This window comes from Streptacidiphilus alkalitolerans (genome assembly GCF_042511045.1).
GTDB lineage: Bacteria > Actinomycetota > Actinomycetes > Streptomycetales > Streptomycetaceae > Streptacidiphilus > Streptacidiphilus alkalitolerans.
In genome coordinates, this window is record NZ_JBHEZX010000003.1 from 226194 (window position 1) to 282218 (window position 56025).

At 69.7% G+C, this 56025-nt stretch carries 56 protein-coding genes and 2 tRNA genes (1 of these 58 cut by a window edge); 30 read left to right on the top strand and 28 right to left on the bottom strand.

All coding sequences use genetic code 11. The features are described 5' to 3' along the window. Positions 1–167: 167 nt before the first annotated feature. The 3 genes from thyA to ACEZDG_RS07815 are packed head-to-tail and all read left to right on the top strand — an operon-like array spanning position 168 to position 2058. Entirely contained in the window at positions 168–1061 is an 894-nt protein-coding gene (gene thyA / locus ACEZDG_RS07805; protein WP_380504435.1) for a thymidylate synthase, read from the top strand. Beyond that, positions 1058–1609 carry a dihydrofolate reductase gene (locus ACEZDG_RS07810; protein WP_380504438.1) on the top strand — a complete coding sequence of 184 codons (552 nt, stop codon included), beginning with the start codon at positions 1058–1060 and terminating at the stop codon, positions 1607–1609. The genes thyA and ACEZDG_RS07810 overlap by 4 nt, the downstream gene beginning before the upstream one ends. Beyond that, complete coding sequence (locus ACEZDG_RS07815; protein WP_380504441.1) at positions 1606–2058, top strand: HIT family protein; 453 nt, start codon at positions 1606–1608, stop codon at positions 2056–2058. Before ACEZDG_RS07810 ends, ACEZDG_RS07815 begins: the two co-directional genes overlap by 4 nt. On the opposite strand, the gene ACEZDG_RS07820 is transcribed toward ACEZDG_RS07815, so the two are convergent. From ACEZDG_RS07820 to ACEZDG_RS07830, 3 genes are all read right to left on the bottom strand, one after another. Beyond that, the gene (locus tag ACEZDG_RS07820) at positions 2033–2968 is read right to left on the bottom strand and encodes a deoxycytidylate deaminase (protein ID WP_380504444.1); all 936 of its coding nucleotides are present in this window, start codon (positions 2966–2968) and stop codon (positions 2033–2035) included. The genes ACEZDG_RS07815 and ACEZDG_RS07820 overlap by 26 nt on opposite strands. Beyond that, positions 2965–3654 carry an adenylyltransferase/cytidyltransferase family protein gene (locus ACEZDG_RS07825; RefSeq protein WP_380504446.1) on the bottom strand — a complete coding sequence of 230 codons (690 nt, stop codon included), beginning with the start codon at positions 3652–3654 and terminating at the stop codon, positions 2965–2967. Before ACEZDG_RS07825 ends, ACEZDG_RS07820 begins: the two co-directional genes overlap by 4 nt. Before the next feature lie 302 nt (positions 3655–3956). Further along, positions 3957–4038, bottom strand: a tRNA-Tyr gene (locus ACEZDG_RS07830). A 457-nt stretch (positions 4039–4495) separates the two neighbouring features. Between ACEZDG_RS07830 and ACEZDG_RS07835 the strand changes: the two genes are divergently transcribed. From ACEZDG_RS07835 to ACEZDG_RS07845, 3 genes are all read left to right on the top strand, one after another. Next, positions 4496–4843, top strand: coding sequence for a hypothetical protein (locus tag ACEZDG_RS07835; RefSeq protein ID WP_380504449.1), 348 nt, complete (start codon positions 4496–4498; stop codon positions 4841–4843). Positions 4844–5077: 234 nt separating this feature from the next. Continuing rightward, complete coding sequence (locus ACEZDG_RS07840) at positions 5078–5653, top strand: GNAT family N-acetyltransferase (RefSeq protein WP_380504452.1); 576 nt, start codon at positions 5078–5080, stop codon at positions 5651–5653. Positions 5654–6014: 361 nt separating this feature from the next. Next, positions 6015–7046 carry a GntR family transcriptional regulator gene (locus tag ACEZDG_RS07845; RefSeq protein WP_380504455.1) on the top strand — a complete coding sequence of 344 codons (1032 nt, stop codon included), beginning with the start codon at positions 6015–6017 and terminating at the stop codon, positions 7044–7046. Here ACEZDG_RS07845 and ACEZDG_RS07850 read toward each other — a convergent pair. After that, on the bottom strand, positions 7032–8129 hold the full coding sequence (locus ACEZDG_RS07850) for a hypothetical protein (protein ID WP_380504457.1): 1098 nt from the start codon (positions 8127–8129) through the stop codon (positions 7032–7034). The two genes, ACEZDG_RS07845 and ACEZDG_RS07850, sit on opposite strands and share 15 nt — an antisense overlap. Positions 8130–8785: 656 nt before the next feature. On the opposite strand from ACEZDG_RS07850, the gene ACEZDG_RS07855 reads away from it, so the two are divergent. The 17 genes from ACEZDG_RS07855 to ACEZDG_RS07935 all read left to right on the top strand — a co-directional run bounded on the left by ACEZDG_RS07855 (position 8786) and on the right by ACEZDG_RS07935 (position 21117). Next, entirely contained in the window at positions 8786–8968 is a 183-nt protein-coding gene (locus tag ACEZDG_RS07855; protein ID WP_380504460.1) for a hypothetical protein, read from the top strand. Positions 8969–9192: 224 nt separating this feature from the next. Continuing rightward, complete coding sequence (locus tag ACEZDG_RS07860; protein WP_380504462.1) at positions 9193–9465, top strand: hypothetical protein; 273 nt, start codon at positions 9193–9195, stop codon at positions 9463–9465. Next, positions 9462–9716, top strand: coding sequence for a hypothetical protein (locus ACEZDG_RS07865; RefSeq protein WP_380504465.1), 255 nt, complete (start codon positions 9462–9464; stop codon positions 9714–9716). The genes ACEZDG_RS07860 and ACEZDG_RS07865 overlap by 4 nt, the downstream gene beginning before the upstream one ends. After that, entirely contained in the window at positions 9713–10543 is an 831-nt protein-coding gene (locus ACEZDG_RS07870) for a DUF2637 domain-containing protein (protein WP_380504468.1), read from the top strand. Before ACEZDG_RS07865 ends, ACEZDG_RS07870 begins: the two co-directional genes overlap by 4 nt. Further along, on the top strand, positions 10540–10905 hold the full coding sequence (locus tag ACEZDG_RS07875; protein WP_380504471.1) for an RRQRL motif-containing zinc-binding protein: 366 nt from the start codon (positions 10540–10542) through the stop codon (positions 10903–10905). The genes ACEZDG_RS07870 and ACEZDG_RS07875 overlap by 4 nt, the downstream gene beginning before the upstream one ends. Positions 10906–10924: 19 nt before the next feature. Continuing rightward, positions 10925–11233 (top strand): hypothetical protein, encoded by a 309-nt coding sequence (locus ACEZDG_RS07880; protein ID WP_380504474.1) that lies wholly within the window; start codon positions 10925–10927, stop codon positions 11231–11233. Between the two features lie 97 nt (positions 11234–11330). Beyond that, on the top strand, positions 11331–13529 hold the full coding sequence (locus ACEZDG_RS07885) for a cell division protein FtsK (protein WP_380504477.1): 2199 nt from the start codon (positions 11331–11333) through the stop codon (positions 13527–13529). 149 nt (positions 13530–13678) lie between these two features. Beyond that, positions 13679–13921, top strand: coding sequence for a hypothetical protein (locus ACEZDG_RS07890; protein ID WP_380504480.1), 243 nt, complete (start codon positions 13679–13681; stop codon positions 13919–13921). A 39-nt stretch (positions 13922–13960) separates the two neighbouring features. Next, positions 13961–14152 carry a hypothetical protein gene (locus ACEZDG_RS07895; protein ID WP_380504483.1) on the top strand — a complete coding sequence of 64 codons (192 nt, stop codon included), beginning with the start codon at positions 13961–13963 and terminating at the stop codon, positions 14150–14152. 31 nt (positions 14153–14183) lie between these two features. Beyond that, the gene (locus tag ACEZDG_RS07900; RefSeq protein ID WP_380504486.1) at positions 14184–14801 is read left to right on the top strand and encodes a hypothetical protein; all 618 of its coding nucleotides are present in this window, start codon (positions 14184–14186) and stop codon (positions 14799–14801) included. A 33-nt stretch (positions 14802–14834) separates the two neighbouring features. After that, the gene (locus tag ACEZDG_RS07905) at positions 14835–15488 is read left to right on the top strand and encodes an XF1762 family protein (RefSeq protein WP_380505447.1); all 654 of its coding nucleotides are present in this window, start codon (positions 14835–14837) and stop codon (positions 15486–15488) included. A 328-nt stretch (positions 15489–15816) separates the two neighbouring features. Continuing rightward, positions 15817–16305 (top strand): hypothetical protein, encoded by a 489-nt coding sequence (locus ACEZDG_RS07910; RefSeq protein ID WP_380504489.1) that lies wholly within the window; start codon positions 15817–15819, stop codon positions 16303–16305. Positions 16306–16330: 25 nt separating this feature from the next. Then, positions 16331–16546, top strand: coding sequence for a hypothetical protein (locus ACEZDG_RS07915; protein ID WP_380504492.1), 216 nt, complete (start codon positions 16331–16333; stop codon positions 16544–16546). Between the two features lie 116 nt (positions 16547–16662). Next, entirely contained in the window at positions 16663–17541 is an 879-nt protein-coding gene (locus tag ACEZDG_RS07920) for a DNA primase (protein ID WP_380505450.1), read from the top strand. Between the two features lie 2 nt (positions 17542–17543). Continuing rightward, positions 17544–19019, top strand: coding sequence for an ATP-binding protein (locus ACEZDG_RS07925; protein WP_380504495.1), 1476 nt, complete (start codon positions 17544–17546; stop codon positions 19017–19019). 439 nt (positions 19020–19458) lie between these two features. Then, positions 19459–19662, top strand: coding sequence for a helix-turn-helix transcriptional regulator (locus ACEZDG_RS07930; RefSeq protein WP_380504498.1), 204 nt, complete (start codon positions 19459–19461; stop codon positions 19660–19662). 69 nt (positions 19663–19731) lie between these two features. After that, complete coding sequence (locus tag ACEZDG_RS07935) at positions 19732–21117, top strand: tyrosine-type recombinase/integrase (protein ID WP_380504501.1); 1386 nt, start codon at positions 19732–19734, stop codon at positions 21115–21117. A gap of 161 nt (positions 21118–21278) precedes the next feature. On the opposite strand, the gene ACEZDG_RS07940 is transcribed toward ACEZDG_RS07935, so the two are convergent. Then, a tRNA-Tyr gene (locus tag ACEZDG_RS07940) sits at positions 21279–21363 on the bottom strand. A 215-nt stretch (positions 21364–21578) separates the two neighbouring features. Here ACEZDG_RS07940 and ACEZDG_RS07945 point away from each other — a divergent pair. Next, positions 21579–22067, top strand: a complete 489-nt coding sequence (locus tag ACEZDG_RS07945) for a YajQ family cyclic di-GMP-binding protein (protein ID WP_380504504.1) — start codon at positions 21579–21581, stop codon at positions 22065–22067. A gap of 144 nt (positions 22068–22211) precedes the next feature. On the opposite strand, the gene ACEZDG_RS07950 is transcribed toward ACEZDG_RS07945, so the two are convergent. Both ACEZDG_RS07950 and ACEZDG_RS07955 read right to left on the bottom strand, forming a co-directional pair. Continuing rightward, a complete protein-coding gene (locus tag ACEZDG_RS07950; protein ID WP_380504507.1) occupies positions 22212–22667 on the bottom strand; it encodes a hypothetical protein in 456 nt (151 codons plus the stop codon). Beyond that, positions 22664–23170, bottom strand: a complete 507-nt coding sequence (locus ACEZDG_RS07955; RefSeq protein ID WP_380504509.1) for an RNA polymerase sigma factor — start codon at positions 23168–23170, stop codon at positions 22664–22666. Before ACEZDG_RS07955 ends, ACEZDG_RS07950 begins: the two co-directional genes overlap by 4 nt. A 226-nt stretch (positions 23171–23396) precedes the next feature. On the opposite strand from ACEZDG_RS07955, the gene ACEZDG_RS07960 reads away from it, so the two are divergent. Then, entirely contained in the window at positions 23397–23870 is a 474-nt protein-coding gene (locus ACEZDG_RS07960; RefSeq protein ID WP_380504512.1) for a DUF3995 domain-containing protein, read from the top strand. Here the strand turns inward: ACEZDG_RS07960 and ACEZDG_RS07965 are convergent. The 12 genes from ACEZDG_RS07965 to ACEZDG_RS08020 form a co-directional block, all read right to left on the bottom strand. Next, on the bottom strand, positions 23857–24258 hold the full coding sequence (locus ACEZDG_RS07965; protein ID WP_380504515.1) for a YccF domain-containing protein: 402 nt from the start codon (positions 24256–24258) through the stop codon (positions 23857–23859). The two genes, ACEZDG_RS07960 and ACEZDG_RS07965, sit on opposite strands and share 14 nt — an antisense overlap. Before the next feature lie 38 nt (positions 24259–24296). Continuing rightward, positions 24297–25157 carry a zinc metalloprotease HtpX gene (gene htpX, locus ACEZDG_RS07970; protein ID WP_380504518.1) on the bottom strand — a complete coding sequence of 287 codons (861 nt, stop codon included), beginning with the start codon at positions 25155–25157 and terminating at the stop codon, positions 24297–24299. Positions 25158–25303: 146 nt separating this feature from the next. Next, the gene (locus ACEZDG_RS07975) at positions 25304–26839 is read right to left on the bottom strand and encodes an NADH-quinone oxidoreductase subunit N (RefSeq protein ID WP_380504521.1); all 1536 of its coding nucleotides are present in this window, start codon (positions 26837–26839) and stop codon (positions 25304–25306) included. 3 nt (positions 26840–26842) lie between these two features. Beyond that, positions 26843–28408, bottom strand: a complete 1566-nt coding sequence (locus tag ACEZDG_RS07980; RefSeq protein ID WP_380504524.1) for a complex I subunit 4 family protein — start codon at positions 28406–28408, stop codon at positions 26843–26845. Positions 28409–28445: 37 nt separating this feature from the next. Next, positions 28446–30569, bottom strand: coding sequence for an NADH-quinone oxidoreductase subunit 5 family protein (locus ACEZDG_RS07985; RefSeq protein WP_380504527.1), 2124 nt, complete (start codon positions 30567–30569; stop codon positions 28446–28448). Then, entirely contained in the window at positions 30566–31024 is a 459-nt protein-coding gene (gene nuoK / locus ACEZDG_RS07990) for an NADH-quinone oxidoreductase subunit NuoK (RefSeq protein WP_380504530.1), read from the bottom strand. Before nuoK ends, ACEZDG_RS07985 begins: the two co-directional genes overlap by 4 nt. Positions 31025–31029: 5 nt before the next feature. After that, on the bottom strand, positions 31030–31587 hold the full coding sequence (locus tag ACEZDG_RS07995; protein ID WP_380504533.1) for an NADH-quinone oxidoreductase subunit J family protein: 558 nt from the start codon (positions 31585–31587) through the stop codon (positions 31030–31032). Further along, positions 31584–32288, bottom strand: coding sequence for a NuoI/complex I 23 kDa subunit family protein (locus tag ACEZDG_RS08000; RefSeq protein ID WP_380504535.1), 705 nt, complete (start codon positions 32286–32288; stop codon positions 31584–31586). The genes ACEZDG_RS07995 and ACEZDG_RS08000 overlap by 4 nt, the downstream gene beginning before the upstream one ends. Beyond that, positions 32285–33247, bottom strand: coding sequence for a complex I subunit 1/NuoH family protein (locus tag ACEZDG_RS08005; RefSeq protein WP_380504538.1), 963 nt, complete (start codon positions 33245–33247; stop codon positions 32285–32287). The genes ACEZDG_RS08000 and ACEZDG_RS08005 overlap by 4 nt, the downstream gene beginning before the upstream one ends. Next, a complete protein-coding gene (locus ACEZDG_RS08010) occupies positions 33244–34281 on the bottom strand; it encodes an NADH-quinone oxidoreductase subunit C (protein WP_380504541.1) in 1038 nt (345 codons plus the stop codon). Before ACEZDG_RS08010 ends, ACEZDG_RS08005 begins: the two co-directional genes overlap by 4 nt. Positions 34282–34709: 428 nt before the next feature. Then, entirely contained in the window at positions 34710–35399 is a 690-nt protein-coding gene (locus ACEZDG_RS08015) for an NADH-quinone oxidoreductase subunit B (protein ID WP_380504544.1), read from the bottom strand. Next, positions 35390–35827: an NADH-quinone oxidoreductase subunit A gene (locus tag ACEZDG_RS08020; RefSeq protein WP_380504547.1), complete on the bottom strand. Its 438-nt coding sequence runs from the start codon at positions 35825–35827 to the stop codon at positions 35390–35392. The genes ACEZDG_RS08015 and ACEZDG_RS08020 overlap by 10 nt, the downstream gene beginning before the upstream one ends. Before the next feature lie 250 nt (positions 35828–36077). Here ACEZDG_RS08020 and ACEZDG_RS08025 point away from each other — a divergent pair, with 250 nt between their 5' ends. The 3 genes from ACEZDG_RS08025 to ACEZDG_RS08035 all read left to right on the top strand — a co-directional run bounded on the left by ACEZDG_RS08025 (position 36078) and on the right by ACEZDG_RS08035 (position 39703). Continuing rightward, positions 36078–37295 carry a sensor histidine kinase gene (locus tag ACEZDG_RS08025; protein ID WP_380504549.1) on the top strand — a complete coding sequence of 406 codons (1218 nt, stop codon included), beginning with the start codon at positions 36078–36080 and terminating at the stop codon, positions 37293–37295. An 890-nt stretch (positions 37296–38185) separates the two neighbouring features. Beyond that, entirely contained in the window at positions 38186–38830 is a 645-nt protein-coding gene (locus ACEZDG_RS08030; RefSeq protein ID WP_380504552.1) for an LppU/SCO3897 family protein, read from the top strand. 168 nt (positions 38831–38998) lie between these two features. Then, a complete protein-coding gene (locus tag ACEZDG_RS08035) occupies positions 38999–39703 on the top strand; it encodes a sensor domain-containing protein (RefSeq protein WP_380504555.1) in 705 nt (234 codons plus the stop codon). A gap of 187 nt (positions 39704–39890) precedes the next feature. Here the strand turns inward: ACEZDG_RS08035 and ACEZDG_RS08040 are convergent, their stop codons facing one another. From ACEZDG_RS08040 to ACEZDG_RS08080, 9 genes are all read right to left on the bottom strand, one after another. Next, positions 39891–40736, bottom strand: coding sequence for a hypothetical protein (locus tag ACEZDG_RS08040; RefSeq protein WP_380504558.1), 846 nt, complete (start codon positions 40734–40736; stop codon positions 39891–39893). Positions 40737–40835: 99 nt separating this feature from the next. Next, a complete protein-coding gene (locus ACEZDG_RS08045; protein WP_380504560.1) occupies positions 40836–42575 on the bottom strand; it encodes an N-acyl-D-amino-acid deacylase family protein in 1740 nt (579 codons plus the stop codon). 181 nt (positions 42576–42756) lie between these two features. Next, on the bottom strand, positions 42757–43881 hold the full coding sequence (locus ACEZDG_RS08050) for an LLM class flavin-dependent oxidoreductase (RefSeq protein WP_380504563.1): 1125 nt from the start codon (positions 43879–43881) through the stop codon (positions 42757–42759). Positions 43882–44000: 119 nt separating this feature from the next. Further along, the gene (locus tag ACEZDG_RS08055) at positions 44001–44861 is read right to left on the bottom strand and encodes an SDR family NAD(P)-dependent oxidoreductase (protein ID WP_380505453.1); all 861 of its coding nucleotides are present in this window, start codon (positions 44859–44861) and stop codon (positions 44001–44003) included. 1221 nt (positions 44862–46082) lie between these two features. After that, positions 46083–48386, bottom strand: coding sequence for a DUF7507 domain-containing protein (locus tag ACEZDG_RS08060; RefSeq protein WP_380504566.1), 2304 nt, complete (start codon positions 48384–48386; stop codon positions 46083–46085). A gap of 124 nt (positions 48387–48510) precedes the next feature. Beyond that, entirely contained in the window at positions 48511–49470 is a 960-nt protein-coding gene (locus ACEZDG_RS08065; protein WP_380504569.1) for a TIGR03619 family F420-dependent LLM class oxidoreductase, read from the bottom strand. Next, positions 49463–50728, bottom strand: a complete 1266-nt coding sequence (locus tag ACEZDG_RS08070) for an amidohydrolase family protein (RefSeq protein ID WP_380504572.1) — start codon at positions 50726–50728, stop codon at positions 49463–49465. Before ACEZDG_RS08070 ends, ACEZDG_RS08065 begins: the two co-directional genes overlap by 8 nt. Before the next feature lie 152 nt (positions 50729–50880). Further along, a complete protein-coding gene (locus tag ACEZDG_RS08075; protein ID WP_380504575.1) occupies positions 50881–51993 on the bottom strand; it encodes a S1C family serine protease in 1113 nt (370 codons plus the stop codon). A 222-nt stretch (positions 51994–52215) separates the two neighbouring features. Further along, a complete protein-coding gene (locus ACEZDG_RS08080) occupies positions 52216–53373 on the bottom strand; it encodes an acyl-CoA dehydrogenase family protein (protein ID WP_380504578.1) in 1158 nt (385 codons plus the stop codon). 267 nt (positions 53374–53640) lie between these two features. Between ACEZDG_RS08080 and ACEZDG_RS08085 the strand changes: the two genes are divergently transcribed. Continuing rightward, positions 53641–54942 (top strand): DUF1254 domain-containing protein, encoded by a 1302-nt coding sequence (locus ACEZDG_RS08085; RefSeq protein WP_380504581.1) that lies wholly within the window; start codon positions 53641–53643, stop codon positions 54940–54942. Continuing rightward, a protein-coding gene (locus ACEZDG_RS08090) for a SulP family inorganic anion transporter (RefSeq protein WP_380504584.1) crosses the window boundary here: on the top strand, positions 54939–56025 show its 5' portion. 626 nt of this gene lie beyond the right edge of the window; 1087 of the gene's 1713 nt are visible here — the first part of the coding sequence; the start codon lies at positions 54939–54941; its stop codon lies beyond the right edge, outside the window. Before ACEZDG_RS08085 ends, ACEZDG_RS08090 begins: the two co-directional genes overlap by 4 nt.

A 56025-nucleotide genomic window follows, 5' to 3' on the forward strand; every position in this document is an offset into this window, starting at 1 on the left:
CGGATCCGCGCCGACTTTCCACTTTTGCGCTGCCTGCTTTCCTCGCGACGCTTTTGTCAGCGGAAAGAACTGCGGGCCGGACAGGGGCCCAGGTCGGAGCCCCAGGCAGGACGGCGCAGGCAGGACGGCCGCTACCATGGTCGTCAGAAGCCTGGAGGTGTCAGTAGGTGCAGTACAAGCCTTTCGAATCCCGCACGCCGGACACGCAATACCACGACCTGCTCGAGCGAATTCTGAGCTCCGGCGAGAAGGTGCCCACCCGACAGGGACCCCAGGCATTGACGCTGATGCAGCAGACGATGCGCTTTGATCTGTCGAACGGGTTCCCGGTCATCACCGACCGGAACGCCAGCGCATTCTGGAACAAGCCGATCGGTGAACTGTGCGCCTTCATCAACGGCGCCACCACACTTGACGAGTTCGAGAGCTTCGGCTGCGACTGGTGGGGCGACTGGGCGACTCCTGCGAAGACGGCCTCCCGCGGCCTGCCGCCAGGCGATATCGGACCCGGTTCCTACGGCGCCGCGTTCCACGATTTCCCGACCTCGGAAGGCCCTGGCTTCGACCAGTTCAGCCACCTGGTCGAGCAGATCAACGAACTACCGGAACTCAGAACGCACTTCGTGTCGCCCTGGATTCCGCAGTACCAGGTGCGCGGCAAGGGCAAGCAGCCCCGTACGACAATCGCACCGTGCCACGGCTGGGTACACGTCAGGGTGCTCAATGGGCGACTGCACCTGCATATGTTCCAGCGCTCCGGCGATGTTCCCGTCGGCGTGCCGTCGAACATGATCCAATATGCCGCGCTGACACTCATGCTGGAACACCTCACCGGAATCCCCGCAGCCGCTTATTACCACACCATTTCGGACGCGCATATCTACGAGGACCAGATCAGTCAGGCCGAGACCATGGTCGGCAGGGAGCCGCGACGGCTGCCCACGGTGCGGCTGAACGACGCCGGGCGCGCGGTCGCCGATATCCACGACTTCCGGGCCGAGCATTTCGAACTCGCGGACTACGATCCGCACCCCGGGCTGCGCATTCCGGTGTCGCCATGAGGACTTCGATGATCGTGGCCGCCGACGAGGGCGACTCCATCGGCTTGGCCGGCACCCTGCCCTGGCATTTCCCGGCGGATCTCCGCCGGTTCAAGCAGCTCACGCTCGGGCACGCCGTGGTGGCGGGTCGACGTACCCACGACGAGATCGTGGCCCGGCTCGGACGTCCGCTCCCCGGACGTTTCAGCGTGGTGGTGACCAGCCGTCCGGGTCTCCCGAGCGGGTCGTCGGGCGGGTCCGGCAAGTCGGACGAGTCAGGCGCGGAGAACGCGGTCTTTCAGCCGGACGCAGTCGCCGCGCTCAACCTCGCCCGCGGTATCGAGTCCTTCGCCGGGCGGGACGAGGTCTTTGTCATCGGCGGAGCGCAGATCTACACCCAACTGCTCGGGGAGGTGGACCGGGTCTACCTGACCCGAGTGCACCGGCGGACCGAGGGCGACACCGTCCTGCCTGCGGGCTGGCTGGAACCCTTCTCGCTGATCGGGGAGGAAGACAGCGGTCAGGACCAGCAACTGTCCTTTCTGACCTACGAGCGTGCGCAGTCATGACCCTCTACTACCTCGGCAATTTCCGCACCGAGGAGCAGCGCTCGGAAATGCAGCGCCTGGAGGCGGCAGGCATCTGCATCTTCTGTCCGGGCCAGCTCCCCGAGAGTCCGGAGCAGCCCGTGGTCCTACGCACCGCGCACTGGACCGTGCGGCCCAACCGGTATCCGTACAAGGGAACCCAGGAGCACCTGCTGCTGATCCCGAACGAGCACGTCACGGACCTGGTTGAGCTGTCGCCCGAGGCCCAGCAGGACTTCTGGCAGGCGCTGGGCCAGGTGCGCGAGCAATATGCGCTGGCCTACTACGGCCTCGGGGCCCGCAACGGCGACTTCCGGTTCACCGGCGGCACGATAGAGCACCTGCACATCCATATCGTGGTGGGGGACGTCGACAATCCGGACCACGAACCGGTGCGGATCAAGCTCAGTTCGCGCCCGCAGCCGGAGTAGCACCCGAAGCCGGAGTCACGTCCACAGCCGGTGTCGCGTCCGCAGCGTCCACCGACTCATCGTTGCCGGCGGCCGAGGTGTCGACCCAGATCAGCTCCACCCCGGCCGCCCGGAGAATCGCGTCCCCGTCCAGCACCGCGTACGGTCCCGCGAAGAAGCAGCGCCGGAAGCCGGCCTCCGCGACCAGGCGGGCGCAAGCCGGACAGGGGAATGTCGACACATACAGGTCTGCGCCGGCCAGGGGCACTCCGGAGCCGGCGGCCCGGGCCACCAGCATCGCCTCCGCGTGGATCGCCGTGGACAGGTCCATGCGCAGGCCGCGGCTGAAGTCATTGCGGGGATCGCCGTCGAGGTACGGCGTGTACTCGGTCGGCCGGTGCTGATTGTGCGCGACGTCGATGACCTCGCCGTCGCGCACGGCGACAGCGCCCACCTGGCGCCACCAGTCGGAGCTCAGCCCCGCCTCCTCCGCGGCGCGCCCGAGCAGGCTGCGGGACAGCTCGTCCGTCGCCACGATGCCGTCGTACTCCGCCGGCCGCTGGACCTGGCTCCAACTCCGGTCCCAGCGGAGGAATGTGCGCTCGTAGACCACAGTCCGGCCCTGGTCGAGCCGGTAGCGGACGACGATGTCGCGCATCAGCTCCTCGTCCGGTACGACCAGGGTGTCGGCCACTACGGCAGCGGGGAGGTCAACACGTTCGACCACTGTCACCCGGGAGAGGCCGGTCGCCGCCTTGAGGGCACGGGCGGCGGTATCCGACGAGAGGGCCCGGATCTCCTTCTTCAGCACCGGGTGGTCGTCCGCGAAGCTCTCCCCCAGCAGCAGGGCCCCGGCCGCGTCGGCATGCCGGGTGAAGAGCGCCTCGTATCCGGCGTGGAAGACCGGCAGGTAGAGCAGCACCTGCTTCATGGGGTCTTCCCGATCTCGTCGATCACATCCTGCAGCAGGTCGGGCAGCCTTTCACTGAGCCGCTGCGACATCCGCTCGCCGAGGCCGAGTTGCAGCAGGCGGAGCCGCGCCGAGGTGCTCACGGTCGCCATCCGGTCCAGCACCTCGACCCGACCGCAGTGGTTCGCTTCGAGTTCGGCGATTTCCTCGGGCTTGTAGGTATCGGCGGTCGCGACCAGCACATCCGGCTTGACCGCGTCGATGAGCGACCATCGGGGCTCATTGACCTGCTTGAGGGTGACCAGGCCGACGCCGCGCTGATGGGTGACCATGCGGAGGCGCTCCGACTCGGGCACCGCGGGCCGCCACATGCCCTTGCGCTGACGGACCTTTTCGTCACTGTCGACGCCGACGATGAGGAAATCGCCGAACCGCCTCGCCGCCTCGAGGTACATCGAGTGCCCCTCGTGCAGGATGTCGAAAGTGCCGTTGGTCAGCACGACCTTCAGGCCGAGGACTCGCAGGGCGTCCACGATCTGGCTGATACGTGCGTAATCCGGGACATGGCGGAGCTCAAAGTTCGACGCGTCTGCGAAAAGGCCACTGGTGGGCACTACGGCAGCATTCCTGTGTTCGGAGGATCCGGGCTCAGCGCCGCCCGGCTCATCAGCCTGATCCCCATCGAGGTTCCCGGAGTACTTCTTCATTGAATGAGCGCCCAAACACGTCTTGGTTCCGACCGACCCGGCGCTACGGCATCACACACCACGCATCACACCGGCCACGTCCGGCCATGGTACCGGCGTTGGGCCCTCCCGCCACCGGAGCACAACACCCCGGCGCGATGCCCCGCCGGTGCGGTCGGCGGGCGCTCCTCGGTGCAGTGTCTCCTGACGCCCGTGCGCCCTCTCTGCGAGGTCAGCCCGCAGTCAGGGGCCCCATGCAGGCACATGCCGGCGAGACGACAGCGGCTCCTGACCGTTAGTCCTGGTCAGGAGCCGCTTTTCCCTGGTGGCGGGTAGAGGGTTCGAACCTCTGTAGGCAGAGCCGGCAGATTTACAGTCTGCGTGATGAATCGCCCGAGCACGGCCGCTGAACTGGGGCGTCTTCGCCTTGCAGGTCGTGGCAATCGCTCTTGGTCCGCTACTGGTCCGGATCTTGAGCGGAGGCGCTGCTGTCACCGTTCCAACGTAGGAGATCATCTCCCCTCAGTGAAGCTCCGCACTCGCCAGCTGAGCAGCCGTGTCACGACCATTGAGGCCCCCGTCGGCTTCTGTTTTGAGCTTCCTCAGCCCGCCACGCGCCTAGGGCACGGCTCCGGGAGGAGCGAAGGGCAGCGTCGGCCCTACACCTATCGAGCTGGCAGATGTCTCAGCTTCCGAACGATACAGCCGAACGAGGACACGCCTCTTCTACTAGATCAACTGTCCGAGTCCACTCATTTATGCAGGTCATGACGCTCCTGGGCAGGGAACCGACCTGTCGACCCAAGGCAAACTCATGTGTGCGCTGTTCCTGTAGCGGACTACCGCATGCAAGACTGGCAGAGTGAGTACTACTGGGGATCAGGGCTTCTACAGTCTCAAGCTGCAGTGGCCGACCGAGCAGCCGAAGGCTCGCCCGGCGAACCAGTTTGCACTTGGCTTGGGTATCCCGACCAAAATCGGGAATCCTGATGCCATCTACCTGGTTATCGGTCACGCGGAGCCTCCCTTCATCTCCCCTGCGGAGTTGCCAACTGAGGGCGAGGAGATCGAGCCAGTAGGGATCGAGGTACTGGGTAGGTACGTGATGACACGCAGTCGCCTGGGCGAGTTGATCGACATGCTCCAGCAGGCTGCAGACATCTTCGACCAGGCACTTGGGGGTGAGTTTGATGCAGAGCAGTCAGTTTAAGGCAGTAGGAACCTCTATGCCGTCCACCGTCACTGCAAGGCATCCGCTGGTCAGCTGGGTCACGAACGAGAGAACTGCGACCAGGACAGCTGCCGCGTCTGGCGGTAGCCAGGAAGCGGCAGCCCGGGAGTACGGCAACACCGTAAATGCGCCACTGAACAGGTCGACCGTCGTTGCACTCCGCGAGATGTTGAAGTCCGATGCAGTTCCCCGACGAACGGTGCGTCGCCGAGAGTGAGTAGCCTTTCGTGGCGACAGGCCGCGAAGGACGACCGAGTCCTGCTTCAAGATTTCGCCTGTACAGAGCCGCAGCAAAAGCTTCAAAACGGTCGCAAAGCCCCCCACGCCCGCCCCTGGGAGTGGGGGGTTCAGGCATGGTTTCGCGACAGGCAAAGCGCCCTTGCGGATGCGGCCAGGTACGCCAAGCATGGTGGCCGCCTGCTAGTAGCCACAAAGGATGGGCACACTGGATTTGCGGCATGCGTATCACTGGCGCATCTCACGGAACCCAGCATTGAGACTCCCCTTCGGACACAGATGGGGTGGGACGGCCCAATTTGGGCGCTTAAAGCCCTAGCCGTACATTCAAATTTACAACGGCAGGGAATTTCTTGCGAAGTATACGAATACGTATTCCAGGAAATTTTGAAAGAAGAAAACTATTCTGACACGCTGGTGATTGCGCGAATTCATCCAAGTAATTTGGCCAGCGAAAAGGCCGCTGAGCGCGCGGGGTTTGGATTGATTAACGATCTTCCTCAGCCTGATGAAAATCGCAACTGGGTGAGCATGCTCATTGATGAAGCCTGACCGCCCAATCGCATCAAGGCACACAACCGCAGTAAGTGCCGAGGATCTGCGGAGATCTTTCCCCCGAGATCACTCCTGAGAGCCACCAACCGAATCTATGGCCGTAACCCACGGGGTAAGGCAAGATCTACATGCTCTCGCCCATCGCGCGGTCAGCGCTGGACTAGCGCATGGAACCAAGGTCACTGACGGCCGATCACGCCACGGAGCGACCAGTCGATTGAAGACAGGTGCCCAGAACCCGGCTGGATCACGCCCCTCCAAAGCGACGAACATCCCCGCCTCCTAGCCATGGCGTCAGGCAGGATAGACGGGGAAGAGAGTCCCCAACTTGTCGGGGGCCGGGAGCGAAGGGAGTCAGGTGCGCGACACCGCAAGCAAGCGCATCGGTTACCGACAGATCGCCGATCAGCTGCGGACCAGGATTGAGTCTGGGGCCTACCCGTCAGACGAAGCACTTCCGTCCGAAGCCCTGCTCACGACGGAATTCTCTGTCGCACGCGACACCGTGCGCCGCGCACTCGATCAGCTTGAGGCCGAGGGCCTGATCAACACTGTCCACGGCCGTGGACGCTTCGTGACCGAGACTGCGGGGGGACGGCCAGTGGGGACCAAGCATGATCAGGTGGCGGAGTCGCTGCGTCAGCGAATCCAAAGTGGGAAGCTCAAGCCTGGCGCGGCCCTGCCCACAGAAGCCGAGATCTGCACTCAGTTCGACGTCTCGCGCACTACGGCGCGCAAAGCGTTCGCGGAACTGGAGCGGGACGGCCTTGCCCGCAGTGAGAAGGGTCGGCCCCGGGTGGTCACCACCCCCCCTGACTTCCACGACACCGGAGACCGGTCAACCGCCTGGATCGTGCACGGGGAAACCCCCATCTATGAGAACTACTGGGTGACCGTGACCCAAGCGGACATCCAGACGCCGGACGGGGAGCGCTTCGACCACCACAAGGTCTACCTTCCGCCGGCCGCGATGACCGCGATGCTCGATGACGACGATCGAGTGTTCATGATGTGGCGGCATCGGTTCGTCTCCGACACCTGGAATTGGGAACTCCCTGGTGGAGTCGTGGACGATGGCGAAGAACCGGCAGTGACAGCAGCCCGGGAGATCCTGGAGGAGACCGGCTACCGTCCCACTGGCGCACTTGAGCACGTCGTCAGCTTCGAGCCGATGATTGGCACGGTCAGTAGCCCTCACCACGTCTACGTGGCGCGCGGTGTGGAGAAGGTAGCCGAGCCGACCGAGGTCAATGAAGCACAGCGGACGGCCTGGATTCCCTTGAGGAAGATCCCGGAGCTGATCGCCCGTGGCGAGGTCGCCAACTCCGGCGCCCTGGTGGCCGTCTTCTACCTGCTCGCGACCGAGCGGCAGAAGTCACCCCGTCAGTAGAAGGTTCGCGATCCGGCGGCGTTGACGGGCTGATCCCGTCAGCGCCGCCAATTGCTGTGCCCGCTCCGCTTCCGTTCGCGCCTGGTCCGTCTCGCCCCGCATGGCCAGCGCCATGGCGAGGTCGCAGCGAAGCCCAGCTTCGGCGCGGTTGAAGCCTTCATCCATGGTTTCCAGTGCCCGGGTGAGGTCAGCAATTGCCTCTTCCAGGCCAAGGCGTGCCAGGCAGTTCCCGCGCCAGCGGGCCAGGTGGCCGCCTGCAAGGAACAGGAAGGGAAGCTCTGGGTCGGATGGATCGCTGGGCAGGACTGCTTCCGCCGCTTCAAAAGCTCGCAGCGTGGCCGTGGTGTTCTGGCTTCCGCCGGCCGCGAGGGCCTCGGCTTCGGCAGCATGGAGCCAGGCCCGCACCAATGGATGGAGCCGGAGGCCAGCGCTTGCATGCGCGTGGTGCATCAGCTCTGCGGCCTCTGCTGGCTGGTCAAGGTCAAGCAGAACGTACGCCTGCTGAGCAGTGACGTGAGCAAGCAGAGTGCTGTTCTCAGACTCCCGGGCCGCTGATTTCGCGACCTCATGAAGTTGCCAGGCTTCCCGGTAGTGACCAAGGTCGAGGGCCTGCCATCCCGCGAGCGCCGCAGCCTCCGTAAGGGCGGCAGCAATCGGCCTGCGCGTTCCGGGTGAGACTCCGTGCCGGAGAAGGTTCTCCATCTGTTCCACATGAGCCCGGGACTGCGGTAAGAGCTTCTGAGCGCCGAGCCGCCGATCCATCTGCCGAATGTTCTCCGTCACGGACTCGAAGATCGTGACGAGTCCAAGGTCAGCGCTGGTCGCGGCGAACAGCTCCCGCTTGAGTGCCAGAGCTTCGTCAAGCTCTACCTCCGGAGGCTCATCGTCCGGTAGGCAGCCAAGCTCAGCCGGGGTCGCCTGGTAGACGTCACAGAACAGTTGAAGGTAATCGCCCGCGAGCGGCCTGCGGTCGTACTCCCACTCGCGGATCATGCGATCCAAGCTCTCATCCGACGAACCGAGAGCTATCCCACGCCTCTTGGCCGCCTGGCGCAAGTGATAGATGAGCTGGGACTTCTTCATGTCCCGCGCTGTCCTGGCGTCCTGTAGTGCGGTCATCCGCCACCCCCAAAGCCGTTGGACCCATTGTGACCTGTCGGTCCGACAGGGGGGGATGTCCGCCTCTGCTCCCCCCTTGCTCCGTTATTTCCGCAGGTCGGAGCGGGCATCCTCGTATTAGCGGGACAGCGCCCCGCAAGGAATCACCGCAATGCCCTTGACGGGTAGTCCGTTACCCGTATGCTGTATCTAGACGTCTAGATACAGCAGTCGTCAGCTCGGAGCGAACGGGGATGACCCGTTGGAAGCGCTCGTTTCTTGAGAACTGAATAGTGATCGTGCGGGACTGACGCGAGAGGCACGCCTGCTCTCCCCCTACGCCGTGGCCGGCCGCCCCTTGGGGGGTGTGGGGAAAGACAGCTAGGTCCCAATGCATGTGGCGGGATGAGACAGACCGCCCCCCGGGCGAACGGGGTGATGTTCGTCGGCGACAGCCAGCCAAGCAACCCATCCCGGTTCGGGGGTGGGTGTGTCGCCCTGCTCGTGCTGAGCAGCGAGGAAGCACCGGTTCAGGCCCGTTAGTCCTGAGCGCGTCCCCGGAGCAGTCCGGCACCCGCATCGCGGCGGAGGCGCGCACGACGGTTCCGGCACCCCGCCGGGCCTATCCAGAGGAGCAGGACATGGGATTCAAGTCAGGCGACCGTGCCACCGTGGTCCGCGACAACTACCCCGACCCCAACAGCCGGTCCTTCGTCGGTACCACCGGCCAGGTCACCTCCGCCGACAGTCGGATCGTGGCCATTCGCCTCGACGGCGAGACCAAGAGCTACGGCTTCGCACCCGAAGAGGTCGAACACGCCTGAACCGCCAGCGCGCCCCCGGAGCAGTCCGGCACCCGCGTCACGGCGGAGGCGCGCACGCACGACCACACAGTGCGGCCCCGGTGTCCTACCACCGGGGCCGCTTTCGCAGGAACCTAGTTGGAGGTCCCCGCAATGTTCAGCTTGACAGAGGAAGAGCGGCAGGCGCTGTCGGACAAGGTCCGGGACGCCAACCGCCGCAGCGAGACCGGGCGCGGTGGCAAGTGATGAAGACCTTCATCGGCCATAACGAGGCCCGTAGCACTGACGAGTTCATCGAGCTGGCCCTTGGCACGCCGCTGGAGCTGTGGCTCGGTGTCGAGGGTGAGAGCGACTTGGAGCGGGCGGCGCGGCAGGCTGCGGCGCGTGACATCCTGGCCGAGGACCCCGACCTGATCGACCGCGTTTCCCACCTGGCCGCCGACCTGCTCGACATGATCCCCCTGCACCGCCAGCGCCCGGCCCGTCGGCCCGCGAACAGGACGGCGGTGGCGGCATGACCATCACCCCGCAGCGCCTGGCCGCGATCCGCGTCCTGGGCGACGACGAGTTCCGCGATGTCCTGGTCATGGACGACGCGGTGGAGGACCTGTTGGCCGAGGTGGACGATCTGCGGGACACGGTGCGCAGGCTGGCCCTGGTCCTTCGCGGCCTGCACAACCGCCGGAGCGGCCGATCGGTGCCGATCATGGCCGATTTGGGCTACGCCGCAGACGAGGCTGAGGGAATCGTCCGGGGGTGGCAGGCGTGAGCCGCAATCCCAAGATCCTGCTCGTCCTGGCGCTGGTGGCCGTGGTCCTGATGGCGTTCCGGGTGTCCTGGAACGCGCTGCGGGACGTGGCCCGTGCCATCGGTGCGGATCACACCGCCGCTGTGCTGTACCCGTTGGTGGTCGATGGGCTGATGGGTCTGGCCCTGGTGGCGTCCCTGGTCCTGTCTGCGTCGGATCGGAAGTTCGCGCTGCGGGTGCTGGCCGGCTACACCGCCGCCTCGCTGGTCCTGAACTACGACCACGGGATGGTGGCCGCGATCCAGTCCGGCAGCCGGGTGCACCTGGCCGACTGGTCGCCTGCCAACTGGGCGCTGATGCTGCTGGCGACCTCGCTCCCGGTCGGGTCGATCGCGTTCGGGGCGGACCTGGTGGCCAAGGTGCTGCACCACCAGCCGGACCCCGACCAGTCGGCACAGACCACCATAAAAGGGTCGGGGTCTGACCTCGACCAGTCGGCCGACCCCGCCCCGGTGGAGTCGGTTTACCTGGCACCCGTTCTACCGCCCGCCGCCGTGCCGGCTGCGGCTCCGGCCGTGATTGCAGCGGCTGCCCCGGCTCCCGTGCTGGCGTCGGTTCCGGTGGCGGTGAGTCGGCCGCGCCGGGCGACCGGCACCGTGCCGACCGCTGCCAAGAACAGGCAGCCGACCCGCACGCCCGCCGAGCTGCTGGACGAAGCCCGGTCGGCAACGGCCGGTTGGCCCGACGCCCACCTGACGGCCGACCGGATCAGGGCCGAAGTCCACACCAGCTCCGTCAACGCCCGGACCCTGCGGGACGCGTTGAAGGCTGAGCGGGGGATCGTGTGAGGTTCTATGACCCCACCGGTACCCGCTTCGGCCTGCCGACCTTCCCGCTCCGCCTGGCACCCGATGGCCTGGCCACGCGCCGGCAACTGCGCGCGAAGGGCCTGCGCCCCGGTGGTCAGGATGTGGCGGCTCAGCTCATGTGGTTCTCCCGCTACGGCCACGGTGTGGCGGTGGCGTTCCTGTACCGCCTGGACCTGGCGCTGCCGGTGCGCCCGATGACCGCGCCGAGGTGGGCTGCGCTGGCTGCGGCGATGCTCGCGCGCCGGACCTGCCCCGCCTGTCGGCGCGATGCAGGCTACGTCATCCCCGCCTCGTTGGGGACCTGCGTCCCGTGCTCGGAAACTGCGGCCCTGGCCGCCTGACCTCACCTGGAGACATGCCATGCAGTCCACGATCACCACCGTTGCCCTGCCGCAGGCGGCCGGGCCGATCGCGCACTTCGTGACTCTGGGCGGGGCCCTGGTGGCCCTGGTCCAGGGCTTCGACCCGGACGCCCACCTCTACAGCGTGCGGGCCAACCCGAAGCACGCCCCGGCCGGTGGATGGCCGGTCTACACCTGGCACTGCCTGGGCTGCTGGGCCGCCCGCTCCGGCGACACCCCGAGCACGGACCTGGCCGCCATCCGGGTCGCCGCCAACGACCACGCCGGCACCTGCCGCGCCGTACCGCAGCCCGACCAGCACCGCTAGTCCTGCCGCCGGGGCACGTCACAGCCGCCAAGCAAGAGCCGTGCCCCGGCTCACCCGCTCCGCCATCCCGAAGGACACCTGAGAGAAGGAAGTCCCAGTGAATCACCCCGTAGAAGACCCCGACCCGCAGCACGCCGCCACCGGCGCGCTGGCCGTGGATGCGGAGGTGCTGGACCTGGACCGGGCCCGCGCCGCCCGCGACGCAGAACCCGCCGTCGTGCCCACCGCGGCCGTGCCCGCCCGGGAGTCGGTGTACCTGACCGAAGACGACCCGGACCAGGATGAGGCACCGGTGCCGGCGGACCCGCCGAACCTGCCCGCCCCGGGCATCGTCCTGGAGAAGCGGCGGCCGATCCTGCCCGGATGGGCCAGCAGCCGGCCGGACTTCGTCACCGCGGCTCAGCGCACGGCCGCGCACTTCGGGTACGCGGTGGCGTTCCACGGCATCCGCACCCCGTACTACGGGGTGCGCCTGGCCAGCACCGCCCCCTGGGGTGCGCTGCGGTTCGTGCGTGCCACGAACCGGTGGGTGTGGGACCTGGACAGTGCCCCGCTGCGCGCCGCCGCCGTGCGCGCCGAGGACGCTGGCCAGTACATGACCTTGACCCGTGCCCGTGACCGGCACGTGCGCTGGCGCGGCCTGGTGGCCACCGTGGCGTCGGTGTTCGGCCTGGTCATGGCTCTGTCCATGTACGTGCTGGCCCCGGGCTACCTGCTCGCGTTCGCCGGCGCCGCCCTGCTCGCATTGGGGGTGGCCGGGCAGCCGAAGGACAAGCCCATCATCGGCCCGGCCGTTGTCAGGACGCACCTGGAGAAGCTGACCACCTCCATCGTGCTGCGCGCCCTGGGCTCGATCGGCAACGCCACCATCAACAAGGCGCTGGGCAAGGGCGGGGAGGGCGTCCGCTTCACCTCCGAGATCACCCGCGACGGCCCCGGCTACCGCGCCGACCTTGACCTTCCCTACGGCGTCACCCCCGAGGACGTCATGGAGAACCGCCTCGCCCTGGCCTCCGGCCTGCGCCGCAAGCTTGGCTGCGTGTGGCCCTCCCCGGACCCCAACGAGCACGCCGGCCGCCTGGTCCTGTGGGTGGGCGACAAGCCCATGAACGAGACCAAGAAGCCCGCATGGCCGCTGCTGAAGACCGGTGGGGTGGACCTGTTCAAGCCCGCCGTGTTCGGCAACGACCAGCGCATGAGCGAGGTCAACGTCACGCTGATGTTCGCCTCCGTGGTCGTCGGCTCCATCCCCCGCATGGGCAAGACGTTCCTCATGCGGCTGCTGTTGCTGATCTGTGCCCTGGACGTGCGCGCCGAGCTGCACGCGTTCGACTTCAAGGGCACCGGCGACTTCGGCCCCCTGGAACCGGTGTGCCACCGGTACCGCTCCGGCGAGGAAGACGACGACCTCGAATACGTCGTCGCCTCACTTCGCGAGCTGCGCGAGGAACTGCGCCGCCGAGCCAAGGTCATCAAGACCCTGCCGCGCAACCTCTGCCCCGAGAACAAGGTCACCAGTGCCCTGGCCAGCGACAAGAAGTACGGGCTGCACCCCATCGTCGTGGCGCTCGATGAGTGCCAGGTGGCGTTCGAGCACCCCGAGTTCGGGGCGGAGATCGAATCGATCTGCACCGACCTGGTCAAGCGCGGCCCCGCGCTGGGCATCATCGCGATGTTCGGCACCCAGCGCCCGGACGCCAAGTCCCTGCCCACCGGGATCAGCGCCAATGCCGTGCTGCGGTTCTGCCTCAAGGTCATGGGCAACGTCGCCAACGACATGGTGCTGGGGACCAGCATGTACAAGGCCGGGTACCGGGCCACCATGTTCTCCCGCTCGGACCGCGGCATCGCGTGGATGGCCGGCGAGGGCGATGACCCGCGGATTGTGTGCTCCGCGTTCGTGGACGCCGTGGGAGCCGAGAGCGTGGCACTGCGGGCTCGGAAGATGCGCGAGGAGTACGGCAACGTCACTGGCCACGCGATCGGCCAGGCCCCCGCCGCTGACACCGCCCCCACGCACGACCTGCTCGCCGACATCCTCGCCGTGGTCCCGGTGGATGAGGAGAAGGTGTGGAACGAGAAGGTCGCTGTGCGTCTGGCGGACCTGCGCCCGGAGGTCTACGCCGGGTGGAAGGGCGAGACCGTGACCGCCAACCTCAAGCCCTTCGGCATCACCGCACAGGACGTCTGGGGCACCCCGACCGGCGGAGGCAAGGGCACCACCCGCCGCGGCATCGCCCGCGCCGACCTCACCACGGCACACACGGAGCGTAGCCGAAACAGCTCCGGGAGCTGAGCGGAACGGGTGCTAGACCTAGCAGCCACACCTGCTAGGTCTAGCACCCCTCCTAGCACCAAAAACCCGCACTGAGCAGGGATCTAGTACCTAGCATCCCACCTGCGGAAACCCCCGAAAACCCCTGTACGAGCCCCTGGGAGAGTCCCGTGCTCGCCGCTATCGCCTGCCTACTCATCATCACTCTCGGTTACGTGTTCCTATGTGCAGTCTCGCCGTTCGGGCGCTGCCGCAAGTGCAACGGACTGGGCTTCGCGCTCCACACCGACCGCAAGGGGCGCCCGCGCCGCGGCAAGGACTGCCGCCGCTGCAAGACCACCGGCGCCCGCATCCGGTTCGGCCGGCACCTGTTCAACCTCGCCGCGGACCTCCACCGCGAGGGCACCCGCTAACCCAACCCGCCACCGCTTCAAGGCTCTTGGGAGACCCCGATGCTCCTCACGATTCCGCTCGTCTTCGCCTTCGGCCTGGCCCTGGCGTTCCTGCTGCGCGCCAAGACCCTCGGCTTCGGCTCTGCGTTCATCGCCGCCATGTTCGGCTTCTACCTCTCCGCCACCGGCGCCGCCAAGCCCATCAACACCCTGATGGTCGCCGCCGCTGCGGCTCTGCTCCACCTCCACTGACCAGCACTGACAATGCGTCAGGAGACCTGCTGTGTACCCCACCAACGAACCAACCACCCGCCGCACCCCGGCCCTTACCGACCTCGCCCCCAAGACAGTCCCCGCCCTGGCCACCTCCACCATCCTGGTCCTAGCCCGGGTCTGGTCCGCCAACGGCGCCCACCACAGCACCGGGGACGCGGCCCTGATGACCACCCTGGCCATCGGTGCCGCAGTCGCCGGCAGCCTGAGTGCCAACGCCGCCAACGGCGACAGCACCACCTCGACTATCGCGTTCACCGCCTCCGGCACCCTGGCCCTGGCCGGAGTCGCCGCCTACGCCACCGGCCTCGCCCTGCCCCTGCTGCTCTGGTCCGTCGCCACGACCCTGGCCTACGTGCTGTCCGCCAAGCACTGGCGCACCGACCGCCGAGAGACCGTGGCGTTCGAGCGCGCCACGGTCGTGCGGCACGAGGACCACCGGCACACCGAGACCGTGGAAATCATCCGGGCCCGCGCACAGGTCGAGGTCGCCCAGCAGGTAGGGGTCTACGCCGTAGCGCTGGAACAAGCCCTCGCTGCCCGCGCCATCCTGCCTGGTTTCAGCCCGGCTGCGATCAGCGCCACAGGGCTACCAGCCCTGCCGGCGGCTTCCGCCGACGGCGCCTGAGCAGCAGTCCTCAGCGTAAGGAGAGGGATGCTGATGCCCGCAGTGCTTGGACAGCAACGCCTGACCGTCATTCCGCTGGTACTCGCGGATGCTTGTGCCGTGGTAGACCGCTACCACCGCCATCACCGCCGTCCGTTGGGTCACCGTTTCTCGCTGGGTGTCCTGGGTGAAGACGGGGCCCTGCACGGTGCGGCGATCGTCGGGCGCCCCGTCGCCAGAGCCCTGGATACCGGGTGGCAGGTCGAGGTCACCCGCGTGGCTACCGACGGCACGCCGAACGCGTGCTCAGCTCTATACGGAGCAGCTGCACGCGTGGCAACCGCGGCAGGGTTTCAGCGCGTTTTGACCTACACCCAAAGCGGCGAGTCCGGCGCCAGTTTGCGCGGTGCTGGTTGGACGCAGGTAGCCGTTCTGCGGCCACGTACCGGGTGGGATACGCCCTCGCGGCACCGGGCCGATCGCGGCACGGACGGGGTGGCTCGCATCCTGTGGGAACGCGCCTGCCGCAACGCTCCACCGCTGCCACCGCTCAATGCCTTGCGTGACGAAATACGTGACGTAATGCGGTGCCTGGAGTGTCCGAACCCCATCCCCCGGCGTACCGGGCCGGGACGCCCCTCGCGCTACTGCTCACCAGCGTGCCGGCAACGCGGATACCGAACCCGCCAACGAGCAGGACACGAGTGAACGGGTGGCATGAGGCGATGACCACCAACGCCCGCAGCGCTCACCGTCGCAACGCGAGTGCGGACATGATGCCCAGCACCGCATCACCCGGCATTCGGATCTACGCCCCACCTGGCATGGGGCCCCGCCACCGGAAGCCGACTTCGTCTGCCGGTGCGGACGCGCGGAAGCCGCCAAAGGCCGAGCCGCTTGCCTGGCGCTGATCCAGCGGTTCCACACCGACCACGACGCCCACATGGCCATGTCCTACGCCGAACTCCACGCCATGAACCTGGCGGCCCGTTCCCCGCACGCCAAGGCCGCCTGACCAGCAGAAGGAAGAAGTCCCATGATCCTGCCCCACGGCCCCTACTTCACCGCCGTCATGACCGCCCTGGGCCACAACGCCGACCCCACCGAATCGTGGGCGGCCTACGACAGCGACAACGGCGAGACGATGCTCATGGAAATCGTCATCGGTCTGGACCCCCAGCGGGCCGCCGCCCGCGGCTTCACCGACGGCCTGATCATCCTCTGGAGCCAGGTCACCGGCTGGGAGTGGGCCTACATGCTCCCCACCGGCTTCAACTCCGAACCCAAACCCCTGCTCTGGGGCGACGTGCCCACCCCGGACAGCATCGCCCACGCCACCACCCTGCTCCTGGACACCCGCGCACCCCTGTCCGCCGTACCCACCACCGGCACCGAGACCCCCGACGACCCCGCCATCACGCTGACACCGGACCTGGCCGCCGCCCTGGACGAGAACAACGCCGACACCCTGCGACGCCTCGCCCACTACACCCGCACCTCAGCACCAGGCACCACGTCCGCCTGACCACCGCCGACCAACGACACAACGGATGACCACCCGCCAACCCCGCCCCGACCGACCCGCACCCCTGCCCGGAACCGCCAGCCTGCGGCTGGTGACCGGCGACCGGGACACCGAGGAGAAGGTGCTGAACGTGCTGCGCGCCTACTTCACCCTCACCGAACCCGCCCACTACTCCGGCGGACGCGCCTACCTCCAACTCGACACTCGCACACCGCCCCCCACCCACCCCGAAGCCGACTAACCCAATTCCACTGCAGAGCAGGCGAGTTGAATCGCGAGAGGGGCCTGATGGCCCCTCTCGCGCCGCGAAGGGAGCGCCACCCTATGAAAGTAGGCACCGATCGCTCTACGGCCACCCTGGCGGCCCCCGGGGGCTGCCAAGACCGGTTTCCGCCCCACCCCGCCCCCCTAACCCTCGCTGTGCGCCTGGCCGGTAGCGGGGTGCCGGTGCTGCCGCTGCGGGTCGGGAAGGTGCCATTCGGCAACTGCCCCGCCTGCACCGGCAACGCCTGCGGCGGCCGACCCAACATGAAGACGGCGGGCCCCTGCCGCTGTCCGGCCCCGTGCCACGGCTGGGCTGCGGCCACGACCGACCCCCACATTCTCACCTCCAGTGCGTGGGCCCGTGTCTGGCGTCAGGCCGTAACCGTGGCCTACCACCCCGGCGGGGCCGGGCTCACCGCCGTGGACCTCGACACCCCCGACTCCCTGACCTGGGCCAGGCAGCACCTCCCGTCCACCCGCACCGTGCCCACCACCCGGGGCGAGCACTGGATCTACCAGGGCGCGATGCGCTCCGCCAACGCGGTCCGCCCCGGCGTGGACATCAAATCCCTGATGGCCTACGCCCGGTGGCTTGGTCCCGGCACCGGCACCATGACGGACCTGCCGCAGGCCGTCCGCGCGCTGACCGCCCCGAAGGAACCCGCCACGGCCCAGGCACCGCACCTCGTCACTGCCGCGTCGCCGGTCGGAGGCGGGGTGTGCCGGCACCGCTCGCCCGCCTATCTGGAGCGCGGCATCACCATGGCCGTGCAGCGCATCGCCGAGGCTCGCAGCACGGTGCACGCGACGGTCTACGCCACGTTCCTGGCCGTGCTGTCCACCCACGGCCGGTGCGGCTGCCTAACAGACACCCACGTCCACCGGCTGTTCGCCGCAGCGCAGGCCAAGGGCGAAACACCCCGGCACTGCACGGACGCGTGGACCAACGCCCTTACCGCATTGGGGATGTGACCATGTCCGAGGACGATAAGGACCCGGCACGTCAGGTCATCGCCGACTACGCGCAGCAGTTCTTCAGGTACTTCCGCACCGCGGACGGGACCGTGTACGCGCAGAAGAACGGGCACCCCGTAGCGCGGCCGATCCGCTCGCAGGGCACCACGGGCAGCCACCGGCAGGAACTCATGGTCGGCCTGTTCCACGACGGCCACGGCGTCTTCAACGGCACCGCCTTGAAGGAGGCCCTTGACCTGATCGAAGCCCTGGCCTTGAGCGAGCACGTGCAGCCCGTGCACATCCGCGTGGCCCCCGGCCTGGACGGGGCGACCTGGCTGGACCTGGGGCGCGACGACGGGCAGTCGGTGCGAATCCACCCCACCGGGTGGACCGTCCTGACGCCCGACCCCGCAGAGGTGTGCTGGCGGCGTACCCAGCTCACCGGGGAACTGCCCATGCCGGCCAAGGACACCGAGGGTAAGGGCATCGACCTGCTGATGCGGCTGTGCAACTTCGCCAACGCCGACACCGAGTCCCTGGCCATCGCCTGGCTGATCGGCTGCCTCGGACCCTCCGTGCCCGTCCCCGCACCGTTCCTGACCGGGCCGCAGGGGGCGGGCAAGTCCACGGCCGGCCGGATGCTGGTGCGGATCATCGAGGGCATGAGCGGAGACCTGCGGCGGGCCCCGAAGGACGAGGAGAACCTGATCTCCGCTGTGGCCGCCGGGTGGATCACGGCCCTGGACAACCTGTCCCACCTGAACCCTGATCTGTCCGACCTGATGTGTTGCATCGTCACTGGAGCCGAGACCATCAAACGCGCCCTGTTCACCGACGGAGACGTCCACCGCTCCCGCTACCGCCGCCCCCTGCTCCTGACAGGCATCGACGTCGGGGTGATCCGGCCCGACCTGGCCGAACGCCTCCTGCCGCTGCGGCTGGAGCGTCCGCGTGTGCGGCGCACCGAGGCGGAGCTATGGGTGGAGTTCGAGGAGGCCCTTCCCGTCATCCTCGGTTCCCTGCTTGACCTGACGGTCAAGGTCCGTGCGGCGGACGCTGAGACCCCGACCGACCTACGCATGGCCGACTTCGCCCACCTGTGCGCGCAGCTCGACATCGCTACCGGCCTGGTCACGCTCCACGCGTACCGGACCAGCCTGGACGATCTCAACGACGACGTGATCGAAGGGGACCTGCTCGCGCAGACCGTCCTGAAGCACGCCGCCACCCTCGCCACCGGCACCGAGGTCCGGATGACGTCCTCCGAGTGGCTGCACTGCCTGACCGCCCTCTACGCCGGGGAGGAGAGCCGCCCCCTGCCCAAAGGATGGCCCACCACCGGGAAAGTCCTCTCCGACCGCCTCAAGCGCTTGCAGCCGACCCTGGCCGCCCGCAACGTCCTCATCGACTGGGGCCGCTCCAGGACCGCCCGCTACATCGAGATGACCCACCAGCCCACAGAGCAAGCGGACCAACAGGACTCCCTGCTCTAACGGCGCACAGCGCCAGGGAAAGCAAGAGGAGCACCCCGTCGCCGCTCGCGGGAGGGGTGCTCCTCTTGCTCTCACTCACCCACCGGCGACCGCCGACACCGACTCGCGGCACCCAACAAGACCCCTCTCCTTTTCCTAAGAGAGGAGATCCTGCGTCACCGCGTCAGCCGAAGACGCAAAACAGGCCGTGACCTGCCGGAAACGGCGTGACGCAGGACAGCTTCGGCTACGTCACGCCACGTCACCTGCGTCATCCCTGCGACGCAGCCCGTGTCACAGGACGACGCACCCCGAAACCCCAACGTCACGCAAACCCGCAGCTCACAGCCCCGAATGACGCGAAAGACGCTGTGACGCAGAAACCCGCACCTCGGACAGGCACGCCACCACCCCGAACCAACACCGCCAAAAGCGCTTCACACCTGGGGAGAAGCACGCGATGACCACCGCCAAACCGCGCGGCATAGCCGCGCTGAGGCTCGATCAGGTCCTGATCGAACTCGATATGTCCCGTGCCGCGTTCTACCGAATGCGTGCGCGCGGCCAGGCGCCGAAGCTCAGGAAGCTCCCGAATGGCCAAATCCGCTGCAAGCGGTCGGACTTGGACGCCTGGTGGGAGCAGCAGGAGGAGCGCTCCGCCTGAACCACCGCCCGGGGCCCGCGCAGACCGGGCCCCGGGCGGGCTCCGCAAGCCGCCACAAGATGGAGTCCCATGAGCACGTCGTACAAGGTCAAGTTCTGGGAGCACCGCGTCCGGTTGGACCGGCGCATGCCCTACATGGTCCGCTGGACCGTGGCAGGGAAAGAGTTCTCCGAGTCATATCTCACCAAGACTCAGGCCGATGGGCGGAAGTCCGTGCTAATCGTGGCCGCACGAGCCGGAGAGCCGTTCGACACGGTACAGGGCCTGCCCGTGTCCGAACTTCGGGAGCCGGACGTCACGACCTGGTACCAGCACAGCAGGAACTACGTGAAGGCCCGTTGGAAGGGTGCGCCGGCCAAGACACGGACGACCTGGGCAGACGCGCTGGCGTCCGTGACGTTCGAGATGGTCAGTTCCAAGGCGGGCATGCCGGACAAGCGCATCGTCCGGCGTGCGCTCTACACCTGGGGCTTCAACGTCAACCGGTGGGAGCAGGAGCCACCCCCCGATGTGGAGAAGGCGTTGGCGTGGATCGCCAGGAACTCACTGCTGGTCAGCGACCTGAGTGAGGCCAAGATGATGCGCCGAATGCTCGAAGCGGCATCGGTGCTTCTTGACGGCAAGAAGGCCGCCCCTTCGACCGTGCTGCGGAAGCGCCGCATCCTTCACCACGTGCTCGGACGTGCGGTGGAGGACGGCCTGCTGTCGGCGAACCCTCTACCGCAGATCCAATGGCAACCGCCGGACATCGATGAAGAAGTCGATCCGGAAGTGGTCGTCAATCCGGAGCAGGCCGCTGCCCTGATCGCCGAAGTGGGCAGGCAAGGGAAGGTGGGCCCGAGCTTGCAAGCGTTCTTCGGCTGCATGTACTACGCCGCCATGCGGCCGGCGGAGGTCGTCCAGTTGGAGCGGGCCCGTTGCGTGCTTCCTGAGACTGGTTGGGGCCGCTTGATCCTGAACGCCAGCAGCCCACGCGTAGGGTCGTCCTGGACCGACGATGGAGCATCGCACGACGCCAGGGGGTTGAAGCACCGCGCCGCCAAGGCAACGCGACCGGTGCCCATCCCCCCGGAGCTGGTAGCCCTGCTCCGGGCCCACCTTGAGCGCTACGGGACCGCTGCGGACGGGCGAGTGTTCCAGACCGGCCCGGGCGGATTCGTGCAGGAGAGCACGTACGGGCGGATCTGGAAGCAGGCGCGTTCGGCGGTGCTCAATGAAGCCGATCAGGCTACATCGCTCGCCAGGCGGCCCTACGACCTGCGGCACGCCTGCGTGTCGCTCTGGCTGAACTCAGGAGTGGACGCCACGGAGGTTGCCCGCCGCGCCGGCCACAGCGTAGCGGTACTGCTTCGGGTCTACGCCAAGTGCATCCACGGCGGGGAGGACCAGGCGAATGAGCTGATCTCCCAGCGATTGGGGCGCAACGCCGCCAAGGCCCCGCCCAAGGGCGCGTGATTCTGGTCCGTGGTTGGTCCGGACGCGCTGGTCAGACCTGGGATTCCGGCGAGACGAGGTGAGACAAACCCGGCATTTCGCCCACTTCGGGAAGATCGCTGTTCGATATTAAAAAGAGCGGCCTCACTAGCGTTTCCGCAGGTGAGGCCGCTCCCGTTCCCTGGTGGCGGGTAGAGGGTTCGAACCTCTGTAGGCAGAGCCGGCAGATTTACAGTCTGCTCCCTTTGGCCACTCGGGCAACCCGCCAGGGATGTCTCGCGGTTCCCCGCTCGACGTCGTAAACAATACCTGATCCGAGGGGGTGCTCCGCCACTCGATTGACCGAGTGTGGCGGCAGGGACGTCGTCGCCCCGGGCGACAGCGCGCGAGGCCGCTGATGGCTAGGCTGGATCGGCGTCCTCCCCGTGCGGGGAGCGACGACGCCATCCGTGCCACCGCATCGTCAAGGAGACTCACTGATCATGGCCGACTCCAGTTTCGACATCGTCTCGAAGGTCGAGCGGCAGGAGGTCGACAACGCGCTCAACCAGGCCTCCCGCGAGCTGACCACGCGTTTCGACTTCAAGAACGTCGGCGCCTCCATCGAGTGGTCCGGCGACAAGATCGAGATGAAGGCCAACTCGGAGGACCGGGTCAACGCGATCCTGGACGTCTTCCAGACCAAGCTGGTCAAGCGGGGCATCTCGTTGAAGGCCCTGGACGCCGGCGAGCCGATGCTCTCCGGCAAGGAGTACAAGATCTTCGCAACGATCGAGGAGGGCATCTCCCAGGAGAACGCCAAGAAGGTCGCGAAGATCATTCGGGACGAGGGTCCCAAGGGCGTGAAGGCCCAGGTCCAGGGCGAGGAACTGCGGGTCACCTCCAAGAGCCGGGACGACCTGCAGGCAGTCCAGGCCCTGGTCAAGGGCAAGGACCTGGACTTCGCCATCCAGTTCGTCAACTACCGCTGACCCCTTCGGCGGACGGTGCCCTGGTGCGGCCCTGGGGACGTGGTGACCACCACGTCCCCACGGCCGCACGCGTCCGCGCTCTGAGGCCTGAGCGTCCTGAATCCTGAGCCTTGAGCTCTGAGGCCTGAGCCCCCGCCGGTCACCTCACCCTGTCGCGCGGGCGGCAAGACGGCGGAGGGCGCGGCGGTTGGCGGGTAGCGCGGCGACCGGGAGCAGCGCGGCACGACCGGGGACCCGGATACCGCCGGTGGCGGCGACCAGCGTGCCGCCAGGGGCCGGGGCAGCGGCGATCCCGATCATCAGGAACCGGCTCTGCATCCAGCACCAGCCGGAATCCAGGTCGACGTCGAAGCGGGCACGGAGACCCAGCCGACCCCGGGCGTAGGCCTCCGTACGGTCGCCGACCTGGCGGACGACGACGCGGCGCATGTCCGGCTCGAAGGTGCCGAATTCGTTCTCAAGGTCGGCGACGATGGCCCAGACCCGCTCGAAGGGGGCTGGGATCAGCCGCTCGGCGACCCGCGCGCCGGAGATCCCGGCGGCAAGCACCCGGAGGCGGCGGACCTGGTCGAAGTCGGCCACCGGCCATGGGCTTTTCATGCGCTCCACGCCTTTCGGAAGTTGTCGCGGGCCCGGTGCAGGCGGGATTTGACCGTGCCGACCGGGAGCGCCAGCAGAGCAGCGGCCTGGGCCTCGTCCAGTCCCTCGATATCGCGCAGCACGATCACCGCCCGGTGCTCCGGGCTGAGCCGGGCCAGTACGTCGCGGATGTCGGTGGCCTGCTCCACATCGGCACGGGAGGGGAGTTGGTCGAACAGCGTGTCGACGGGTGTGCTGCGGGCCGAGCGCTTGGCCAGCCGGACCGACTCGCGTACCGCGATGGCACGCACCCAGCCGTAGCAGGCGGCCGGGTCCTGCAGGGAGCGCAGGTTGCGGAAGACCGCGATCAGGGTCTCCTGAGCCGCGTCGGCGCCGTCCGCGAGGGCGATCGGGCCGCAGATCCGAGTCGCGTACGGGGTCAGCCTGGCCAGCAGGTCGCTCATCGCCATGGTGTCGCCGCGCTGGGCCCTGCGTACCAGGGCTGAGAGGTCATCAGCGGTCATGGGGGCTCGCCGGTATCTGGTCCACACCTGCAGGAGGACCGCAGGGCCGCAGAGGTTCCATCGGGTTCCGCCGAGTTCTATCCGGTCCTGTCGAGTTCTGACGAGTCTCCCGCGCTCGACAGAACCTGCGGGAATCCGCGGGCCCTCCGTGGGAACGTCCGGCAGAGCCCGGTCCTCTTCCTGGCGGAGCCCGCGGAAGGCCCGCGGGCGGCGGCAGGAGGAAACGATGAGGCTTCGCGACAAGGCGGCGGTCGTGGCGGGTGTGCTCACGGTGGACGCGGCGATCCACCTGTACTGGGCCACCGGGGCGACCTGGCCGGCCCGCTCCCCCGATTCCCTCTCCCGAGCCGTACTGAACCTGGAGGTGCCCTTCACTCCGCCGACCCTGCTGCCCGTCGCCGGCCTGCTGCTGTCGGGGTCGGCCCTGCTGCTGACGCGGGCGAACGGACGCGGAGGGCGGCTTGCCGTACTCGGCAGCGGAGCCGTCGCGGCCGGGACCGCCCTGCGCGGTGCGGCGGGACTGGTCTGGGCCACCGGAGTCGGGGCCGATACCGCCGCGCCGTTCTACTGGCTCAATCTGCTGGCCTACACGCCGGCCTGCCTGGCCCTCGCCCCGCTGGCCCTGCGCGTGGCGCGGGGAGCGCCCATCGCCGCGGACGGGGGTGCCGGTGTGGAGGCCGCCCTCCTCAGCGGGCGGTGAAGGGCTGGTCGCTGGGGACGACCTCCCGTCCGAGCGGCATCAGCGAGATCGGGATCAGCTTGAGATTCGCCCAGGCGAAGGGGATGCCGATGATGGTGACGGCAAGTGCGATGCTCGTCACCAGGTGGCCCAGGGCCAGCCACCAGCCCGCGAAGACCAGCCAGATCACGTTGCCTGCGCAGGACGGCGCTCCTGCGTCCGGACGCTCCCGCGTCGTACGGCCGAAGGGCCACAGGACATAGCCCGCGATGCGGAACGAGGCAATGCCGAACGGAATGGTAATGATCAGTACACAGCAGATGATGCCCGCGACGGCGTAGCCGATGGCCATCCAGAAGCCGCAGAGGATCAGCCAAAGGACGTTGAGTACGAGATTGATCACCTTCATACCTGAAAGCCTCTCATCTCTTCCCCCTGGTGTCGTCGTCAGCGTTGGTACCCGGCCATCGCCTCGAGGCGGGCGATGCGCTCGGCCATCGGGGGGTGGGTGGAGAAGAGCTTCCCGCCCGCGCCGCCGGGTCGGAACGGGTTGACGATCATCATGTGGCTGGCCGTCTGGAGTTGCGGCTCGGGCGGCAGCGGCAGACGGGCCGCGCCGACGTCCAGCTTGCGCAGGGCACTGGCCAGGGCCAGCGGATCGCCGGTGAGCTGGGCACCTGAAGCATCTGCCTGGTACTCGCGGGAGCGGCTGACCGCCAGTTGGATCATGCTCGCGGCAATCGGACCGAGGATCATCATCAGCAGCATCCCGACCAGTCCTGGGCCGTCGTCATCGTCCCGGCCGAACGGGATCAGCCAGGCGAAGTTGACCAGGAACATCACCACGGAGGCCAGCGAGCCGGCCACCGAGGAAATCAGGATGTCGCGGTTGTAGACATGGGACAGCTCGTGGCCGAGGACGCCGCGAAGCTCTCGTTCGTCCAGGATTCCCAGGATGCCCTGGGTGCAGCAGACCGCAGCGTTGCGTGGGTTGCGGCCGGTGGCGAAGGCGTTGGGGGCTTCGGTCGGGGAGATGTAGAGCCGCGGCATGGGCTGCCGGGCGGACGTGGAGAGCTCGCGGACGATCCGGTACAGCCAAGGGGCCTCGATCTCACTGACCGGGCGGGCACGCATGGCGCGCAGCGCCAGCTTGTCGCTGTTCCAGTAGGCGAACCCGTTGGTGGCCAGAGCCACCGCCAGACCGATCAGCAGGCCCGTACGCCCCCAGAAGGCACCGATGAGGATGATCAGTGCCGAGAGGCCGCCGAGGAGTGCGGCGGTTTTCAGACCATTGTGCTGGCGGTGCACGGGTGCCCTCCAAGACGTGCGATGAGGGGCGTCTTCTTTCACAGCCCTTGTGTCCGTTCGTCCGGTTCAACGGCCGGGATGGATGCCCTGGTTCCCTTGTCCACTGCCGGGCGGCCCGGCGCAACCGGGACCGCTCAGGGCCGGGGTCAGCGGAAAAGCGATCCTGAGGCCACTTGGAGGACCAGTTGCGGGGCCACCGAGAGCACCACGCCCACGCAGGCGGCGAGGCCGAGGCAGAGGGTGACGGACAGCGGGAGCCGCCGTGCCGGGACGGACGTGACGGCAGGGGTCCGAGGGGCGGGCTGGAACAGTTTCGCGGTCCAGCCGAGGTAGTAGTACAGGGCTACGACGACATTCAGGGCCATGACCACGGCCAGCCAGCCGAGGCCGGCGTCCACCGCGGCCCGGAAGACGACGATCTTGCCGAAGAGGCCGATGACGCCGGGCGGCAGGCCCGCCAGGCAGAGCAGGAAGAAGGCCATTGCCAGTGCGGTGGCAGGGCGGGAGGCGAAGAGCCCCCGGTAGTCGTCAATGCGTCCGGCGGCCAGGGCCACCACGGCGAATGCTCCGAGATTGACCACGCCGTAGATCAGCGCGTAGGCCACGGTCGCGCCGAGCGGGTCACGACCGTGGCCGGTGCCGTAACCGGCGGCGGCGATGGGGACGAGCAGATATCCGGCCTGGGCGATGGAGGACCAGGCGAGCAGTCGCACAGCGCTGTACGGGGCGTCGGAGCGCTGGCGCAGTGCCGCCACATTACCCACCGTCATGGTGAGTGCGGCCAAAATCGCGAGGGCCAGACCCCAAGTTCGCCCGTACGAGTGAAAAGCGACCACTGCCACCAGCGAAAGGCCGGAAAGTCCGGCTACCTTGCTCACTACGGAGAGATACGCTGCCACCGAGACGGGCGCACCGGCATAGGTGTCGGGCACCCAGAAGTGGAACGGCACCGCAGCGGTCTTGAAGGCGAAGCCGACCAGCGTCAGCACCGCGCCCACCAGGGCGAGGGTCTTCAGCTGCGGGGGGACGTGCGGCAGCGCCGCAGCGATCCGAGTGAGATGCATACTGCCGGTCGCGGCATAGACGAAACTGACGCCGAGAAGCATGACGGCCGTCGCCGTGACCGAGGACAGGAAGAACTTCAGCGCAGCTTCGCCGCCCCGTCCGTCACGACGGAGACCGACCAGGGCGAACGCAGGCAGCGAGGCGGTCTCGAGGGCGACCACCAGGGTCGCCAGATCACGTGATGCGGGCAGCAGGGCAGCCCCCGCGGCAGAGCTCAGCAGCAGGAACCAGAACTCACCCGAGGGAAGCCGGTCGGCCTCAACGGTGTGGATCGAGAGCAGCGCGGCGAGCAGGGCCCCCGCGAGTACCAGTAGCTGGATGACCAGCGCGAAGTGGTCGGCGACATAGGAGCAGGCAGTGCTGTCGGCGGACCCGCCCAGGGTCCTGACGCAGAACGTGGAACGGTCTCCGTCACGCAGCGGGACGAGTGAGAGCAGGGCCAGCAGCAGGCCCCCGACGGAGATCCAGCCGAGGAACCGCTTGCGTGGTTCCGGCAGGAAGAGATCCGCGACCAGGACGCCCAGCGCAACGGCGGCGGTGATGAGCGGCGGCGCGACGGCCGCCCAGTCGATGGACTGGATGAGCGAACCGGCTGCGGTGACAGCGAGATGGGCCATGACTCAGCTGCCTCCGAGGAGTGCCTTGACGGCGGGGTTGCTGAGGCCGAGGAGCACGGCCGGCCAGAGCCCGGCGACAAGAGTGAGGGCGACAAGGGGAGTCCAGGCCGCGAGTTCATAGGTCTGGACGTCGGAGAAGTCAGTAGCGGGGGCAGCCGCCGGGTCTCCCATGCAGACCCGGCGGACGACGCCGAGCAGATAACCGGCGGTGAGCAGGGTGCCGAGCCCGGCAAGGGCCATGAAGACCAGGTAGGTGGGGCGGGAGAGCCCTGCCGCAGGCTGGAAGGAACCGAACATGGCGAGCAGTTCGCCCCAGAAGCCGGCCAGGCCCGGCAGACCCAGACTGGCGACGGCGGCGAAGGCGAGGAGTCCGCCGAGGCGCGGTGCGCGACCGTAGAGGGCAGCGCCGGAGCCCTTGCCGAGAGCGGCCAGGCGGTCGAGGTCGGCGGTGCCGTGGCGGTCCTTGATGGCACCGACCAGGAAGAACAGCAGGCCGGTGACCAGGCCGTGGGCGATGTTGGCGAAGAGGGCGCCGTTCACTCCGGTGGGGGTGAGGGTGGCGATGCCGAGCAGCACGAAGCCCATATGGCCGACCGAGGAGTAGGCGATGATCCGTTTGAGGTCGCCTTTGGCCCCCGGGCGGACCAGGGCCAGGCAGGCCAGCGAACCGTAGATGATGCCGACCACCGCGAAGGCGGCGAGGTAGGGCGCGAGGGTCGCCATGCCACCGGGTGCGGAGGGCAGCAGGATCCGGACGAAGCCGTAGGTGCCCATCTTCAGGAGCACTCCGGCGAGCAGCACCGAACCGGTGGTGGGCGCTGCGGTGTGGGCGTCGGGCAGCCAACTGTGGAAGGGCCACATGGGGGCCTTGACGGCGAGTCCGAGGCCGATGGCAAGGACGGCCAGCACCTGGGTGGTGTGGGAGAGGCCGCGGCCGTGGCGCTGGGCCAGTGCGGTCATGTCGAAAGTGCCTGCGTGCAGGCCGAGCAGCAGGAAGCCCAGCAGCATGATCGCGGAGCCCAGCAGGGTGTAGAGGATGAAGCGGGTCGCCGCGGGGCCGCGGTTCTCGCCGCCCCAGCGGGCGATCAGGAAGTACATGGGGATGAGCACGACCTCGAAGGCCAGGAAGAACAGCAGCAGGTCGAGCACGGCGAAGGTGCCCAGCATGCCGGATTCGAGGAGCAGCAGCAGGCCGGTGTAGGCACGCGGGCCGGGGGTACCGGGGGCGTCCGGAAGCCTCCGCAGGGAGTAGATCGCGCAGAGGAAGGTGAGCAGGGTGGTCAGCAGCAGCAGTGGCAGTGAGATGCCGTCGACGCCCAGGTGCAGCCGGACGTTGAGGGCCGGAATCCAGGAAACGTCGGTGACGGCCTGCATCCTGGCCGAGTGGCCCCGGTCGAATCCGGCGGCGAGGGCGATCGCGAGCAGCAGGGTGCCACCGGTGACGGCGACGCCCAGGTACAGCGCGCGGCGACCGGCCGACTGCTCGTCCTGGCCGAAGAGCGAGGGGAGGAGGGTGGCTGCGGCGCCGACCAGCGGGAGCAGCAGCAGGGCGATGAGGACGGCATTCATCGGGTGGCCTCCATGTGCCGGTCGGCCTTGGGGTCGGTCACTGGGCCACCGCCACCAGGACGGCGAGGACGACGGCGCCGGCGAGCAGGGCGCTCAGATAGGTCTGGGCGTTGCCGTTCTGGGCGCGTCGGACGGCGGCGCCGAGGAGTTTGGGGGCTCCGGTGGCTCCGGCGAGATAGGTCTCGATGACCTCGCGGTCGAGGAAGCGGACCAGGCTTGCTGCGGCGAGGAAGGGGCGGACGAACACAGCAGCGTAGAGGCGGTCGAGGCCGAAGCCGTTGCCGGCGGGTCCGAGCAGGGGGCCGAGAAGCAGGCGCGCCGGGTCGGGGGCGTGGGCGGTCTCGGCGGCGAGAGCAGCGCTGTCGGCATCGGCGAGCGCCTGGTCCGGGGTACGGCCGGGGATGGTGGAGAGGTCCGCGGTGACCTGTTCCGGGTCGGCCATGGTGGAGTGCGGCCGGGTGGCCTCGTCGAGCTCGTGCGCGGCGAGGGCCGGTGCAGCGGTGCGGGCGTCGGTGACCAGGAAGGTGACACGACGCCAGGCGGCGTAGGAGACAAGGACGCCCAGGAGGGCTACGCAACTGCCGAGCACGGCGGTGATGACCGAGGGAGTGAGTGATGTCCCGTCAAGGAACGAAGGGAGCCAGGTGGTGCGCAGTCCAGTGACACCGAGGGCGATGGTCGGAACGGCGAGCAGCCACAGCGGCCAGCGCATGGCCTGGGGTTCGTCGGCGGTGTGGCTCTGGTGGGCGAGGGCCGCCTCGTGCGCGGGGTTCGTGCTGCGGGTACTGCTCCGACCCGAGGGGCGGAAGGCGAGCAGCCACAGGCGGGTGGCGTACATCGCGGTCAGCAGCCCAGTGAGCAGCCCGGCGACCAGGATCAACCAGCCGACAAAACTCGGGACAGCGTCGGCCGGTCCGAGGCCGCCGGTCAGGGCCTCGCCGCGGGCGGCGTGCTCGGCGGCTGTGAGCACCGACTCCTTGCTGAAGAAGCCCGCCAGTGGCGGAATGCCCGCCAGGGCGAGCAGACCGAGCGTCATGGTCCAGAAGGCGTCGGGGACGCGTTTGCGCAGGTCGGGCATCCGGGACATGGCGGTGAGCGAGTTGGTGTGGGAGGCGTGGATGACCACACCCGCGGCCAGGAAGAGCAGGGCCTTGAAAGCGCCGTGGGTGAGGAGGTGGAAGACGGCAGCGTCACGGTCACCGGTGGCGAGAGCGCCTGCCATGTAGCCGAGCTGGCCCACGGTGGAGTACGCGAGCACCCGTTTGATGTCGTCCTGGGCCAGGGCGCAGAGGGCGGAGCCGACCATGGTGACAGCGGCCATGACGGCGAGGACGACCAGGGCCGTCGAGGAGAGGAGGAACACCGGCAGCAGCCTGGCGACCAGGTAGATGCCCGCGGCGACCATGGTGGCCGCGTGGATCAGCGCGGACACCGGGGTGGGACCCGCCATGGCATCGGGCAGCCAGGTGTGCAGCGGGAACTGGGCGGACTTCCCGGCAACCCCGCAGAGCAGCAGCAGCGCGATCAGCGTGGGGTGGTGCAACTGGCCGCTGCCGGCGGCGGCCAGGACTCCGTTGATCCGGAACGTACCGGCGTCTGCGGCCAGGGCGAAGATGCCGAACAGGAAGGGGATGTCGCCGAGCTTGGTGACCAGGAAGGCCTTGATGGAGGCGGAGCGGGCGTCGTCCTTCTCCCAGTGGTGGCCGACCAGGAAGTAGGAGCAGATGCCCATCACCTCCCAGCCGACGAGCAGCACGATCAGGTCGCCGGAGTAGAGGACCAGGAACATCGCAGCGGTGAAGAGGGACACCAGCGCGGCGTACGAGGTGTAGCGCGGGTCGTCGCGCAGATAGGAGGTCGAGTAGACCTGGACACAGGCGGCAACCACGCCGACCAGGACGGCAAGCAGGGTCGAGAAGCCGTCCAGGTGCAGGGCGAGGTCGATGGGGACGCTGCCGGTGGGCGTGAGCGGAGTGGCGGCGTCCAGGTGACGTCCGGTGCCGAGGTCGCAGGCCACGACGACGGCGAGGGCCGCAGAGGCGAGGGTCGGCAGGATCGCGAGGGGCCGGACCAGACCGGGGGCGCGGCGGCCGGCGGCAAGGCCGGCGAAGGCGCCGAGAAAGGGCAGCAGTGGGACGAGCACCGCCAGGGCGAGGATCATGCGACGGTGGCCTTCCCCTGGGAGTCGGAGCCGGACGCAGCGCCGGAAGCGGGAGCGGGGCCTGAAGCGGGGCCTGATCCGGGTTCGGACGCCGAAGGCGGTTCCGGGGCCGGTCCAGCCTGCCCAGCGACGGATTCGGCGCTGCCGGGCCGGTCCGAAAGGGCGCGGAGCCGGTCGATGTCGGCGGTGCCCTGGGTCCGGAAGACCATCAGCACGATGGCCAGGCCCAGGCCGATCTCGGCGGCGGCGATGGTGATGGTGAACAGGGTGAGCGCCTGGCCGGCGTGCAGGGTGTCACGCAGCCAGACGTCGAAGGCGACCAGGTTGAGATTGACGGCGTTGAGCATCAACTCGACGGACATCAGCACCAGGACGGAGTTGCGGCGCGCGAGCACGCCGTACAGGCCGACGGAGAACAGCAGGACCGCCAGGACTGCGGGATAGGCGAGATGCATAAGGCTCAGCGCTCCTCTCGGTGACGGCGAGAGATGACGATGGCTCCGACGAGCGCGGCCAGCAGCAGCACGGACAGGGCCTCGAAGGGCAGGACCCAGTAGCGGAACAGAATGGCGCCGTCAGCCTTGGTACTGCCGTCTCCGGCGGCTGCGCCGAGATCGAGCCAGGTGCTCCGGAAGGCGTCCACGACCAGGGTGACCAGGGTCGCGGCGGCGGCGAGGGCCACCGCGAGGGCGACCCAGCGGTTGCCGGAGTCGGCGTCGGGCGAACGGCCGATAGGGGCCTTGGTGAGCATCAGCCCGAAGAGCACCAGGACGACCACCGAGCCGAGGTAGATCAGCACCTGGACCCAGGCGATGAACTCGGCGGTGAGCAGCAGGTACTCGATGGCGAGGCCGCCGAGGGCCACGACCAGCCAGAGGGCGGCGTGGACCAGCTGCCTGGTGGTGACGGTGAGTACGGCCGCGCCGAGGACGGCGAGCCCGACCAGGACGAAGACGATCTCGACGCCGGTGGGTGAGAGGAAGGAGTGGCCGGCGGAGGAGAGGGCCGTGCTGTTCACGAGGCGGGCTCCTCTCCGGAGGGCTGGGTCGCGGGGTCGGCCGGGGTCGCGGTGGCCGCCGGCGTCGCAGCGTCGGCCTGGAGCGGAGTGCCGGCCTGGGGCGCGACGTCGCTGCTGTCCGTACGTCCAGCGGCAGCCTGAGCGGCGACGAGCTTGTCGGCGGACTTGCGAGCAGCAGCGATCTCCTTGGGCTCCTCGGAGGAGGCATCCAGAGCGGGAGGGGCCGGGACGGTCCACATCCATTCGCGGAGGCGGTCCCGCTCGTGGGTGAGCTCGTGGATGTCGGTCTCCGCGTACTCGAACTCGGGCGACCAGAACAGCGCGTCGAAGGGACAGACCTCGATGCAGATGCCGCAGTACATGCACAGCGAGAAGTCGATGGCGAAGCGGTCGAGCACGTTGCGGGTCCTGGCCCTCGCATTGGGTTCGACCGCCGGAAGGGTCTCCTTGTGGGAGTCGATATAGATGCACCAGTCAGGGCACTCACGGGCACAGAGCATGCACACCGTGCAGTTCTCCTCCAGCAGCGCGATGACGCCGCGGGAGCGGGGCGGCAGATCGGGCTGGACGTCCGGGTACTGGGCGGTGACGGTGCGCCGGGTCATCGTGCGCAGAGTGACAGCGAGGCCCTTGGCCAGGCCGCGGCCCGGGAAGCCGCCGTGGTCGGAGTGGCCGCTGCGGCCGACAGAAGGAGGGGTCATGAGATCGCCACCTTGACGATGCCGGTGAGGGCGAGCTGGGCGAGGGCGAGCGGGATGAGAACGATCCAGGCGAAGCGCATCAGTTGGTCCTCGCGCAGCCGCGGATAGGTGACACGCAGCCAGATCACGACGAAAGCGAGGGCGAATGTCTTCAGCAGGGTCCACAGCCAGCCGAGATCCGCCTGGAGCGGTCCGTGCCAGCCGCCGAGGAAGAGCACCGAGGTCAGCGCGCAGAGGACCAGGATCCCGCCGTACTCGGAGAGCAGGAACAGGGCGAAGCGCAGTCCGGTGTACTCGGTGTAGGCGCCGAAGATGATCTCGGAGTCGGCCACCGGCATGTCGAAGGGCGGCCGCTGGAGCTCGGCCAGTCCGGCCGTGAAGAAGACGAAGCCGCCGACAATCTGCCACGGCACCCACCACCAGTGGAACGCCCCGAGGATCCCGGGGAGCGACACGGTGCCTGCGGCCATGGCCACCGACGCGGCGGCGAGCAGCATCGGCAGCTCGTATGCCAACAGCTGAGCGGCGGTACGGATGCCGCCGAGAAGGGAGAACTTGTTGGCGGAGGCCCAACCGGCCATCAGCGAACCGAGGACACCGACGCCCATCACGGCGAGGACGAAGAACAGGCCCGCGTCCAAGCTCTGCCCGACGAAGCCGCCGGGGCCGACCGGGATGGCAATCAGGACGATGAGGTAGGGCAACAGCGCCACGGCGGGGGCGAGCTGAAAGACACGGCGATCCGCGCCGGAGGGGACGATGTCCTCCTTCTGCGCGAACTTGACCCCGTCGGCGATGAGCTGGGCCCAGCCGTGGAAACCGCCCGCGTACATGGGCCCGAGGCGTCCCTGCATATGGGCCATGACCTTGTGCTCGGTCTGACCGATGATCAGGGGCAGCGTCAGGAACACCAGGAGGGCCGCGAGGCAGCGGAGCAACGCTTCGAGCGCGCTGATCATGCGTCGTCTCCTGTCGCGGGCGGGGCTGGAGGGGGCGGGGGCGGTGGGGTGGCCTCCGGCCGGGGGAGGTGCCAGGGAGCGTCGGGGGTGGGCGGCGCAGGAGTGGGAGGTGCCGCGGTGGGAGATGCCGGGGTGGGGGGCACCGATGGGGGCGGGGTCGCGGACGGGGCGTCGGGGGCCGGGAGGCCGGGGACGGGAGCGTCCGAGGTGGAGGCGGCGTCGGGGACCTGGGTCTCGGCGGGGGCAGCCTGGCTGGCAGAACCCTGGTCGACACTGCGGTTGCGGCGCGGACGGTCGGCGCGGACGGCCGGGCCCTCGCCGGGAGGCGTGGCCGCCGTCGCCGCGCGGGGGCCACGAGCCGCGCCGCGGGCCGGACGTTCGGGCACCGGAGGAAGAGTGCCTGCGAGCGGACCCCACTCATTGGGGTCCGGCACGCCGGGAGGGAGCATCCGGCGGCGGGCGGCAGGAGCGGCACCGGCGGGAGCGTGGTCGCTCTCCCCTGGCTCCTTCGCTCCCGGCCAAGCCTTGGCGACCCGCGCTGCGAGGACGAACTCCTTGCGGAGCGGGTGACCCTCGAAGCCGTCCGGGAGGAGCAGCGGAGAGAGGTGGGGGTGTCCGGTGAAGTCGATGCCGAACATCTCGTGGGTCTCCCGCTCGTGCCATCCAGCGCCGGCGAAGAGGCCGGTGGCGGACGGAAGCGAGGCGGCGTCCCGTGGGATCCGGGTACGGAAGAGAACCCGGCGGACGCCCTCGGCTGGGTTGCCCACGGAGGCCAGGTGGACGGCAACGGAGAAGCCGTCGGCGAGTTCGTCGACGGCGCTGAGCCAGTCGAAGAAGGTGAGGCCCAGGGTGTCGCGGGCGGTGGTCAGTGATTCGATCCAGTGCTCGACCGGGACGTCCACGGTGAGCAGCGCGAACGCCTCCCCGGCGGTGGCCCAGGGCCCGATCGCGGCGGCGGTGCGCTCCGCGGCCGTGAGTTCGGCGGGCGCGGGTTCGACCGGCGTCGGTTCAGCCAGCGTGGGTTCGGCTGACACCGGCTCAACGGACACCGGCTCGGCCACCGCCGGGTCCGCAAGGGGCGGCTCAACGTGGGGCGGCTCGGCAGCGGCCTGCCGCGCGGCGGCAGGCGGTTCCGGGGCAGCTGGTTCAACGGCAGGCGGCTCCACCGGGACCGTCTCCGTCGGGGGCAGCTCAGCAGCGTGCGGCTCGGCCGGGGTCGGCTGCGCGGCAGTCGGCTCTGCGGCGGGCGGGCCGGCGGGCGGGGGCTCCACGGGAGACGGCTCGGCGGCGGCGGAGGGTCCGCTGGGGGACGGCTCCGTGGGGGCTGGCTCCACAGCGGGCGGCTCGGCGGCAGGGGGGTGGGCTGCGGGCGGGTCCGTGGGAGGGGTGGCGTTGGGGGTCGGGTTGCCAGAAGTCGGGTTGCCAGAAGTCGGGTCGTCGGGGGTCGGGTTGTCGGCGGGGGTCACTGGCGAGGGGCTTCCGACGGGGCGTCAGGGGCGGGGAGGAGGGGGCGGGACAGCGTGGCTGCGGACGGGGGGCTGACGGGGTACTGGTCCGGGAGGGACTCGTGGGCGATCTTCTCCTGGAGCTTCAGGATCCCCTGGAGCAGCGCCTCCGGCCGGGGCGGGCAGCCAGGGACATAGACGTCCACCGGGATGATCTGGTCGACGCCCTTGGTCACGGAGTAGGAGTCCCAGTAGGGGCCGCCCGAGTTGGAGCAGGCACCGAAGGAGATGACGTACTTGGGCTCGGGCATCTGCTCATAGAGACGCTTGATGGCCGGGGCCATCTTGTCGGTCACCGTGCCCGAGACGATCATCAGGTCAGCCTGACGTGGTCCTGGTGCGAAGGGAATGACGCCCAGCCGGATGAAGTCATGCTTGGACATGGACGCGGCGATGAACTCGATCGCACAGCAGGCGAGACCGAAGTTGAAGCACCACAGGCTGTAGCGGCGACCCCAGTTGAGGACGACCTTCACCGGGTCCGGCGCGAGCCGGGCCAGCGGACCGAGCCGACGCGGCTCCACGGCACCGCCGGGGGCGGCAGGATCCGGGATGCCCAGGGACACCGGGCCCGCACCCGGGGACGCGGCGGCCCCGTGCGAGTGCTGCGGGTGCGGATGCGAGGGCGACTGCGGGGTCACGTCCATTCGAGGACGCCCTTCTTCCAGGCGTAGAGCAGGCCGACGGCAAGGAAGCCGAGGAAGACGAACATCTCCACGAGCGTCCCCGCCCCGAACCCGGGGGCAGCGAAGACGGTAGCCCAGGGAAAGAGGTAGATGGCGTCCACTGCGAAGATCACATAAAGGAACGCGTACACGTAGTAGCGGACCTGGGTGTGGGCCCAGTCCTCCCCCACCGGGTCGACACCGCACTCGTACGCGAGCAGCTTCTCCGGCGTGGACGCGTAGGGGCGCAGCAGCGCGTTGGCACCGAAGGCGGAGCTCACGAACAGCACCCCGACCACCGCCAGCAGGCCGACCACCGCGTAGGCGTGGAAGTATCCAGGCTGCCCCGGTTGTCCCGGTCCCCCTGTCTGCGGGGACGCGGCTGCGGCCGCTGCCGCCAGTGCCTCCATGCTCGCAAACCTCCGGTCCCGCCAGGCACAGTGATGCCTTTACGTATTCATGACGTTCTTTACGCACGGGAGTCTAGGTCCACAGGCCGCGGGTCTGTACACAGCACCCACTGTCCGGGCAGCGACGATGGTGGGGTTATCCCCCCTCCCACGATGCCGACCTGCCCCATCGTCACCGGCCTGCCATCGGGGCAGGCTGGATTCCGCAGGTCGACACCTGCGCCCTACCGGCGTAACCGAGGATGGTCCGATGGACACCGTGCACGAGAACGACATCCGGGGCGAGCGCCCGGCGCGGCCCGAGCAGGCCGTCCGGCCACGCCCCGGGTTCAACCGGCTGATGTGGCGCGAGGTGCTGTTCCTGCTGCTGAACCTGCCGATGTCGATCGCCGGGTTCGTACTCACGGTGGTCGGCCTCTCGCTGGGTGCGGGGCTGATGGTGACCATCGTCGGCTTCTGGGTGCTGGCCGGCTCCCTGTTCGCGATCCGCGCCTACGGAAGTGTGGAGCGGGCGCTGATCCGGTCGCTGCTGGACGAGGACATCGCCGAGCCGCTGCCGGTGGGGGCGGGCCAGTCGCGGAACAGCGTCTGGCGGCGAATCTTCGACGTGCTGTCCGACGGGCTGTCCTGGCGGACGGCGCTCTACCTGTTCATCAAGCTGCCGTGGGGCATCGTCACCTTCACGGTGACCCTGGTCGCGGTGATCGTGCTGTGGCCGCTGCTGCCGTGGATCACCCGGGGCCTGTCCACCGTGGACCGGATGCTCGCGTCCTCGCTGCTCGCCCCGGCGAAGCTGACCCAGCGGGTGCGGGAGCTGGAGCAGGACCGCGGCACAGTGGTCGACTCCGCCGCGGCGGACCTGAGGCGGATCGAGCGGGATCTGCACGACGGGGCGCAGGCCCGGCTGGTGGCGCTGGCCATGGACCTCGGCCTGGCGAAGGAGAAACTGACAGAAGATCCGGTGGCGGCGGCGAAGATGGTCTCGGACGCCCACGGCGAGGTGAAGCTCGTCCTGCAGGAACTGCGCGACCTGGCCCGGGGCATCCACCCGGCCGTACTGACGGACCGCGGGCTCGACGCGGCGCTTTCCTCGGTGGCGTCCCGCTGCACCGTCCCCGGTGGGGCACGGGTGCGGACCGACCTGCCGGGAGGTTCGGACCGGGAGTCGCGGCCCGACTCGGCGGTGGAGGGCATCGCCTACTTCACCGTCAGCGAGCTGCTCACCAATATCTCCAAGCACTCCGGGGCGCGGACGGCGACGATCGACGCGTGGCGGTCGGGCGACCGGCTGATGCTGCAGGTCGGCGACGACGGCAATGGGGGCGCGCTGGAGTCGCCCGGCGGCGGGCTGGCCGGGCTGGCGGACCGGATCCGCGCGGTGGACGGGGTGTTCGTCGTCGACAGCCCGGTGGGCGGCCCCACGACGGTGACGGTGGAGCTGCCGTGGCGTACCCGAGGCCGGAGCTGAGGCAGGCGCGTGGCCGTGGCCACGGCGGGAGCCGGAGCGGGAGCCAGAGCGGGATCGAGGCGGAGGCGGCACGTCGGAGCCGAGGCGAGAGCGTGGGTGACCGAGCTGGAAGCCACAGTGGCTCAGGGCTAGGGCGGGCGGAGGCCGGGCAGCACGGGGCCGGGGCCGGGGGCTGAGACGGCACAGGCATAGGCGGCACAGGGGTGAAGGCGAAGGCAGACGCACGGCCGAGGCGGAGGCGGCACGTCAAGGCCGAGGTGGGAGCGTGGGTGCCTGAGGCGGAGGCTGAGACGGCACAGGATCGCGGCAGAGGCGGAGGCGGCGCAGGGGCAGAGCGAAGGCAGGCGCGCGGCCGAGGCGAGGGCGGCTCGTCGGGGCCGAGGCAGACGCGTGGCCGAGGCGGAGGCTGATGTGGGTGCGGCGGCACGGGGCCGGGACGGAACCCGGGGCTGCGCAGGAGCGCGGTGGAGGCGGAGGCGGCACAGGATCGCGGCGCAGGCGCGGGCCCCATAGGGCGGAGCGAAGGCAGACGCGTGACCCAGGCGGGGGCGGCGCGTCGGGGCTGAGGCAGACGCGTGACCCAGGCGGAGGCGGAGCGTCGGGGCTGAGGCAGACGCGTGGCCGAGGCGAAGGCTGACGTGGAGGGTGCGACGGCACAGGGCCGCGGTGGAACCCGGGGCGGCGCGGGGGCGCGGTGGAGGCCGGGGTGGGGCGGGAGCGCGGCGGAGAGTGGGGTGGGGCGGGGTGGCGGGTCTGCCCTGGTTTCGGAGCAGTTGGTGATCACGGGTCACCTACCGTCGCACAACGTTTCGACATATGGCTCATAAGCATGGTTCGTGCTCACTAGAGTTCCCCGACTGTCCAGCCTGCTGTCGACACACGAGGTCACCTTGAGCACTCCGCCCCCTACCTACAACACCCAGCCGAGCCCGTATCCGGGCCAGCAACCGCCGAACCCCTACGCGCAGCCTCAGCAGCCGCCGACCAATCCCTACAGCGGACAGCCGCAGCAGCCCGGACCGCAGTACGGCGCGCCGCAGCCGCAGCAACCGAGTCCGTACGCGTACGGCGCGCCGCAGCAGCCCCAAGCGCAGCCCCAGCCGCAGCAGCCGAGCCCGTACGGTGCGCAGCCGCAGCCGCCGCAGCAGCCCGGGCAGTACCCGGTGACGCCGCCTCAGATGCCGCAGCCCCAGCCCCAGCCGCAGGCGGCGAAGCGGAAGAGCGGATTTGCTCGCCGTTTCGGCATCCGCATCGGCGTGCTGGTCATCCTGGCCGGCGGCTGGTTCGCCTATGACCAGATCAGCGGTGGGGCGGACACCGCCAAGGTCGGGGACTGCGTCCAGAACAAGGGCACCGACTCCAACCCTGACGTCCATGTCATCGACTGCGGCAACGCCAAGGCCCAGTACAAGGTCCTGAAGACCTCGTCCAGCGGCAAGGATTCCGACTGCGACAGCGTCCCCGGGACCGAGGTCGCGTACACCGAGACCGGACGGGACAGCCTGGTGCTCTGCCTGGGCAAGAACACGCCCTGACGCCCTGCCGTACTGACCTGGTCTACGGCAGGGGGTCAGCGGGGTGGGGGTAACCCCACCCCAGGACACCGAACCGCACCAGGGTTTTCCCGGCCGCCGCACGGCAGGCTTGTTCTCGGACGGAGCGGGACTGGCCGCCGGTCGGACTGACAACGGGAGAGCTGGATCATGAGCAGCAACAGCATGGCGGAGAGCCACCGCTACCAGGACGAGCCCTACCGGGGCGACCTGGAGCAACGGACGCGACGGCCCGGCTTTCTGACCGCGCCCTTCGAGGGCCGGGTTTGGCGAGAGTCGCTGCACATGCTGGTCAACCTCCCGGTCGGGATCCTGACCTTCACCTACGCGGTGACGATGTTCTCGCTCGGGACCGCCACCGTGCTCACCTTCGTGGGCCTGCCGATCCTGGCGGCGGCGGTGCTCGGCTGCCGGGCGTTCGGCGCGATGGAGCGGGCCCGGGCGCGGGTCACCCTGGATCTGGACGTGGCGGCGCCCGCGCCGCGCCGCCCGTCGGCTCCTGGCCTGATGGCCTGGATCGGAGCAACGCTGAAGTCGGGTGCGGGATGGCGCAGCTTCCTCTACAGCCTGCTGATGCTGCCGATGGGCGTGCTGTCCTTCTCCGTCACAGCGATCATGTGGATCGTCGGCATCGGGTACGGCAGCTACCCGCTGTGGCAGTGGGTGTTCCCCCACTACGCACATATGCAGGGCCTGCAGCTCTACGAGAACAACGGCCACACGGTGTACCTGAGCAGCGTTCCGCAGATCGCCGCGACCTGCGCCGCGGGCCTGCTGGTGCTGTTCCTGACCCCGTGGGCGGTGCGGGGCCTGGCGGCCGTGCAGCGGGCGATGGTGCGGGGGCTGCTCGGCTGACGGGGGAGCCCCCTCCCCCGGCGGAGACCCGGCCGACGGCCGACAAAACCCCAGCCCCGCCCGCAAAACCCCCACCCAGCCCCGCCCCTCCCCCCGCCCCGCCCGGCCCTGCCCGCGCCCGTCCCGTCCCGTCCCACGCCCGTCCCGTCCCACGCCCACCGCACCCGCACCCGCGCCGTTGCCCGGCTCAGGTCTGGTCGGCGCGGAGCATGCGGAGGAAGGCCTTCAGGCCGGCCACCAGCTCCTGGTTGTCGGTGTAGCTGTCCAGGGCGTCCTCGAAACGCCGGGCCAGCGCCTGCACCTGCTGTGCCACTTGGTCGCTGCGGGCCGCGAAGCGGGTCTCCAGCTGGTCGGCGCGGGCGGTGGCCCTGGCCTCGATCTGGTCGGCCCGGTCGGCCAGCCGGGACTCGACCAGTTCGGAGCGGCGGGCCGCGTCCACCTCGCTGCGGGCGATCTGTTCGGACTGCTCGCCGATCCGCAGTTCCAACCGGTGCAGCAGCTCATGGAGGCTGGCCCGTTCGGCCTCCGCCCGTTCCACCCCGGCCTTGAGCTCCTGGATGTCGTCGCGCGGGAAGCGGGTCTCCTTCAGCATCGTCCGCAGTTGCCCGCGGATATGGGCCAGATAGGCCTGGGCCGGCCGGAAGACGGTGCTGACCAGGTAGAACCCGGAGAAGTAGTAGCCGACGGTGCGGCCGGAGAAGTAGGTGATGACCGCCACCACGGCCGCCGTCACCAGGTGGCCGCCGATGGCCAGCAGCCGCAGCCTGCGGGCGATCCGGGCAGCGTCGGCGCCCCGGCCCGCCGGGACCTGGATCCCCCGTTCCCGGCTGGTCGCGGTCTCGGTGACCACCTGCCGTGCCTGGAAGTACAGACTCCAGGGCACGGTCAGCAGCAGCACCTGCCAGAAAAGCAGCACCCCGCCGAGGCCGACCGCGAGCAGGTCGGCCAGCCGCACCTTGGCGAAGAAGTGCAGCAGCAGGGCCACCACGGCCGCTGCCGCCGCCAGCAGGGTCCACACATGCCTGGTCTTCATCGAATTCCCCCCGTCCACGACATGGTGGGGTGGACCGATGCTCTCGAACCAGGGAGCGAATACTCAGAAGCAGTACTCAGAAGTAGCTTTGAGTACCCGTCACCTCGTGGAGACCGTACGGGTGTCGCGGCCGGAGCGGAGCACCGTCCCCGGGACGGCGCCGGTCAGCTTGTCGTCCCTGACCGTCTCCACGCCGTTGACGCGGACGCTGACCACGCCCTCGGCCCGGGAGTCCAGCCGGGGGCTGTCGCCCGGGAGGTCGTGGACCAGGGTGGCCGGGCCCGCGTCGATCCGCTCGGGATCGAAGAGCACCAGGTCGGCGTGGTTACCAACGGCGACGGTGCCCCGGTCGCGCAGCCCGAAGAGCTCGGCCGGGTCGGCGGTGAGCATCCGTACCGCCTGCTCGATCGGCACCAGCCGGCGCCGCCGCAGGCAGTCGCCGAGGAAGCGGGTGGTGTACGGGGCCCCGCACATCCGGTCCAGGTGCGCACCCGCGTCGGAGCCGCCCAGCATCACATCCGGGTGCTGCCAGGTGTCGCGGCGCAGGTCCCAGCTCGCGGGGTCGTTGTCGGTGGGCATCGGCCAGAGCACGGTCCGCAACTGGTCGGCGGAGCAGATCTCGACCAGGGTCGCGAACGGGTCCCGACCGCGTTCGGCGGCGATGTCGCGGACGACCCGTCCGCTGAGCCCGGCGTTGGCCTCGCTGTAGGTGTCGCCGATGACATAGCGGCCGAAGTCGGCGAGGCGGCGGAACACCCCGGCCTCCGGGCTGTTGGCCCGCCGCAGCATCTCCGCCCGTACCTCCGGGTCGGCGAGGCGGGTGATCCGCTCGGGCACCGGGAGGCTCAGCACCTCGCCCCAGCCGGGGATCAGGTTGAGCGCGCAGAAGGTGCCCAGGCTCATGTTCATCGGGGTGAGGATGGGCATGGTCAGCGCGACGATCCGGCCCCCGGCGGCGCGGGCCCGGGACGAGGCCAGCAGTTGGCGCGGCACCCGGGCCGGGACGGCGGCGTCGATGGTCAGCACGTTCCAGTTGAGCGGCCGGCCGGCGATGGCCGACATGTCGACGAAGAGGGAGATCTCCTCGTCGCTGAACTGGTCCAGGCAGCCGGCCACGATGGCCTCGATCTGGGTGCCCTCGTGCTGCCCCACGGCCTGGCTCAGCGCCAGCAGTTCCTCACGGGAGGCATGCCGGGAGGCGACCGGTTGCCCGTCCCCGTCCGAGTGGGTGGACGACTGGGTGGTGGACAGGCCCCAGGCGCCCTCCGCCATGGACTGCCGCAGCAGCGCGACCATGGCGTCCAGTTGGGCCGGGGTCGGCTGCCCGCCGATGGCGTCCGGGCCCATGACATATCGGCGCAGCGCGCAGTGGCCGACCATGAAGCCCGCGTTGACGGCGGTGTGCCCGTCCAGCGCGTTCAGGTACTCACCGAAGGAGGACCAGCCCCAGGGCACGCCCTCCTCCAGCGCGGCCAGCGACATGCCCTCGACCCGGCACATCATCCGCCGGGTGTAGTCGGCGTCGTCGGGACGGGACGGGTTGAGCGGCGCGAGGGTGAAGCCGCAGTTGCCGCCCGCGACGGTGGTGACGCCGTGGCCGAGGGAGGGGGTGGCGTAGGGGTCCCAGAACAGCTGGGCGTCGTAGTGGGTGTGCGGGTCGACGAAGCCGGGGCTGAGGATCAGGCCGGTGGCGTCCTCGGTGGTCGCGGCGGGTTCGTCGGTACTGCCGGGAGCGGCGAGGCTGACGATCCGTCCGGCCCGGATGCCGACGTCGGCGGTACGGGAGGGGGCGCCGGTGCCGTCCACCAGCGTCGCGCCCTGGATGAGGTGGTCAAGCATGGTCGTCCCTCCGGGGAGTGTTGTCGGTCGAGCGGGGTGCGGGGCCAGGGCAGGTGCGGGGCGGGCGGGTGCGGAGCGGGCTGAGGTGGGGCGGGTACGGAAGAGTGCGGGGCGGGTACGGGGTGCAGGCCGCTGCTTCCCGTACCCGCCCGGTCCATGGGCCGCGCCGCTGCGAGGACCGCTAGGACGCGGCCTGGCGGAAGCGGGTGGTGCGGTGGATCGGGTCGGTGTCGATCTTCGGGATGACGTGCTCGCCGATCAGCCGGATGGTCTGCGCCGTGTTCTCCGGCGAGATGCCGATCGGCAGTCCGAACACCAACTGGTCCGCCCCGGCCGACTCCCAGCGCTTGCACTGCTGCAGCACTTCGTCCGGATCGCCGCAGATCAGCAGTTCCTCGGCGATCAGCAGGTCGATCAGCTCCTCGGTGTACTCGGGGATCAGCTCCGGCCAGACCGGGATCCCCTCGATCCGGGGGAAGGTGTCGTGGTAGCGGAACAGCAGCGACTGCAGGTAGTTGAGCCCGCCGCCGACCGCGATCCGGCGGGCCTCCCTGCCGCTCTCGGCGCAGATCGCGGTCGAGGTCACCATCACGTTGTCGTTGACATACGCGCCGATCGGCTCGGCGTCGCGGATCGCGTTCTTGTAGGAGTCGACGACCCACTCCATGTCGGAGACCTTCTGCACGCTGAAACCCAGCACGCCGAGGCCCTTGCGGGCGGCCATCTCGTAGGAGGAGGGGCTGCCGGCCGCGTACCACATGGCCGGGTGCGCCTTGCCGTACGGCTTGGGGAGGACCCTGCGCGGCGGCAGCGACCAGTGCTTGCCCTGGAAGCCCTGGTACTCCTCCTGCAGCCACATCTTGGGGAACTCGACGATCGCCTCCTCCCAGATCTCCTTGGTGCCGTCCATGTCCGTCAGTTCGGGCATGAAGCCGAGGATCTCGTGGCTGCCGGCGCCGCGTCCGGTGCCGAACTCGAAGCGGCCCTCGGAGAGGTGGTCCAGCATGGCGACCCGCTCGGCGACCTTGACCGGGTGGTTCACCTTGGCCAGCGGGTTGAAGATGCCGGAGCCCAGGTGGATCCGCCCGGTGGCGTGGGTGAGGTAGCCGATGCACACGTCGTTCGCGGAGATGTGCGAGTACTCCTCCAGGAAGTGGTGCTCGGTGATCCAGGCGTACTTGAAGCCCGCCCTGTCGGCCTGGACGACGTAGTCCATCTCCTCCATCAGGGCGTGGTGTTCGGCCAGGGGGTCGACCTGGGATCGACTCCTGGGTACGTAGCCCTGGATGAAGATGCCGAACTCCATAGCTTCACCGCCCTGTTTGGGTGATTCATATCTGACGACCCGTCAGATATGGCTTGACTCTTACATCGTGGGCCGAGGCAGTCAATAGCCGACGCAGCGTCAGCGGCGGGCCGCGCGGGTCATCCGATCGACACCCCGGCCAGCCAGCCGCCGTCGACGATGATCGGCTGCCCGGTGATGTACGAGGAGTCCTCCGAGGTCAGGAACAGCGCCAGCTTGGCGATCTCGTCGGCGCGGCCGATCCGGCCCAGCGGGACCACCCGGGCGTACAGCTCCGCGACCGCCGCCGCGAGCGAGGCGGCGTCCTCGGCGCTCATCGCCGGGGCGCCGACAGCGCCTCCCGCGCCGGGTGCGCCTCCCGCGCCGCGTGCGTTGCCGAAGGCGTTCGCGGGGTTGGCCATCGGGGTGTCCACCGAGCCGGGGCAGATGGCGTTCACCCGGATCCCCTTCGCCGCCAGTTCCAGTGCCGCCACCCGGGTCATGCTGAGGATCGCGCCCTTGGTCGCGGCGTACGAGGTCAGCAGGGCCATGCCGGTCTGCGCGGTGTACGAGGCGGTGTTGACGATGCTGCCGCCGCCGGCCGCCTCGATCGCGGGCGCGGCGGCGCGCATCCCCAGGAAGCAGCCGACCTGGTTGACCCGCACCACCGTCATGAACTCTTCGAGCGGGGTGCTGACCAGTTCGTTGAAGCGGAGGATCCCGGCGTTGTTGACCAGGCCGTCCAGCTTCCCGAACGCACTGACGGTCGCCTCCACAGCGGCCTCCCAGTCCGACTCGTCGCCGACGTCCAGGTGCTGGTAGCGCACCCGGTCGTCGCCGAAGCGGAGGGCCAGTTCCTTGGCCAGCGCCTCGCCCTGGTCGTCCAGGACGTCGGCGACCACCACGCGAGCGCCCTCCTCGGCGAACAGCCGCGCCTCCTGCTCGCCCTGGCCGCGGGCGGCTCCGGTGATCAGGATCGTGCGACCGAGCAGCCGCCGCATTCCTTCGGACTTGGACATGGGGCTTCCCTCCGGGCGACGGCAACTACGGATCTGACGCACCGTCAGTCTCTGGCGAACGTGATGAGGAGGGAAGGGCCGCGGGGCAGCAGAATCCTGCGGCCCCCGCAGGCCCCTGGCGGGGGGCGGAGCCGGGGCCACGCTCGGTGCTGGGCCCCGCCGGGCGGGGGCCGGGCAAGCGGGGGCCTGCGGCCCAGAGGCCCTGGGCCGAGCAGGGGCCGGGGTAGAAGCCCAGGACCGGGCGGGGTGGGAGCAGGGGCCGAAAGGCCAGGCCTGGGGGCAGAAGTGGCCCCAGGGCGCAGGAACCCCGGCTACAGACTCTGCGGAGCCAGGGCCAGGCGGCGCAGGAAACCGGGGGCAGCAGCAGCCCATGGACGGGCGGGGCGAGCCGAGTAGCCAGGCACGCAGGAAGCGAGGGCCAGCGGCCAAGGCCCGGCAGCGGCGACGAACGCGGGGTAAGCGAGCTGAGCCGGGCGCGAACGGGGCCGGGCAGAGCAGAGCAGGGCAAGGCCGGGCAGGCGGAGCCAAGCAAGCGGGGCCCGGGCGAGCGGGCCGGGAGAGCGGGGCCGGGAGAGCTGCGCAGAAGGCAGCAGCCCAAGGACGGGGGCCGGTGGGTGAATGGGAGTTGGGGCTGGCACGCAGGGACCGGACCCGGAGGCCCGGGCCGGGAGCAGGCGCCTGCGGCCCGGTGCGCGGCGGGCCTCAGCGGGGGTAGGCGCCCGATCAAGCTCACGCGCGGCCGAGCCCCGGCGGCGGGCTCTGGTAGCCGGGCCAGCACACCACCGAGGTGGCGCTAAGCCGGGGCGGCGCCATGCCGGGACAGGTGCCAGCGGCTCGGTGCGCGGCGGGCCTCAGCGGGAGTAGGCGGCCGATCGGGCCCGCGCGCTGCTGAGCCCCGGCTGCGGGGCTCTGGTAGCCGGGCCAGCACACCGCCGGGGCGGCGCCGTGCCGGGCGGCGCCATGCCGGGGCAGGTGCCCGTGGCCCGGTACGCGGCGGGCCCCAGTGGGGGTAGGCGGCGGATCGGGCCCGCGCGCGGCCGAGCCCCGACGGCCGGGCTCCGGTGGCCGGACCAGCGCACCGCCGAGGCAGCGCTACGCCGAGGCAGCGCTACGCCGAGGCGGCGCTACGCCAAAGCGGCGCTATGCCGGGGCGGAACACCGTCGGAATTGGGACAGGGTGCGGCCGGGCCTCCAGCGGAAGGGCTACCCGGTGTGGCGGCCATGGCGGCGGGTGGTGAGGATGACGCCTGCGGCGATGGCTAGGGCTGCTGCGCCGAGCAGGCCGGCTGCCGCGAAGCCGGTGGCGGCGAGGCCGCCGCCGGCCGAGGCCTGGGCCGGGGCGGTCGCCGAGGCGGACGGCCGTGGGGTGGATGGGTGGCTGCCGCTCGGACCCGAACTGGGCCCGGTGCTGGGGCCGGAGCTGGGTGGCATGGGCCCGCCTCCGGACGCGGACGGCGTAGGCGTCGGCGAGGGCGTGGGCTGGTCGACCAGGACATCCACTGAGCAGGGCGGCACCTCGACGCGCTGCGCACGCGTGCCCCGCTGCACCTCTGCGTGTCGCTGCAGTTTGGCGTGTCGCTGTACCTCGGCGCGGCGCGGCTGGGTTCGTCGCTGCACCTGCACGGGCCTCCGCTCCGGACCTGCCGCTCCCGCCGCACTGCTGGAGTCGCTGGAACCGGAGGAACCAGAGGAACCAGAAGCACCTGCCGCGCCCGCCGAACCGGAGGAACCCGCCGTACCCCCCGTGCCCGCTGCCACGTCCAGCGGGCTGGGCGGCGGGCCTGGCTCGGCGCAGGTCGCGTTGGGGATGGTGGTGCCCACCGTGTTGTGCAGGAGCAGGTCGCCGCGGTCCGGGGTGTTGACGGTGACCGAGTAGGTGACCGTGGTCGAGTCCCCCGGCTCCAGCGGGCCGGTCCAGTGCAGCGTCTTCTGCACCGGCACGACGGTCCCCACGGTCGCCGTCGCGTCATCGTTGTAGACGGCGTCGTCGAGGACGCCGCTCAGGTCGTCGGTGAAGTCGGCCGGGTCGAGCCTGACCTCCCCGGTGTTCGTGGCCTTCACCGTGTAGGTGACCGTGCTGCCGGGCTCGGCCCGGGTCGGCGAGGCGGTCTTGGTGATCTCCAGACCCGGCGTCAGCTGCTCCACCTGCACCACCGCGGTGGAGGGGTTGGAGGGCACGTCCTTGCCACCGGGGTCGGTTCCGTGGGCGGTGGCGGTGTTGCTCAGCTCGCCGGTGAAGGAGTCGTTGACGGTGATCACATGGGTGCCGGTGCACTGCATCGAGGCGGTGGGGCTGCCCACAGGGCCGAGCGAGGTCTCCGGGCAGACGATGTCGCTGACCAGCGGATCCGTCACGGTGACCGGGCTCAGTGTCGAGGTCCCGGTGTTGGTCACCAGGAAGTTGTAGGTCACGGTGTCGCCGACCCGGTACGTCCGCCGGGTGCCCATCAGCCGGTCGGAGGCGACGGTCTTCACCAGGTTGAGCTGGTCCAGCGGGACGACCGAGGACTCCTGGAGGTTGCGGATCAGATGGGTGTCGATCAGTCCGCCGGACGACCCGGTGAAGCCGAACTTGTAGGTCTTCGGCGCGGCGATCTTCATCTGGTACTGCAGGACCTGCTGGAAGCCCTTGCCGTCGTGGAAGTCGATGTCGATGGTGATCAGCGGCTTCTCGTCCGGACTCACCGTCAGCATGACCGTGCGCCGCGCCGTGTCGGGCACGGTCACACCCGGCTCGCGCAGGCTGCCGGGCAGCGTCGTCACATAGGAGGGCGGGATGCCGGGGGACAATCGCATGGTCGAGTCCAGGAAGCAGTACCCCTCGATGCCCTCCCCCGGCCCGCGCAGCGTCACCGAGTCGGTGACCTGCCGGTCGGGGGCGACCGGCGACTGCTCGTCCGGCGGGCAGTCCTTGCCCCGGTACTCGGCGTCATTGGCGAAGTTGCCGTAGGCGTCCAGGCCGATGCCCAGGAAGCCGCCGACCACACCGGGGGTGAGGTTCCGCTGCGCATAACCGAGCGACCCGCCGTCGGCGCCGGCGTGGGTCAGGTCGACCGCGCCGTCGACCAGCAGGAAGCCGATCCCGTCCGCGCCGTTGCCGCCGTACTGGTACTGGTCGAAGCTCACCTCGAGACCGCCGTTGCCGGGCAGCGGACGGTTGTAGAGCAGGCCGCCGACCCGGTAGTTCGCGCCGTCGGTGAGCTGCAGCCAGCCCGGGGTCTGCCCGGGCGTCGGTACGTACGGGACGGTCTGGTCCGGGCCGTCGCACGGCCCGGTCGCGGACTCGTCGGCCGGTGGCTCGGCCGCGGCCCCGGTCAGGCAGACCGAGTCCAGCGGCACGAAGCCGGGGTCGGCGATGGAGCTGCCCTGGAAGGTCTCGTCCAGCAGCACCGAACCGCGGCCCGCGCGGTGCTGCTGCGCGGACTGCGGCGGCGGCGCGGAGGCGACGGCCGGGATGACGAACGACCCGCACAGCGCCGCGACGGCGAGGACTGCGGTCAGGGACACCGCCCCGTGCGGGGACCGGACACGGCGGTGGCAGGGTCGGATGATCACATTCTGACGCTACGTCAGCAGCGGGCCCGGTCCGGGCACCCGGGGCCCTCGCGCAACCGCACTCCACCCGGACGGCTCACACCAGCGGAAGCACCTCTGCCGCGATCCGCTCCAACTGCTCCAGGTACTCCCCAACCCCGCGGCTGCGCGGCCGGAGCTGCAGGTGCGTGGCACCGGCCGCGACGTAGCCGCGCAGGGTCTCGGCGAGCTGCTCCGGCTTGCCGGACACCGAGCGGCGGCCCAGATGCCAGGACGGTTCGCCGACGTAGAGCGCCGGGGGGATCACATTGACCGCGAACGGGCCGCCGCGCCCCGCCTGTTCGCGGGTGGTCCGGATCAGCTCCAGCTGCTCCGGCAGCGTGGCCAGGGTGTCGCCCTGCGACAGCCAGCCCTCGCCGAGGGTCGCCGCCCGGCGCACCGCGCGCGGGGACGAGCCGCCGACCCACAGCGGCGGACGCGGCGACTGCACCGGACGCGGGCTGACGCTGAGTCCGCTGAACGGGAAGCGCGGCCCCTCGTGCACCGGAAACTCCTCGCGCAGCGCCAGGTCCAGCGCGACCAGGGTCTCGTCCAGGATCGCCCCGCGCTGGTGGAAGTCGACGCCCAGCGCGGCGAACTCCTCCGGGACGTGCCCGGCGCCGACGCCGAGCAGCAGCCGTCCGCCGCTGAGCTGGTCCAGCGTCGCGTACTGCTTGGCCGACAGCAGCGGGTGCCGCAGCGGCAGTACGGCGACGTGCGAGAGCAGCAGGGTGCGGGTGGTGAGGGCCGCCAGCCAGCCGAGGGTGGAGACGGGGTCGTACCAGGTGGCGCCCATCGCGCCGGCCAGCCGCTCGGGGATGGCGACGTGGTCGCAGACGGCGACGTAGGCGAAGCCGAGCCGGTCGGCGGCCTGCGCGGCTGCGGCCAGCTCGGCCGGGCCCGCGGTGGTCTCCCAGGGTTCGCAGTAGAGGGTGCTCTGCGACTGGACCGGCAGCTGGACACCGAAAGCGGGTGGAACCGAAGCAGGCTCGGACACGGGTGCGGCGGGCTCAGACATGGGCCGACCCCTTCCACAGCCCCTCCGGGGTCAGGTCGAGCAGCTGGATCGCGTTGCCGCGCACCAACTGCTCCACCACCTCCGGCTCCAGGTGGCCCATCTGCGACTCGGCGACCTCGCGGCTCTTCGGCCAGGTCGAGTCGGAGTGCGGGTAGTCGGTCTCGTAGAGGACGTTGGCCCCGCCGATCGCGTCCAGGTTCCTGACGCCGTGCGGGTCGTCGAAGAAGCATCCGTAGATGTGCTCGGCGAACACCTCGCTCGGCCGGGTGAACACCTTGTCGGCGACGCCGCCCCAGGCCGCGTTCTCCTCCCAGACCACGTCGGCGCGGGCCAGGATGTAGGGGATCCAGCCGATCTGGCCCTCGGCGTACATGATCTTCAGGCCGGGGAAGCGGTCGAACTTGCCGCTCATCAGCCAGTCCACCATCGAGAAGCAGCAGTTGGCGAAGGTGATGGTGGAGCCGACGGCGGGCGGGGCGTCGGCCGAGGTGGACGGCATCCGCGAGGAGGAGCCGATGTGCATGGCGATGACCGTCCCGGTCTCCTCGCAGGCCCGCAGGAACGGGTCCCAGGAGTCGGTGTGGATGCTGGGCAGCCCCAGGTGCGGGGGTATCTCGCTGAAGCACACCGCCCGTACCCCGCGCGCGGCGTTGCGGCGCACCTCGGCGGCGGCCAGTTCGGCGTCCCAGAGCGGGACGATGGCGAGCGGGATCATCCGGCCCCGGGCGACCGGGCCGCACCACTCGTCCACCATCCAGTCGTTGTAGGCGCGGACGCAGAGCAGGCCGAGCTCGCGGTCCTTGGCCTCGGTGAAGGTCTGCCCGCAGAACCGCGGGAAGGTCGGGAAGCACAGCGCGGACTGGACGTGGTTGAGGTCCATGTCCTCCAGCCGCTCGGGTATCGAGAACGAGCCCGGACGCATCTGCTGGTAGGTGATCGCCTCCAGCCGCACTTCCTCCCTGGGATAGCCGACGGCGGTGTCCAACCTGGTCAGCGGGCGGTGCAGATCCTCGTACACCCACCAGTCGGCGATGGTCCCCTCGCTGCCGGGAGCGCCCATCCGGGGCGCGAACCGGCCGCCGACGAAGGTCATCTCGGCGAGCGGGGCGCGGACGATGCGGGGGCCGGTCGCGCTGTACTTGGCGGGCAGGCGGTCCTGCCAGACGTTCGGCGGCTCCACCGTGTGGTCGTCCACCGAGATGATCCAGGGGAAGGTGTCCTTGGCTTCGTTGGCGGCGTGGGCGTCGTTGGCATCCATAGCGGCCAGGCTAGCGCCGATCTGACGATCCGTCAGGTACTGCGACCGGACATGGCAGCGCCCCGCTGCTCCGCAGGGCAACGGGGCGCTGCCCCTCCCCGCGCGGACAGGCAGCGCACGCGCGGGGCCGGTGGGGCGGGCGTCAGAAGGAATCAGGAGGCGGCGAGGGTGCCCAGGGTGACCGTCGTGGTCTTGGAGGAGCCGTCGCGCAGATAGGTGACCGACACCTGCTGCCCGGGCTGGAGTCCAGCCAGGACCTCGCTCAGGTCGTTGGAGCTGGTGATGGTGGTGTTGCCGAGCTTGGTGATCACGTCCCCGGCCTGGATCCCGGCCTTGGCGGCGGCCCCGCCGCTGACGACCGAGACCACGCCGGCACCGGTGTTCGCGTCGCCGGCGCTGGTCAGCACCGTCCGCGAGGTGATGCCCAGGGCGGCCCGGCCGGAGTTGGTGACCTTGCCGTCCTTGATCATCTGGTCGGCGAGGCTGGTCACGGTGGACGCCGGGATCGCGAAGCCGATGCCCGGGGCCTGGGCGCCGGTCTGGCCGGCGTCGGTCGCGGCGAGGGTATTGATGCCGACGATCTGGTCGGAGAGGTTCACCAGCGCGCCACCGCTGTTGCCCGGGTTGATCGCGGCCGAGGTCTGCACCATGTTGGGGATGGTCGCCCCGGGCGACTCCTGGCTCGCGGGCTCGGAGACGGTGCGGCCGACGGCGGAGACGATGCCCTGGGTGACACTGCTCGCCAGGCCCAGCGGATTGCCCATGGCCAGTACGATCTGCCCCACCTCGACCTTGGTCGAGTCGGCGAAGGTGGCCGGCCGCAGCCCGCTCGGCGGCTTGGACAGCTTGATCACGGCGAGGTCGCTGGCCGGGTAGGAGTAGACCAGCGTGGCGGCCAGAGTGTCGGAACTGTTGGCCAGGGTGACCTGGAAGCTGGTCGCGCTGCCGATGACATGGGCATTGGTGACGATGTCGCCCTTGTTGTCGTAGACGATCCCGGAGCCCAGGCTTTCCCCGGCGGTGATCTGGACCACCGAGGGCAGCACCGACTTCACGGTGTCCTGGTAGGCCGTCTGCAGGTCGTTGTTGACGGTCATGCCCCCGGCCCCGGCCCCGGCGGACGCGGACGCCGAGGAGGAGCCGGAGCCGCCGTACTTGGGGTCGCTGCTGCATCCCGCCGCCGCGGCGAGGACGAGCCCGACCCCGGCGGCGAGAGCGACGGCGGTGGCACGGCGGTGCGTACGAGGAGAACCGGAAGTCTCCATGGTCGCGACCTTCCTCTCGGACTCTCGGGCTCTGGCTGGACCAGGGAGCAGCATGGGAGATTTGTACCTATTGTCCATTTCCAGAAGTCCACGCCCGCGCAGGCGCGCCGAAGGCCCGGCACGGACGGAGAGCGATGGGGGTCGCCATCCGGCCACGCCGGGCCTTCGGACCGAAGCAGGTGCGGCTGCCGCCGCAGGCCCGAGCCGCTACAGACGCAGCCGCTACAGGCCGAGCGACTTGGCGATGACCAGCTTCATGACCTCGCTGGTGCCGCCGTAGATGCGGAACACCCGGTTGTCGGTGTAGAGGCGGGCGATCGGGTACTCCAGGATGTAGCCGTAACCACCGTGCAGCTGCAGGCACTTGTCGACCACGCGGGAGCAGACCTCGGTGGTGAACAGCTTCGCCTTGGCGACATCGGCCGGGGTCAGGTCGCCGGTCTCGAACGCCTCCAGCGCGCGGTCCACGACCGCCTGGGCGGCGTCGACCTCGGCCTCGCAGGCGGCCAGCTCGAACTTGGTGTTCTGGAAGCCGGAGACCGGCTGGCCGAAGACCTTGCGGTCCTTGGTGTAGGCGACCGCCAGGTCCACCGCCGCACGCGCGGCGGCGTAGGCGCCGACGGCGATGGCCAGCCGCTCCTGGACCAGGTTGTGGGCCAGGTAGAAGAAGCCCTTGCCCTCCTCGCCGAGCAGGTTGGCGACCGGGACCTTGACGTCCACGAAGGACAGCTCGGCGGTGTCGGAGGTGCGCAGCCCGATCTTGTCCAGCTTGCGGCCGACCGTGTAGCCCTCGGACGCGGTGTCGACGCAGAGGATCGACAGGCCGGTGCGGCGGTTGTCCGCGGAGGCCGGGGAGGTGCGGCAGACCACCAGCATCAGGTCGGCCTGGACGCCGCCGGTGATGAAGGTCTTGGCGCCGTTGAGGATCCAGTGCTCGCCGTCCTCGGAGAGCTTGGCGTTGCTGGTCATCCCGGCCAGGTCGGAGCCGGTGCCCGGCTCGGTCATGGCGATGGCGGTCATCATCTCGCCGGAGACGAACTTGGGCAGCCAGCGCTTCTTCTGCTCGTCGTTGGCGTACTCCATGATGTAAGGCAGGCACAGGCCGGTGTGCACACCCGAGCCGCCGAAGCTGACGCCCGCGCGGGCGCACTCCTCGGTGACGATCGCCTGGTACTTGAAGCCGGTCATCCCGGCGCCGCCGAACTCCTCCGGCACCTCGATGCCGAACACGCCCAGCTCGCCGAGCTTCAGGTAGAAGTCCTTGGGCGCGGCCCCGGCCTTCTCCCACTCGGGGTAGACCGGCACGACCTCCTTGGCGATGAAGTCGCGGATGGTGTCCCGGAACGCCTCGTGGTCCTCGGTGAATACGGTGCGGCGCACGATGGCGCTCCCTTCCAGCATCGGTACTTCCGACATCGGTACTTCCGGCACTTGTCGAACGAACGTTAAGTTAATCGCCAGTAGGGCGACTGTCCAGGGGGCCCGGGTGTGATGTGCACCCCGGTGGGCCGCCCGGCGGCTGAACGATCGATAGGGCGCCTTTGAACTTTCCTGTGGCCCCGCCTGCCTGCTCAACTTACGATCACTCTGTCCGTATTGTCCTGTTGTCCGGCTTGTCGTGATGACGCGAGGAAAGGCGGCTCCGGGGTGGACGCACACCAGGCACGGCGCACTGCGGCGGAGGCATGGATCTACGGATACGCCCTGCTGGAGAACTACCGGACCATGTACCCGCAGGCCGTCGACAGCGAGGACCCCCGCTTCGTCGGGGGCTTCGGCGTCTTCCGGCACTACTCGCAGCCGTTCACCCCGGCCAACACCGACGTGGTCACGCCCAACAACGACACCCCCTACTCCTGGGCCTGGCTGGACCTGCGGGCCGAGCCCTGGGTGGTGTCGGTCCCCGCCGAGGACCGCTACTACGTGCTCCCCTTCCACGAGCTGGACACCTCCTACGTCGGCTTCGTCGGCGCCAGGACCACCGGCACCGGGGCCGGGACGTACCTGGTGGCCGGTCCTGGCTGGGACGGGCCGCTGCCGGCGGGGCTGGACGGGGTGCTCCGTGCGGATACCCAGCTGGTCGGGATCCTCGGCCGCACCTACCTGGCCGGCCCCGAGGACGTGCCGGCCCTGCGGGCGCTGCAGCAGCAGTACGAGCTCCGCCCGCTGTCCGCCCACCTGGGGACGCCCCCGCCCGACCCGGCCCCGGAACCGGTGTGGCCGGTCTGGAAGGAGGAGTCGCTCGACACGGTGGAGTTCCTCACCGTGCTCGACTTCCTGCTCGGCTTCTTCCCGGTGCTGCCCGAGGAGGCCGAGCTGCGGACCCGGCTGGCCGCGCTGGGCGTCAGCGGGTACGGCGAGTTCGAGCCCGCCGCGCTGGACCCCGGGATCGCCTCCGCCGTCGGGCAGGGCATCGGCGACGCCAGGGCCAGGCTCACCGCGGCGGCGGCCGACGCCACCGACTCCACCGGCTGGTTCGGCACCCGGGCCGACCACGGCCGCGACTACCTGACCCGGGCCGTCGGCGTGCACAAGGGCCTCTACGGGCTGCCGAGCCAGGAGGCCTGGTACGCGGGCTGGGCGCAGGACAGCGAGGGCAACCGGCCGGACGCGTCCCGGCGCGACTACACCGTGCACTTCCCGGCCGGGAAGCTGCCCCCGGCCCGCTTCTTCTGGTCCGCGACCATGTACGCGCTGCCCAGCAGGCTGCTGGTGGAGAACCCGATCGACCGCTACTCCATCGGCGACCGCACCCCTGGCCTGGTGTACGAGCCCGACGGCGGGCTCACCCTGTTCGTCCAGCACCGGCGCCCGGACGACCCGGCGCGGGCCGCCAACTGGCTGCCGGCGCCGGACGGTCCGTTCAGCATCGCCATCCGGTTGTACGGGCCCGACCCGGGGGTGGCCTCCGGGTCCTGGCCGCTGCCGCAGCTGACGCCCCGTCCATGAGGACAACACTCCTGAAGCGGCTCGGCCGGCCCACGCCCTCGGACGTCTCGTCCGGTCTGGTCACCGGGCTGTTCAGCATCCCCGAGGGCATGGCCTACGCCTCGATCGGCGGCTTCAACCCGGTCACCGGCATCTACGCCGGTGTCTGGCCGACCGTGGCCGGCTCGCTCCTCGCCCGGACCGTGCTCATGGTCACCACGCTGACCAGCGCCATCGCGCTGACCGCGCACAGCGTGCTGGGGGACGCGAAGCTCGATCCGACCAAGGCCGGGAACGTCGCCGCGCTGACCCTGATGGTCGGGGCGGTGATGCTGCTGTTCGGGCTGCTGCGGCTGGGCGTGGTGCTCAGCTTCGTCTCGAACGCGGTGATGACCGGCTTCTCGACCGGGATCGCGGTGCAGATCATCACCGGCGTGCTGGACGACGCCACCGGCTACAAGCCGCCGGAGCACAACAAGCTGGCCGACCTCGGCGACTGGATCGGCCACTTCGGCTCCTGGCAGACCGCGCCGACACTGGTGGCGCTGGCCACCGTCTGCGTGTATCTGGCGGCGCACCGGGTCAAGCGCCTGGAACCGGTGGCGCTGCTGGTCGCGCTGGTGGTGGTGACCGTGGCGGTGGGGGTGCTCGGGACCGGGGTGAAGCTGGCCAAGGACATCGGGACGATTCCGGGGGCGCTGCCGCCGGTCTCGCTGCCCGACTGGTCGGCGATGCCGCACCTGTGGGGCGGCGCGCTGTCGGTGGCCCTGGTCGCGCTGGCGCAGGCGGCCGGGATCGGGGCGTCCGTGCCCAACCCGGACGGCAGCCGCTCGGACATGAACGCGGACTTCCGGGCCCAGGGGCTGGCCAACCTCGGCGGCGGGTTCACCTCCGCGCTGCCGGCCGGCGGCTCGCTGTCCAGGACCGGGGTAGCGGTGAGCGCCGGGGCGAAGACCCGCTGGGCCGGGATCTTCGCGGGGCTGTGGCTGGCGCTGATCGTGCTGCTGTTCGGATCCTTGGCCGGACGGATCCCGATGCCGGTGATCGGTGGACTGATCCTGGTGATCGGGATCGAGCTGATCGCCGGGCGGCGCCAGGACATCC

What these genes read in the sequence shown, in the direction of transcription:
- ACEZDG_RS07810 (WP_380504438.1), top strand. Translation starts at nt 1,058, where the DNA reads ATGAGGACTTCGATGATCGTGGCCGCCGACGAGGGCGACTCCATCGGC.
- ACEZDG_RS07815 (WP_380504441.1), top strand. Translation starts at nt 1,606, where the DNA reads ATGACCCTCTACTACCTCGGCAATTTCCGCACCGAGGAGCAGCGCTCG.
- ACEZDG_RS07820 (WP_380504444.1), bottom strand. Translation starts at nt 2,968, where the DNA reads ATGAAGCAGGTGCTGCTCTACCTGCCGGTCTTCCACGCCGGATACGAG.
- ACEZDG_RS07825 (WP_380504446.1), bottom strand. Translation starts at nt 3,654, where the DNA reads ATGAAGAAGTACTCCGGGAACCTCGATGGGGATCAGGCTGATGAGCCG.
- ACEZDG_RS07850 (WP_380504457.1), bottom strand. Translation starts at nt 8,129, where the DNA reads ATGAAGAAGTCCCAGCTCATCTATCACTTGCGCCAGGCGGCCAAGAGG.
- ACEZDG_RS07855 (WP_380504460.1), top strand. Translation starts at nt 8,786, where the DNA reads ATGGGATTCAAGTCAGGCGACCGTGCCACCGTGGTCCGCGACAACTAC.
- ACEZDG_RS07860 (WP_380504462.1), top strand. Translation starts at nt 9,193, where the DNA reads ATGAAGACCTTCATCGGCCATAACGAGGCCCGTAGCACTGACGAGTTC.
- ACEZDG_RS07865 (WP_380504465.1), top strand. Translation starts at nt 9,462, where the DNA reads ATGACCATCACCCCGCAGCGCCTGGCCGCGATCCGCGTCCTGGGCGAC.
- ACEZDG_RS07880 (WP_380504474.1), top strand. Translation starts at nt 10,925, where the DNA reads ATGCAGTCCACGATCACCACCGTTGCCCTGCCGCAGGCGGCCGGGCCG.
- ACEZDG_RS07895 (WP_380504483.1), top strand. Translation starts at nt 13,961, where the DNA reads ATGCTCCTCACGATTCCGCTCGTCTTCGCCTTCGGCCTGGCCCTGGCG.
- ACEZDG_RS07905 (WP_380505447.1), top strand. Translation starts at nt 14,835, where the DNA reads ATGCCCGCAGTGCTTGGACAGCAACGCCTGACCGTCATTCCGCTGGTA.
- ACEZDG_RS07910 (WP_380504489.1), top strand. Translation starts at nt 15,817, where the DNA reads ATGATCCTGCCCCACGGCCCCTACTTCACCGCCGTCATGACCGCCCTG.
- ACEZDG_RS07915 (WP_380504492.1), top strand. Translation starts at nt 16,331, where the DNA reads ATGACCACCCGCCAACCCCGCCCCGACCGACCCGCACCCCTGCCCGGA.
- ACEZDG_RS07925 (WP_380504495.1), top strand. Translation starts at nt 17,544, where the DNA reads ATGTCCGAGGACGATAAGGACCCGGCACGTCAGGTCATCGCCGACTAC.
- ACEZDG_RS07930 (WP_380504498.1), top strand. Translation starts at nt 19,459, where the DNA reads ATGACCACCGCCAAACCGCGCGGCATAGCCGCGCTGAGGCTCGATCAG.
- ACEZDG_RS07935 (WP_380504501.1), top strand. Translation starts at nt 19,732, where the DNA reads ATGAGCACGTCGTACAAGGTCAAGTTCTGGGAGCACCGCGTCCGGTTG.
- ACEZDG_RS07945 (WP_380504504.1), top strand. Translation starts at nt 21,579, where the DNA reads ATGGCCGACTCCAGTTTCGACATCGTCTCGAAGGTCGAGCGGCAGGAG.
- ACEZDG_RS07950 (WP_380504507.1), bottom strand. Translation starts at nt 22,667, where the DNA reads ATGAAAAGCCCATGGCCGGTGGCCGACTTCGACCAGGTCCGCCGCCTC.
- ACEZDG_RS07955 (WP_380504509.1), bottom strand. Translation starts at nt 23,170, where the DNA reads ATGACCGCTGATGACCTCTCAGCCCTGGTACGCAGGGCCCAGCGCGGC.
- ACEZDG_RS07960 (WP_380504512.1), top strand. Translation starts at nt 23,397, where the DNA reads ATGAGGCTTCGCGACAAGGCGGCGGTCGTGGCGGGTGTGCTCACGGTG.
- ACEZDG_RS07965 (WP_380504515.1), bottom strand. Translation starts at nt 24,258, where the DNA reads ATGAAGGTGATCAATCTCGTACTCAACGTCCTTTGGCTGATCCTCTGC.
- ACEZDG_RS07975 (WP_380504521.1), bottom strand. Translation starts at nt 26,839, where the DNA reads ATGGCCCATCTCGCTGTCACCGCAGCCGGTTCGCTCATCCAGTCCATC.
- ACEZDG_RS07980 (WP_380504524.1), bottom strand. Translation starts at nt 28,408, where the DNA reads ATGAATGCCGTCCTCATCGCCCTGCTGCTGCTCCCGCTGGTCGGCGCC.
- ACEZDG_RS07985 (WP_380504527.1), bottom strand. Translation starts at nt 30,569, where the DNA reads ATGATCCTCGCCCTGGCGGTGCTCGTCCCACTGCTGCCCTTTCTCGGC.
- nuoK (WP_380504530.1), bottom strand. Translation starts at nt 31,024, where the DNA reads ATGCATCTCGCCTATCCCGCAGTCCTGGCGGTCCTGCTGTTCTCCGTC.
- ACEZDG_RS08000 (WP_380504535.1), bottom strand. Translation starts at nt 32,288, where the DNA reads ATGACCCCTCCTTCTGTCGGCCGCAGCGGCCACTCCGACCACGGCGGC.
- ACEZDG_RS08005 (WP_380504538.1), bottom strand. Translation starts at nt 33,247, where the DNA reads ATGATCAGCGCGCTCGAAGCGTTGCTCCGCTGCCTCGCGGCCCTCCTG.
- ACEZDG_RS08015 (WP_380504544.1), bottom strand. Translation starts at nt 35,399, where the DNA reads ATGGACGTGACCCCGCAGTCGCCCTCGCATCCGCACCCGCAGCACTCG.
- ACEZDG_RS08020 (WP_380504547.1), bottom strand. Translation starts at nt 35,827, where the DNA reads ATGGAGGCACTGGCGGCAGCGGCCGCAGCCGCGTCCCCGCAGACAGGG.
- ACEZDG_RS08025 (WP_380504549.1), top strand. Translation starts at nt 36,078, where the DNA reads ATGGACACCGTGCACGAGAACGACATCCGGGGCGAGCGCCCGGCGCGG.
- ACEZDG_RS08035 (WP_380504555.1), top strand. Translation starts at nt 38,999, where the DNA reads ATGAGCAGCAACAGCATGGCGGAGAGCCACCGCTACCAGGACGAGCCC.
- ACEZDG_RS08040 (WP_380504558.1), bottom strand. Translation starts at nt 40,736, where the DNA reads ATGAAGACCAGGCATGTGTGGACCCTGCTGGCGGCGGCAGCGGCCGTG.
- ACEZDG_RS08045 (WP_380504560.1), bottom strand. Translation starts at nt 42,575, where the DNA reads ATGCTTGACCACCTCATCCAGGGCGCGACGCTGGTGGACGGCACCGGC.
- ACEZDG_RS08050 (WP_380504563.1), bottom strand. Translation starts at nt 43,881, where the DNA reads ATGGAGTTCGGCATCTTCATCCAGGGCTACGTACCCAGGAGTCGATCC.
- ACEZDG_RS08055 (WP_380505453.1), bottom strand. Translation starts at nt 44,861, where the DNA reads ATGCGGCGGCTGCTCGGTCGCACGATCCTGATCACCGGAGCCGCCCGC.
- ACEZDG_RS08065 (WP_380504569.1), bottom strand. Translation starts at nt 49,470, where the DNA reads ATGTCTGAGCCCGCCGCACCCGTGTCCGAGCCTGCTTCGGTTCCACCC.
- ACEZDG_RS08070 (WP_380504572.1), bottom strand. Translation starts at nt 50,728, where the DNA reads ATGGATGCCAACGACGCCCACGCCGCCAACGAAGCCAAGGACACCTTC.
- ACEZDG_RS08075 (WP_380504575.1), bottom strand. Translation starts at nt 51,993, where the DNA reads ATGGAGACTTCCGGTTCTCCTCGTACGCACCGCCGTGCCACCGCCGTC.